This is a genomic window from Pseudomonas sp. TH31, assembly GCF_016650815.1.
Taxonomy (GTDB): domain Bacteria; phylum Pseudomonadota; class Gammaproteobacteria; order Pseudomonadales; family Pseudomonadaceae; genus Aquipseudomonas.
In genome coordinates this window covers 1-57671 of the sequence record NZ_JAEKEZ010000026.1, presented here as the reverse complement: position 1 = coordinate 57671, position 57671 = coordinate 1, and the positions used below count along the sequence as shown (strand labels likewise).

Here is a 57671-nt window from a genome sequence, read left to right as displayed (position 1 = left end):
CACACGCCGACCCATTTGCCATGGGCATGGGCCGCGCGCACGGTGATGTCGATCAGTTGCAGCACCGCCGGGTGCAAGCCGTCGGCCTGGGCCGACAAGGTCGGGTGACCCCGGTCGATGGCCAGCGTGTATTGGGTCAGGTCGTTGGTGCCGACGCTGAAGAAGTCGACTTCTTTAGCAAGAACCGGCGCCAGCAATGCCGCCGACGGCACTTCAATCATGATCCCCAGTTGCAGGTCTGCCACCGGGATTTCCAGGCGCAGGCGCTCGGTCATATCCCGGGCCTGACGCCACTCATCAACGCTGCCGACCATCGGGAACATGATCCGCAATGGACGGTTGTCCGCCGCACGCAGCAAGGCGCGCAATTGCGCTTCCATGATGTGCGGACGTTGCAGGGTCAGGCGAATACCGCGCACGCCAAGGAACGGGTTCTCTTCCTTGGCGATCGGCCAATACGGCAGTGGTTTGTCGCCGCCGACATCGAGGGTGCGAACCACCAACGGACGACCGGCGAGGCCATCGAGGACACGACGGTATTCGACTTCCTGGGTGGCTTCGTCCGGTGCCTGCGAATGGGCCATGAAAATCAGTTCGGTGCGCAGCAGGCCAATGCCTTCGGCGCCCTGCTCCACCGCACTGGTGACGCCAGCGCTTTCGCCGATGTTGGCGAACACTTCGACCGCGTGGCCGTCGGTGGTCAGCGCCGGTTGATGGCGTTGTTCGGCCGCCGCTTTTAATCGTTGCTCGCGGGTGTCGCGTTCTTCGGTGGCGCGCTGCAAGGTTGCGGCATCAGCGTCGACATGCAGGCGACCGCGTTGGCCATCAATCAGCAACGGCGTGCCCGGTGCCAGCAGCAACACGGCGGCACCGGCGCCGACCAGGGCCGGAATCCCCAAGGCCCGGGCGACGATGGCGCTATGGGCAGTGGCGCCGCCACGGGCGGTCAGAATACCGGCGACCCGTGCCGGATCGAGACGGGCGACGTCGGACGGGCCGACTTCGTCCATTACCAGAATGTACGGCTGCTCGGGCTCGCTCGGGGTTTCGATGCCACACAGTTGCGACAGCACCCGGCGACCGATGTCGCGCAAGTCAGCAGCGCGTTCGGCGAGCAAGGCGTCCTGCAGCGATTCCTGCTGTTTGGCGGCGGCTTCGATCACCGCCATCCACGCAGCTTCAGCGCTTTCGCCTTGCTTGAGACGGGTGTCGACTTCATCGGTCAATTCCGGGTCGTCGAGCATCTCCTGGTGGGTGATGAAAATCTCGCGAATGGCTTTGGATTTGCTGCGTTCGATCAAGCCTTCGATGTCGCGACGGACATCGGACAACGCTTGCTTGAGACGCTCGCGTTCGACCGCGGCGGACTCGCCGCGCAGCGGATAATCGATGGCTTGCAGCACTTGAATGTGCGCCGGGCCGATGGCGATGCCCGGCGCAGCGGCAATGGCCTGGATCAGGCTGCCTGACGTTGGCGCGAGCAACACTTCGGCGACATCGGCAAACACTTCGCGCTGCTGACTGACAGCTGGCAACGGCTCGACTTCTTCACCGAGGCCTTCTTCGATAGCTGCCAGCAACGCCGGCAAGGCATCGGCGGCGATGCTCGGCTCGGCGATAAATTCCAGCACCTGAGCGCGCCGGGCGCCAAGGCTGAGCAGCTTGCTCAAGCTCTTTACCGACACGGCGCTGTCCTGGCCATCGACGATGCGCACGCGAATCTCGCCTTCAAAACTTTTCGCCAGTTGCGCGAGGATCTTCGCCGGGCGCGCATGCAAACCGTGGGCGTTGGCCAGGGCAATGCGCGCGCTCGGCCAGTCGGCCGGCACCTCACCGCCCAGCACTTCGAGGACTTTACGGCTGCTGGTGGCGCGGCCCAATTCGTGACCGCGACCTTCAATCAGTAATGCACACAGGCGTTCGAGCAAGGCCTGATGCGCTTCGCCGAGGCTGGCCAGGCAGAACAGACCGCTCAACGGCTGACCGAGGTAACGCATCGGTTTGTCCGGCGTGACGAAGGCCAGCCCCGGACGTTTCACGGTTTGCTCGCTGTGCAGCCACCACAGGCCATCGCCCAGGGGCAGCGCTTCGACTTGTTGCAGCACGGCGGAGAAACCGTTGCTCACGCAATCGGCCTGGCGCAGCAAACGCGCACCGCGCCAGACCAGTTCTTCGAAGTCATCGGCGGACACACCGAGGCCGATCATCTGGGCGTCCAGCGCCAATTCTTGCGGCGCGCCTTGCAGCAGTTTCAGCAGCGCTTCGGCGGAACTGGCGCGACGCAGGGCCTGGCCCAGATCGGTTTCGCCGAGGGCGCGGGTCAGCAGTTGCAGCAGGCGCAGGTGCTCATCGGATTTGGCGGCGATGCCGATCGCCAGGTAGACAATGTGGCCATCGCCCCAGTCCACGCCTTCAGGAAACTGCATCAGCCGCACGCCAGTGGAAAACACCTGATCGCGGGTTTGCGGAGTACCGTGGGGGATGGCAATACCTTGGCCGAGAAAGGTCGAGCCCTGGGCTTCACGCGCCTGCAAACCGGAGAGATAACCCTCGGCGACCAGGCCATCGGCGACCAGATGCTGGGCCAGCAGGTGCAACGCGGCTGACTTATCCACAGCCGACTGGCCCATGGATATCTGCTCTATGGTGAGCTCGAGCATGCTTTCTCCTTTTTGGCGCCTGATGACGCCAGGTATTGTTTTGAATGATTCAGCTTAGGCTGTTAGTCATCACTTTTGGCGGTTTCGCGGCAGAACCGGCCAAAGGAGCCTATAACGTAGAAAATACGCTTGCTGAAACGTTTAATCTAGAATGTTTGGCACGTTACTCGATAATGGCTCATCCTTGAAGTCCAACTTGTCGGATGCGTTGCGACAATAGTCGTCTGCCTGAATCGGGTAGGATTGGCGAAAATGTCGGGGCAAGCTCGAAAAAACAAGGAAATCCCGAGTTGAAACTCAGTGATATCGCACAGTTGGCCGGTGTGTCCGTTACCACCGCCAGTTATGTCATTAATGGCAAGGCCGCACAGCAACGCATCAGCAGCGCTACCGTCGAGCGCGTGCGTGCCGTGGTCGAGCAACATGGCTTTACACCCAACCCTCAGGCCGCCGGGCTGCGCAGTCGGCATACCCGCACCTTGGGGTTCATCCTGCCGGACCTGGAAAACCCCAGTTACGCGCGGATCGCCAAGCTCCTGGAGCAAGGCGCCCGGGCGCGCGGCTATCAGTTGCTGATCGCCAGCTCCGATGATGCGCCGGACAGCGAACGGCAACTGCTGAAGCTGTTCCGGGCCCGGCGTTGCGACGCCTTGATCGTCGCCAGTTGCCTGCCGACCGATGATGACAGCTATCGCCAGTTGCAGGCCAAAGGCATTCCAATCATCGCCATCGACCGGGTCATGGAACCCGAGCATTTCTGCTCGGTGATCAGCGACGACCGCGAGGCCAGCCTGCAACTGACCCGCAGCCTGCTCGACCCATTGCCCAAGCAGATTGCGCTGATCGGCGCCCGTCCCGAGCTGAGCATCAGCCAGGAGCGGACGGCGGGCTTCAAAGAGGCGCTGGCCGGGTTCAAAGGCGAAATCCTGATTGAGCAGGGCGAGTCGTTCAGCCGAGAGTGCGGTAAGCAACTGATGGAAGAATTGCTCCAGCGCCTGGGGCATTTACCGGATGCGCTGTTGACCACGTCCTATGTGCTGCTTCAAGGCGTGTTCGACGCCTTGCACGACTTCCCGCTCAAAGCCCGACCGCTGCGTCTTGGCACGTTCGGCGACACGCAGTTGCTGGATTTCCTGCCGTTGCCGGTCAACGCCATGGCCCAGCAGCATCAATTGATCGCCGATAAAGCCCTGGAACTGGCCCTGGCCGCCATCGAACAGTCGGACTACCAACCCGGCGTGCTCGCCATTGCGCGGACATTCAAGCAGCGCATTCGCCAGGACTGAACCGTGGAGCTGATCGACAGCCACACTCATCTGGATTTTCCGGACTTCGACGCTGATCGCACGGCGTTGTTGGCCGCAAGCCGCGCCCTTGGGGTGCGGCGGATGGTGGTGCTGGGGGTTTATCAAGACAACTGGCCGCGCGTTTGGGCATTGGTGCAAAGCGATCCCGATCTGCACGCAGCGTTCGGGCTGCATCCGGTGTATCTGGACCAGCATCGCCCCGAAGACCTGAGCGCACTCGGCGACTGGCTGACCCGACTGGCCGGCCATCGGCAGGTGTGTGCAGTGGGTGAGATCGGCCTGGATTACTTCATCGAAACCCTCGATCGCGAGCGCCAGCAGGCGTTGTTCGATGCGCAACTGCAACTGGCGGTGGATTTCAATCTGCCGGCGCTGATCCATGTACGACGCAGTCATGCGGCGGTGATTGCCACGCTCAAACGGTTTCGCTTGAAACGCGCGGGGATCATCCACGCCTTCGCCGGCAGCAAGGAAGAGGCGCGGGAATACATCAAACTCGGATTCAAACTGGGCCTGGGTGGCGCCGCGACCTGGCCTCAGGCCTTGCGCATGCACCGGGTGCTGGCCGAGTTGCCACTGGATTCGGTGGTACTGGAAACCGACTCTCCAGACATGGCGCCCGTCATGTTCCCCGGCCAACGCAACAGCCCGGCGCACTTGCCGGCGATCTGCTCGGCACTCGCCGAAATCATGGCGATCAGTCCCGAACAATTGGCCACCGCCAGCACGGCCAATGCCTGCGAGCTGTTCAACTGGTAACTCGCTGATTCACACAACACCTGTGGGAGCGAGCCTGCTCGCGATGGCGATCGATCATTCAACCTCTCTGTTAAATGATATGCCCTTATCGCGAGCAGGCTCGCTCCCACATTGGGTTTGTGGTGTTGATTACACCCGGAACGCGCGGATCAACTGTTTCAACTCCACCACCTGCGTCGACAATGCGCGGCTGACATTTTCGGTCTGGTACGCGCCTTCGGCGGTCCGCTCGCCGGCACGGTTAATCTCGACGATGTTCTGGTCTATGTCGTGGGCCACGGCGGTTTGCTGCTCCACGGCGGCGGCAATCTGCTGGTTCTGGTCGACGATCATGCCCACGGCGCCGAGGATGTTTTCCAGGGCTTGCTGGACCTTTTCCGATTGCCCCACGGTGCCGTTAGCCATTTGATGGCTGACGCCCATGGCTTTCACCGCCGCGCCGACACCGCCGTGGAGCCTGGTGATCATTTGCTCGATTTCTTCGGTCGATTGCTGGGTGCGCTTGGCCAACGTGCGAACCTCATCCGCCACCACCGCAAAACCACGGCCCTGCTCCCCCGCCCGCGCCGCTTCGATGGCGGCGTTCAGCGCCAGCAGGTTGGTCTGCTCGGCAATGCTTTTGATCACGTCCAGCACCCGGCTGATGGACTGGCTGTCGCTGGCCAGTTGATTGATTACCAACATTGACTGATCGATCTCGCCGGCCAGTGCCGCAATGCTGCCCTGCTGGGACTCCACCAGAGCGCGGCCGTTGAGGGTCTCGTCATTGACGCTGTGGGCGCTGCTGACTGCCGCCGCCGCGCTGCGTGCCACCTCCAGGGAGGTGGCTGACATCTGGTTCATGGCGGTGGCGACCTGTTCGATTTGCGTCCGCTGCCCGGCCACGGCCTGATTGCTCTGGGCGCAAACGCTTTGCACTTGCCCGGCCTGGCGCTCGACTTCGTTGACGGTCTGGCCGACCCGCTCGATCAAGTCGTGGATTTTCTTCACCGTCCCGTTGAACACCTCGCCCAACTCGCCCAACTCATCGCGACTGTTGGCGCTGAACGTCACGGTCATGTCGCCGGCTGCGACTTTATCCATCACCGCGCCCAGGCGCTTGAGGGTGGTGCGGGTCGAGGCGTAGAAGCCGCCGTAGAGGTAAAAGATCAACACAAACACCACCGACAGCGCTACGGCCTGCAAGACCATGTGAGTGCGATTCTGCTCCAGCCGCTGCTGCAACTGGGTGCCGAGAAACTTCAGGGTGGCCTCATTGAGCTGGTACGTCTGGTCCATCAGGCCGGTGACCTGATCGTAAAACCCCTGCCACGGTGCATCGAGCGTGTCGGCCACAACCACCTGGGTTTCGAACAGCTCGCCGGCCTTTTTCAGGGAGGCCTTGCTGCTCTCGCCCTGAACGGCCAGGGTGTCGTGCGCCGCCTGGCTTGCACCCAACGCGTCGTGCAACTTCAACCCGTATTCGGCTTGAAGCTTTTCGATCTGCGCCAGCAACTCGTCGAAACGGGTGCTCGACGCCGAATTGAGAAAGCCCTGCCCCAGCGAAAATGAGCCCATGGCCCGGCCTTCACCCAGAATCTGGGTCACCGGCGGGGTGACGCTGGTAATGAGTTCACTGAGCTGGCGCATGTCGCTCTGGGTGTCACGACTCAAGCCGGCCTGGCTGGCGATGATCTGGCTGAAAACCTGCGCATTGCCGAGCAACTTGCCAATCAGCGCACTTTTACTTTGCAGGGAATTTTCCGCTTGCTGGGCCTTGAACGCGGCGATCATTTCATCGCGCTTGCCATCGACGACTTTGATCTGTTCCGGGTCAGTGGACATGGCCGCCAGACCCTGCAAGCGAGTCAGAATGCTTTGTTCCAGCGCCGTGATCTTCGACTCCACATCTCCGGCCTTGCCGGACTGGCCGAGGGTGACGTTGATCTGCACCAGGTTGTTCAAGGTTTCCAGATCCCGCCGAAGGGTCAGGCTGCTGCCCAGTAGGTCGAGGCTGTGCAATTCGACCTGGGTGCCCTGGAACTCGCGATAGGAATCGCGCACCAGATAGAAGTTGGTCAGCAGCATCGGCACCAGGAACAGCACGCTGATCAGGCTGAACTTCATGCCAAAGCTCAGGCGGTTCATCAGCGCGACAGCGGGATAGAGCAAGCTCTTCACTGTGAAGTCTCCCTTTTGATTTCTTATTTTTATTGGCAGGCGCGCAGCGACAGCAGATAGCCACTATGGGGCGCTGTCTCTGTATAGCTCAAATCGGCGGGAGGTTTTGTAACTTAAGGTTAACGAAAAAGATCGCAGCCTTCGGCAACTCCTACAGGAAAACGCTGATCCCATGTAGGAGCTGCCGAAGGCTGCGATCTTTTGATCTTCTTATGCCCAAATCAGGAAAGCACCGTCCACAACGCAAACCCGGCATACCAGAGCACCGCCGCCCGCAACAGCAGTTCCCAGATGCGATCCAGGCTGTTGATGCCATCGGGCCCGACCACCGGCTCCGGAATCTCACCGGCCACCAGCCCGACCTTTTCGATCAACTGGGCGGCGCTGATGTTCCAGTTCAACAGTTCGTGGAGCATCACCCGCCCGACCGCAACAAAGTTACCGACCAGGGCAAAACTGGCCGCCAGCAACCGCACCGGCACCCAATCGAAGGCATGCCGCAGTTGCGCCGCACGCTCGGCCAGCGCCGGGTTCTGGCTGTGCTCTTCGGCCAGCGCGAGCAAGCGATAGCTCAGCGCAGCGACCGGGCCCAGCAGGAAGTACCAGAAAATAACCGCGAAAAAGCTTTGGTAGGCCTCCCAAATCAGATGGGCCTGAACCCGCTCCAGCAGCTGCTCGCCATTGTCGGCGCAGATGTCCAGGTCACGCTTGGCCACGTGCGCAGCGGCTTGCAGGTCTTCACGGCGCCAGGCATCGCGAAACGGTCCGAGCCCCGCCAGCAGATCACCGCGCCCCAGGCTGTAAATCACCACCAACAGGTGCACCGGCAGCGCCAGCAAGCCATAGGCCAAAGGCTCCAGGACCAGCAACAACAAACCGAGCAGCGCCACCGGCAGCAACACCAACAGCACCAATATCAGCCAAGGACGGTCTTTCAGACGCGGGCTGGCCTCAAGCTTGTGCAGCTCGCGGACCCAACCACCATCACGCTGAACCCGATGACGCAGGGCCGAGAACTTCTCGATCCAGACCGCCAACAGCAACACCAGAAAACTCATTGTTGTTCCTCTTTTGCCAGAGCGGCGCGATAGCGTGTCCAGTCGAACGCCGGTCCCGGATCGGTTTTACGCCTGGGCGCGATGTCGCTATGCCCGCAAATGCGCTGCGCGGTAATGCCGGTGAACGTGTTTTGCAGCTGTCGGGTCAGTGTCGTCAATGCTTGATACTGCGCGTCGGTAAAGGGCAGATCATCCGTACCTTCGAGCTCGATGCCCACGGAAAAATCGTTACAGACTTCCCGCCCCTCAAAATTCGAGATGCCGGCATGCCAGGCACGCTCAAGACAGGAGACAAACTGAGTGACAGTGCCGTCACGCTCGATCAGAAAATGCGCAGACACCCGCAGGTCAGCAATCCCCTCAAAGTAGGGATGCTCCGTGACATCCAGACGATTCTGGAAAAATTCCTGCACCTTGCCGGTGGCGAACTGCGCCGGCGGCAGGCTGATGTTGTGGATCACCAACAGGGAAATTTCATCCGTGGGGCGCGCATTGAAGTTGGGCGAGGGGCATATGTTTACGCCCTGGCACCAACCGCTCGCGGGGTCCAACTGCATACAGGTTCCTTCAACGACGACCGTGTTGGCGCCCAGTATGCCGCGATAGACCCTCTGCGCGCGATCACTTGCCGTGATTGAGACGCCGCAAGTTGCCGATCACCGATTCCAGGGCCCGATCGAACAGCAATGTATCGTCCAGCGCACGCACCGCACCCCGGCGCAACTCCAGGGCCAGGCCGGTGCGACTGCGTTCCAGCACTTTCATCCCGGTGCGGTTGACGAAAATATACTTGCCGGTGGCTTCAATGATCGCTGCCAGCTTGCAACGCAGGGTATTTTCTTCGTCTTCCTGAAACTCGACCCAGCAGCCCAGGCGCAACTGATCGACCTGAAGCAGACCGACATCGTCGGCCGGCAAACGTACCGATGTCGTGTCTACCGGCCCCTCATCGGCAGTACGCAAGAAGATTTCCTCCAGCACTTCGACCATCACTGGCGCATCGCGGGGTGTTGTCTGTTCCGGTGCCCGGGGGGCTGGCCGCTCGAACAGTTGAACGTGCAAGACCTCCAGCTCACTGAAGAATTCACTGGTGGCAAACGGGTCGAATGCCGAGCTGCTCAGGCCGTCACGCAGGGATTTGAGCAGTCCCGGCACCAGCGATAGCAGGCGCAGGCTCGCGTCGGCTTCTTCGTGACGCTGCACGCTCCAGATCAATTGCGCCATGGTTTGCACATCGGCGTGCCATTCGGCGGACTGATCGCCGTGCTTGAGGCACGTCAGCAACAGCACCTTGCTCCAGGCATCCTGGACGAACACCACCACGCCTTGCGGGAGCAGCTTGCCCAACAAGGTCTCATTCAGCGCCTGTTCGACCCGCTGACGCGCCAATTCAGCCTTGGCCCGACCTTCTTCGGCGTCCCGGGTACGCTGTTCCAGCAGCTCGCTGCGACGGCGCTCATCGCTGGTAAACGCCAGAAAGTCCGCCAGCAACTCGGAGAAAATCGCCGGGTCGTCGACAAAGTCATTCAACAGCCGCTGCACCACTTGCTCGATGCGCAGGTACAACGAATCGCGCTCATGATCGTCGCACTGGCCCCAACCCATGGCCGCAGTGGCGATTTCGTTGAGCAGACGTCGCGCCGGGTGGCTGCTGCGGCTGAAAAAGCTCTTGTCGAGCACCGCGACCTTCAGCATCGGGATCTGCAAGCGCCCGATAAGCGCCTTGAGCGAATCCGGCAGGTTGCGGTCATCGAGAATGCATTCGAAGAGCATGGCGATCAGGTTGATCACGTCTTCGTCGGCCACCCCAACCACCCGCGACTTGCCGCTTTTTACGCTGACGCGGGTCAGCAGTTGTTCGAGTTGGTTGCGCAGGTCGAAGTCGTCCTGAGCCGCCAGGGCCGGCACGTATTGCTGCAAGTGCGACAGCAGGCGCAGCAAGTCGCGGGTGGAAATCGGCTGGGCCGGGGCGCTGAGCTCAAGCGTCGGCGCGACACTGCCACGCACGTGGAAAAGCAGTTCCTGCAAGGCGGCGAAGACTTCCTGCACGCTGTCATCAATCTGCGTATTGCCACATCGGACAACCGTCTCGGCGGGTTCGGCATGGGCACTGGCCGCCGCGCGGTCAGCCGCACGCCGCGCCGGCGCTGGCTTGAGCTCGGGTAACACGCCGGTGGCGATCAACAATTGGTTGGCTTCGGCATAGAGCTGATCGGCGCTGCTGAGCACATAGCGCTCGAACAGTTTGAGGATGATCAGCTTGACCTTGATCTCCACGCCCAGATTGCGCCCGGCCTGCAGAAAATACTCGCACAGCATCGCCGGGCCCATCGGGTTGTGCTGTTCGAGCAGCTCCTTGCCCAACAACACGCTGAGTCGGGTGGTCAATTGATCGAGGGCGAAACCCTCGCGGTTCAGTACTTTGCTGACCATCGCCTCCACCGCGACATTGCGTTCCAGATCATCATTGGGCAGCGATGCGTTGGCATCGAACGCCAATAACTGGGGCAAGGTTGACCGAGTGATGTCGTACTGAGTGAGGCTGACGAACGCCTCGAAAAATTGTTCGAGAAACCCGCGCTCAATGCTTTTGCGCTTGAGGCGCAAGTCGCGCATGGCTTCGAAAAAGAGGTTCTGCTCGACGTCGTTGCGGGCCCGGTCGGCCATTTCGAACAGCGTGTCGTCGGCGTTATCGAACAGCGCCTGCAAACCGTGCCTGAGCAACTGAGCAGCCTTGTCGCGAACCTGAAGCAGAATCACAGGCAGGCGGGCGAGCGGCGAGCGGGTCGCCTGATCGGTAGCCGCCTTGTGCAAAGGCACTACATTCCCGTCGTTGTGCATCCAAGCCTCCTGAAACGGTGATTCTTCGGTTCGGTAAGAAAGATCGACTGCGCCAACATCACCGCCGGCGCTCAGCGGGGAACACTGCCCTCACGCTGTCATTCAATAATCGGGGACCCAAAGAGACGTCAAAGCTATGACGTCAAATGCAAGGCGGATTATCGGCAAAACACGCCGCTTGTGCCAGCAGACTCTGCGCCTCACCTGGAAATAGACGTACAGGACAGACCCTTGCTTAGCGCCAAATGCTCGGACGAATCGACCAAATGCAGGTTTCAGAGCGATGTGAACACCGTGGACGCCTTGGGTTGGCTCGCACCATGGCCCTATAATCGAGCCACTTAGTTTGTGGAGCCCGTTATGCCGAATCTACGTCTCGCCGATTTGACCGCCGAAATCGAAGCCAACGTGCGCCGCGCGTTGCTCGAAGACATCGGCAGCGGCGACATCACCGCGCAATTGATTCCCGCCGAACGCCTGGCCAAAGCCACCATCATCACCCGCGACGCTGCCGTCATTGCCGGTACCGCGTGGGTCGACGCCGTTTTTCGGCAACTGGACCCACGGGTTGCGGTGCACTGGCAGGTGCGCGATGGCGAACGGGTGAAACCCAATCAGGCGCTGTTCCACCTCGAAGGCCCGGCGCGCTCGCTGCTGACGGGTGAACGCTGTGCGCTGAATTTCCTGCAACTGCTGTCTGGCGTGGCAACGCGCGCGCAGTTTCTGGCGGATTTCGTCGCCGAGACGCAGGTAAAACTGCTCGACACCCGCAAAACCCTGCCGGGGCTGCGTCTGGCGCAGAAGTACGCCGTGACTTGCGGCAGCTGCCACAACCATCGCATCGGCCTGTATGACGCCTTCCTGATCAAGGAAAACCATATCGCCGCCTGCGGCGGCATCCCTGAGGCCATTAAAGCCGCGCACAAGATTGCCCGGGCAAGCCGGTGGAAATCGAAGTGGAAAGCCTGGATGAGCTGAAGGAGGCCCTGGCGGCCGGTGCCGACATCATCATGCTCGACGAACTGAGCCTGGATGACATGCGCGAAGCCGTGCGCCTGAACGGCGGCAAGGCAAAACTGGAGGCCAGCGGCGGTATCAACGAAAGCACGTTGCTGCCGATTGCCGAAACCGGTGTTGATTACATTTCGATCGGGGCAATGACCAAGGATGTGAAGGCGGTTGACCTGTCGATGCGGCTCAGTCTCTGATTAAAATATGTCTGCCGTAGCACATGCCATGTGGGAGCGGACTTGCTCGCGAAAGCGGTGGGTCAGACGACAATAATGTCGACTGACACTCCCTCTTCGCGAGCAAGCCCGCTCCCACAGGTTTGTCGCCGTGTTTAGACCACCAGATTATTCATCTCGCAGTACTCTTCCCATTCGACGCCCAGGACTTCGGCCGCCTCCTTGTGCAGAACCAGGCGTGCTGCCTCGAACTCTTCAGGCGTCGAGGTGTACTTGAGCGTCAGCTCCCAGGGCTGCAAGCCTTGCGACTCCGCTTCATCCTCGAACGCCCACTGGATCTGGTCTTTCTGATCGTCGGCGGGCAGGTCCTTGATCTCTTCGGCTAGCTGGGGCGACTCCAGTACGTACTTCTTGAGCGCTTCTTCGTGTCTGGCTTCTTGGGTCAATTCTTTAACGGTCATGTCGTTCTCGCTGATCTGGGGAATGGAAGATGGATCTGGATCATCAAGGATCTCTCTGACGCAAAAAACCGCGTGAAGCCCGGTTTGTCTGGCCTTCAGAACCATTCGGGATCATCTGAAAACAGCTCGGTGGTGCTCATGCAAGCTCCGAATATAGGACCTTTAGCTGACGATTTATATGCATGTTTACATCAATTCTACAAAAAAACGGATGACGTCACCGACCACGCTTATTTTGTGAGGCCCACAGGAACGTGTTTCAAAAATCGAAGTCATAGCGATGTGCCATATAGGCACTTCACAAGGAACTCAGGTGATGCGCAATTTTCCAAAGTTTCCGTCTACCCTGTTTGCAACTGGCATGGCCGCCTTGCTGCTCGGCAATACGGCACTGGCCAGTACGGCCCAGGCTATCGAGCTTAGCTCAGACAATCCTTCCTACAACGACACACTGACCGCCACCCATAACTCATACGGCAAAACCGTACTGGTCAGAACCAACCTGGCGGTCGATGAAATCGAAAAATTGCAGGGCACCGTCAAGACCAGCACGGCTGAAATCAGCACCCTGAAGAACACCGTCAGCGAGCAAGCGCGCCTCATCGAAGAGCTCAGGCGCAACACCGGCACCAGCTCCGGCTCAAGTACCAATGAAATATCCAGCCTCAAGCGTACCGTCGAGGAACAGAACAAAGACCTGAAAGAGCTCGGTAAACAACTCGAGGACCTCAAGCGCAATAGCGGCTCGAGTTCCAGTTCCAGCTCAAGCGAGTTGTCCAGCCTGAAACGCACCGTCAGCGATCAGGACAACGATCTGAAAAAACTGGCCAGCCAGGTCGAAGACCTCAAGCGCAGTGCCGGATCGAGCTCAAGTTCAAGCTCCAGCGATCTGTCCAGTCTTAAGCGGGAAGTCAGTGATCAGGACAATCAACTCGACCAGCTCAAACGCACCGTCGAAGACCTGAGCCGAAAAGTGAAATAACAGCAGCAATGGTGCCCGAGACAGGAATCGAACCTGCGACCTTCGCGTTACGAGTGCGCTGCTCTACCGGCTGAGCTACACGGGCGGTGGGCTAAACCTAGCACCGGTATCGAGGTCCGGCAACTTGCCGGACCGCTCTTTTTCAGACTTAAAATCAAAAGATCGCAGCCTTCGGCAGCTCCTACATGGGGCCGGTGTAGGAGTTGCCGAAGGCTGCGATCTTTTGATTGTATGACACACAGCAAAACGCCCCGAACCAGTCGGGGCGTTTTGTTGTTCAGCGCTTAAGTGCGGGGGTGATTAAACGCCCGATGCCTTGGCTGCTGCTACGTCTTTGATGGACAGCTTGATACGGCCGCGGTTGTCCACGTCCAGTACCAGTACTTCCACTTCCTGGCCTTCTTTCAGGATGTCGGTCACTTTCTCTACGCGAGCATCGCTCAACATGGAGATGTGAACCAGACCGTCCTTGCCAGGCAGGATGTTGACGAATGCGCCGAAGTCGACGATGCGCTCAACCTTACCGACGTAGATCTTGCCGATTTCAGCTTCTGCGGTGATGCCCAGAACGCGCTGACGTGCAGCTTCAGCAGCTTCCTTGGTTTCGCCGAAGATCTTGATCGAGCCGTCGTCTTCGATGTCGATCGAAGCCTTGGTTTCTTCACAGATCGCACGAATGGTCGCGCCGCCTTTACCGATGACATCACGGATTTTGTCGGTGTCGATTTTCATCGCGATCATGGTCGGAGCATTTTCCGACAGCTCGGTACGGGACTGAGCAATGATCTGGTTCATCTGACCGAGGATGTTCAGGCGCGCTTCCAGGGCTTGGCCCAGAGCGATTTCCATGATTTCTTCGGTGATGCCTTTGATCTTGATGTCCATCTGCAGCGCGGTAACACCTTTGGCGGTACCGGCTACTTTGAAGTCCATGTCGCCGAGGTGGTCTTCGTCACCCAGGATGTCGGTCAGGATGGCGAACTTCTCGCCTTCTTTAACCAGACCCATGGCGATACCGGCAACCGGTGCCTTCATTGGAACGCCGGCATCCATCAGGGCCAGGGAAGCGCCGCAGACCGAAGCCATCGAGCTCGAACCGTTGGATTCGGTGATTTCCGACACCACACGAATGGTGTACGGGAACACGTCGGCGGCAGGCAGCATGGCTGCAATCGAACGACGGGCCAGACGGCCGTGACCGATTTCGCGACGACCAGCGCCACCCATGCGACCACACTCACCTACCGAGAACGGAGGGAAGTTGTAGTGCAGCATGAACGGGTCTTTTTTCTCGCCTTCCAGGGTGTCCAGCAGTTGTGCGTCACGGGCGGTGCCCAGTGTTGCAACAACCAGAGCCTGGGTTTCGCCACGGGTGAACAGAGCCGAACCGTGGGTCTTTGGCAGAACACCGACTTCGATGTTCAGAGGACGTACAGTCTTGGTGTCGCGACCGTCGATACGTGGCTTGCCGTTTACGATGTTTTCGCGAACGGTGCGGTATTCGATTTCGCCGAATGCTGCTTTGACTTCGCTGGAAGAAGGCTGGCCTTCTTCACCGGACAGCTTGGCAACAACCTGGTCTTTCAGCTCACCCAGGCGAGCGTAACGATCGGCCTTGATGGTGATGGTGTAAGCCTGGGAGATCGCGTCGCCGAACTCGGCACGGATAGCGCCCAGCAGAGCGGTTGCTTCTGGCTGTGGTGCCCAGGCCCAAGTTGGCTTGGCCGCTTCGGCAGCCAGTTCTTTAACGGCGTTGATCACAACCTGGAACTCGTCGTGAGCAAACAGTACCGCGCCCAGCATCTGGTCTTCGGTCAGCTCTTTGGCTTCCGATTCAACCATCAACACGGCTTCCGAAGTACCGGCAACGACCATGTCCAGGCTCGAAGCTTTCTGTTGTTCGTAAGTCGGGTTCAGCAGGTAGCCGGTGCTTTCGTGGAACGCAACGCGTGCACAGCCGATAGGGCCATCGAAAGGAATGCCGGAGATCGCCAGGGCAGCCGAGGTACCGATCATCGCAGCGATGTCCGGATCGGTCTTCTTGCTGGTGGAAACGACGGTGCAGACAACCTGCACTTCGTTCATGAAGCCTTCTGGGAACAGCGGACGGATCGGACGGTCGATCAGTCGGGAAGTCAGGGTTTCTTTCTCGGAAGGACGGCCTTCACGCTTGAAGAAACCGCCAGGGATCTTACCGGCAGCGTAAGTCTTTTCCTGGTAGTGAACGGACAGAGGGAAGAAGCCCTTGCCTGGATCGGCTTGCTTGGCACCAACGACGGTCACCAATACGCTGACGTCGTCGTCAACGGTGACCAATACTGCGCCGGAGGCCTGACGGGCGATACGGCCGGTCTCGAGGGTAACGGTCGACTGACCGAACTGGAATTTTTTGATTACCGGGTTCACGGTGTCCTACCTTCTTTGTGGCTCTTGGGGAACTTGTCTTCTTGCGAAATTCTTGGGCAATGTCGGGAGTCGGCCCAACGTCTGTCCAGGGTAAAACGTGTATCCAGATAAAACTTGAGGCTGGGAGCCTGCCATGCGCCAGCGGGAAACCCACTGACGTACGGCAGACAACCAACCTCTAGCGCAATCGCTTATTAGCGACGCAGACCCAGGCGACCGATCAGAGCCTGGTAACGGCCCAGATCCTTGCCTTTCAGGTAGTCCAGCAGCTTACGGCGCTGGTTTACCATGCGGATCAGACCACGACGGGAGTGGTGATCTTTACCGTTGGCCTTGAAGTGACCTTGCAGTTTGTTGATGTTGTGGGTCAGCAGTGCAACTTGCACTTCTGGCGAACCAGTGTCACCAACAGCTTGCTGGTAGTCAGCTACGATTTGAGCTTTTTCTTGAACGTCGAGAGCCATGAGGCAATCCTTTTATCAGGAAACTGTTTCAGAGAAACAGCTTCAACAGGCCAGGGACAAATCCCTGTATCTAAAAATGAGTAGTGACCGTGCCTGCTAACAGCCACCCTCGCCAGCCTGCTGTTACGCAGACCGGTTTCGGTCATTCCGACCGAATCAGTCGACGCGGCGCGATGCGCCCGTCTTCGCTCACTTCACCGATACCGATGAAGCGACCGTTGTGATCCTGTACCCGTACCATGCCGAACTTCGGTGCATCCGGGGCTCGTACCGGTTGGCCGTTAAGCCAGTAGAACGAGCTGTGCTCCGAGAACTGCAACAGCGGCCAATCCAGCAAGCCGCTGTCCGATGGCATCAGGAAGCGGTCGACCGCTTCGTTGCCGCCTTCGGCGTGTACGGCTTCCAACTCTTCAAGCGTGACCGTCTGCGCCAGCGTGAAAGGCCCGGCCTGGGTACGTCGCAATTGAGCAACGTAAGCGCCACAACCGAGTTGCTCACCGATATCCTCCACCAGGGTGCGGATATAGGTGCCTTTGCTGCAATCCACCGCAAGCCGCGCAGTATCACCCTCAAAGGCCAGCAATTCCAAGCGCGCAATAGTAACAGAACGCGGTTCGCGCTCCACTACTTCGCCTGCACGGGCCAGCTTGTACAGCGGCTGGCCATCACGCTTGAGCGCCGAGTACATCGGCGGTATCTGACTGATTTGCCCACGAAAACCGGGTAAAGCAGCCTCAACATCGGCGCGACCAACGGTCACCGGGCGCTCCAGTAGAACATCACCTTCGGCATCCGCCGTGGTGGTGGTCTTGCCCAGTTGCGCCAGGGTTTCATAAGCCTTGTCGGAATCGAGCAGGTATTGCGAGAACTTGGTGGCCTCACCGAAGCACAACGGCAGCACGCCGGTGGCCAGCGGATCAAGACTACCGGTGTGCCCGGCCTTCTCGGCGTTCAGCAACCAGCGAACCTTCTGCAACGCCGCGTTGGAGGTAAACCCCAGCGGTTTGTCGAGCAGGATGATGCCGCTGACGTTACGACGGATACGTTTGACCTGAGCCACCGATTACTCCTTGGCGTCTTCGGGTTCAGCCGCTACCGGGTGCTGGTTGTCTTCAGCCACCGCACGCTCGATCAGGGCCGACAGGTGCGCGCCACGCACGACGCTTTCGTCGTAGTGGAAGTGCAACTGCGGAACGCTGCGCAACTTCATTTCGCGAGCCAACTGCATACGCAGGAAGCCGGCGGCGGAGTTGAGCACCTTGATGCTTTGCGCGATGTCTTCGGCATTGTCCTGGCCCATCACGGTAATGAAGATCTTGGCGTGACCGACGTCACGGCTGACTTCAACAGCGGTAATGGTGACCAGGCCGACGCGCGGGTCTTTGACTTCACGACGGATCAGTTGTGCCAGCTCGCGCTGCATCTGATCGCCGATACGTTGGGTACGGCTGTATTCTTTTGCCATGTCTTGTTACCTGTTACTGCCTCACGGTGAAACCCGTGGGGTCTGAAAGCGGCAAACGCCCGGCCTGACAAAAGCCAGACCGGGCGTTGCGTTTAGAGTCCTGACGCCGTGCCGCGCATTTGCATGCGGCGGCTCGCCGTGGCCCTTGAAGTGCGCGAGTTAGAGGCTGCGAGCAACCTGAACCTTCTCGTAGACTTCGATCTTGTCGCCGGCCTTGACGTCGTTGTAGCTCTTGACGCCAATACCGCATTCCATGCCGGCACGTACTTCGGAAGCGTCATCCTTGAAGCGGCGCAGGGATTCCAGCTCGCCTTCGAAGATAACGATGTCTTCACGCAGTACACGGATTGGACGGTTACGGTGAACAACACCTTCGATAACCATGCAACCGGCGATCGCGCCAAACTTCGGCGAACGGAACACGTCACGCACTTCAGCGGTACCCAGGATGTTCTCGCGAACATCGCTGCCCAGCATACCGGTGAGGGCTTTCTTGACGTCTTCGATGATGTCGTAGATCACGTTGTAGTAACGCATATCCAGACCTTCCTGCTCGACAATCCTGCGAGCGCCAGCATCGGCACGCACGTTGAAGCCGAACAGTACAGCGTTGGAGGCCAGTGCCAGGTTAGCGTCGGACTCGGTGATACCACCAACGCCGCCGCCGACAACACGCACTTGCACTTCGTCGTTACCCAGGCCGTTCAAGGCACCGTTCAACGCTTCCAGCGAACCACGGACGTCGGATTTGAGGACGATGTTAAGCGTCTTCTTCTCTTCCTGACCCATGTTCTCGAAGATGTTTTCAAGCTTGCCAGCGTGAGCGCGGGCCAGTTTGACTTCGCGGAACTTGCCTTGACGGAACAGAGCCACTTCACGGGCTTTCTTCTCGTCCGACAGCACGCTCATCTCGTCGCCAGCGTCCGGGGTACCGTCCAGGCCGAGGATCTCGACAGGGATGGAAGGACCGGCTTCCTTGATTGGCTTGCCGTTCTCGTCGAGCATGGCACGTACACGGCCATAGTTCGAACCGACCAGCACCATGTCGCCTTGGCGCAGGGTACCGTCTTGAACCAGAACGGTAGCAACCGGGCCACGACCTTTGTCGAGACGCGATTCAACCACAACACCACGACCCGGGGCCGAAGGCGTTGCCTTGAGCTCCAGAACTTCGGCTTGCAGCAGAACAGCTTCGAGCAACTCGTCCACGCCAGTACCGACTTTCGCCGAAACCGATACGAACGGGGTGTCGCCGCCCCACTCTTCCGAGGTCACGCCGTGAACCGACAGTTCGCTACGGATGCGATCGAGATCGGCGCCCGGCTTGTCGATTTTGTTCACAGCCACGACCAGTGGAACACCGGCAGCCTTGGCGTGCTGGACCGCTTCAATGGTCTGCGGCATTACGCCGTCGTCCGCTGCAACGACCAGGATCACGATGTCGGTCGCCTTGGCACCACGAGCACGCATTGCGGTAAACGCGGCGTGACCCGGGTATCGAGGAAAGTGACCATGCCGCGATCAGTTTCAACGTGGTACGCACCGATGTGCTGGGTGATACCGCCGGCTTCGCCAGCAGCTACCTTGGCACGACGGATGTAGTCGAGCAGCGAGGTCTTACCGTGGTCGACGTGGCCCATTACGGTCACAACCGGAGCACGGGAGAACGTCTCACCTTCAAACTTCAGGGACTCGGCCAGGGAATCTTCCAGGGCGGTGTCGCTGACCAGGGTCACTTTGTGGCCCAGCTCTTCGGCAACCAGTTGAGCAGTTTCCTGATCGAGTACCTGATTGATCGTCGCCGGCGTACCCAGCTTGAACATGAACTTGATGATTTCAGCAGCCTTGACCGACATCTGCTGGGCGAGATCGCCAACAGTGATGGTCTCGCCGATCTTCACTTCGCGCACAACAGGGCCGGTTGGGCTCTGGAAACCGTGAGCGTTGCGTTTCTTCAGCTTGGCCTTGCCGCGACCACCACGACGGAAGCTGTCGCTTTCTTCGTCGGTAGTACGTGGCGCAACACGTGGAGCAGGCGCTTTCTCTTTAACCGAAGCACGATGCGGAGCGTTTTTGCGCTCGCCATCGCCACCACCGCTGCGACGATTATTATCGTCGGCACGTGGTTTGTCCGGACGACGCTGATCGTTTGGCTTGCGGTCGGCAGAAGGAGCCGGTGCAGCCGCCACGACCGGTGCGCTTTCGCGTACTGGCTCGGCAACCGCAGCAGGCGCTGCGACAGCATCGTTAGTCGCGTTTTGCGCACCAGCAGGCTGGCGACGCGCGTCTTCTTCGGCACGACGCTTGGTTTCTTCTTCAGCCTTCTGACGGGCAGCATTTTCTACTGCACGACGTTCTTCCAGTTCGCGTTTGCGCTCGGCTTCGATTTCTTCCGGGCTGCGCTGTACGAAAACTTTCTTTTTACGGACTTCAACGCTGATGCTTTTGCTGCCAGCAACACGCAGGGTGCTGGTGGTTTTACGCTGCAGCGTGATCTTGCGTGGTTCTTCCACTTTCGCCTTGTGGCTGCTTTTCAAGTGAGTCAGCAAAGATTGCTTCTCACTGTCAGTCACATGTTCTTCGGCGGCGGTGTGCGGCAGACCTGCCTCACGCATCTGCTGCAACAGGCGCTCTACCGGTGTTTTGACCTCATCGGCCAGTTGTTTCACCGTGACTTGCGTCATGCACTTCTCTCCTCAGGCCGCGCCTAATTACTCGAACCAGTGGGCTCGGGCGGCCATGATCAACTTGCCGGCACGATCATCGTCAATGCCGTCGATGTCGAGCAGGTCGTCAATAGACTGCTCGGCCAGGTCTTCGCGGGTAATTACGCCGCGCACCGCCAGTTCCATCGCCAAATCCTTGTCCATACCCTCAAGCGAGAGCAGGTCTTCGGCCGGATGGGCGTCTGCCAGCTTTTCCTCAGTAGCGATGGCTTTGGTCAACAAACGATCCTTGGCGCGAGCGCGAAGCTCGTTGACGGTTTCTTCGTCAAAGCCGTCGATGTTGAGCATTTCTTCCAACGGTACGTAGGCAATCTCTTCCAGGCTGGTGAAGCCTTCATCTACCAGCACTTGCGCCAGGTCTTCGTCGACTTCCAGCTCGTCGATGAAGTTGCGCAGGATGTCGCCGGTTTCTGCTTGCTGCTTAGCCTGGATGTCCGATTCGGTCATCACGTTCAGGGTCCAGCCAGTCAACTGGCTAGCCAGACGCACGTTCTGACCACCGCGACCGATGGCCTGAGCCAGATTGTCTGCGCCAACGGCGATGTCCATTGCATGGGCATCTTCGTCAACGATAATTGCCGCCACTTCAGCCGGCGACATTGCATTAATCACGAACTGCGCCGGGTTATCGTCCCACAGGACGATGTCCACACGCTCGCCGCCCAACTCGCCCGACACTGCCTGGACGCGCGAACCGCGCATACCGATGCAAGCGCCTTGCGGGTCAATGCGTTTGTCCTTGGAGCGGACCGCGATCTTGGCACGCGAACCCGGGTCACGGGACGCCGCCATTACTTCGATCAGGCCTTCAGCGATTTCCGGCACTTCGATGCGGAACAACTCGATCAGCATTTCCGGCGCGGTACGCGACAGGATCAGCTGCGGACCGCGGTTCTCGGTGCGGATTTCCTTGAGCAGCGCACGCAGGCGCACGCCAACCCGGAAGGTTTCGCGAGAAATGATGTCTTCACGAGCCAGCAACGCTTCAGCGTTGTTGCCCAGGTCAACGATCACGTTGTCGCGGGTCACTTTCTTCACGGTGCCGGAGATGATTTCACCCAGGCGCTCGCGGTAAGCATCAACAACTTGAGCGCGCTCGGCTTCGCGAACTTTCTGCACGATGACTTGCTTGGCAGTCTGTGCAGCGATACGGCCGAACTCGATGGATTCGATCTTTTCTTCGACTACATCACCAACCTGGGCACCCGGATGCGTTTCTGCAACCTTGCTCGGCCAGGTTTCAATGGCCGGATCGTCCAGGTTTGCTTCTTCGACGACCGTCCAGCGACGGAATGTCTCGTAAGCACCGGTGTGGCGATTGATTTCCACACGCAGATCGACTTCGTCCTCGAAACGTTTTTTGGTGGCAGTGGCCAGAGCCAGCTCCAGCGCTTCAAAAATTACGTTTGCCGGTACGCCCTTTTCATTGGATACCGACTCAACAACCAGCAGTACTTCTTTGCTCATCGTACGCCTCGCCTTTCGCAAGCCATTGGATCCGCGGGATCCGCGTCTCAGTCAAAACTGGGAATAATGTTGGCCTTGTCGACCATATCGATCGGCAACAGGAACTCATGGTCTTCTACCTGCACCACGACGTCCTGCTCTTCTACACCGCGCAGAAGGCCCTGAAAGTTGCGTCGGCCTTCGAAAGGCGAGCGCAGCTTGATCTTCACTTGTTCACCGGCAAATTTTGCAAACTGCTCAAGAGTGAACAGTGGGCGTTCCATGCCTGGCGAGGAAACTTCAAGGGTGTACTCAACGGCGATTGGATCTTCAACATCCAGGACACCGCTGATCTGACGGCTGACGATGGCACAGTCGTCCACCAACACACCGCCTTCTTTATCGATATAAACGCGCAACATTGAGTGGCGACCTTGAGCCGAAAACTCAATACCCCAGCATTCATAGCCTAGGGCCACGACCACCGGGGCCAGCAAGGCCTGCAACTCTTCTAGCTTGCTCGACACCTGAACCCCCTCGTGCATGTATGTGCATGCTATGCAAAATAAAAAAATGGGCGAAACGCCCATCCTTGAAACGCCGTCGAACAGCGGCGTTGAAAGTGTCCAGCTAACAAAAAGCCCCTTAAAAGGGGCTCCTTAAACTGGTTGCGGGGGCCGGATTTGAACCGACGACCTTCGGGTTATGAGCCCGACGAGCTACCAGACTGCTCCACCCCGCGACAAAGCTGGGGCGGAAGTATACGACCGATCCCTGACAGGGTCAATGTAACCTTCCACCTACAAGAAAGCCCGCAACAGCGGGCTCTCCTGATAATTGGTACCGAGAAGGGGACTCGAACCCCTACACCCTATGGGCACAACCACCTCAAGGTTGCGTGTCTACCAATTCCACCACCTCGGCAATACTACGTTTGAAACCCTTCTTACTTTTGCTCTTGAGCTGGAGGCACGTCAGTCGCTGGAGTAGCCGACTTTTGCTCTTGAAGCACCGGGACATCGTCAGAAGCCGGTTTTTGCTTTGGAACTTCCAACACTGCTGGATTTGGCAAACCTACTTGAGTCAGCTGGTGAGCTTTCTCTTTAGCAAAGTAACCTAACCCTAAGCTGGTTATGAAGAAACCTGCGGCAAGTATAGCAGTAAACTTACTAAGAAAGGTAGAGGAACCTTGGCTTCCGAACACAGTATTTGAAGCACCTGCCCCGAAAGACGCGCCAGCGTCCGCACCTTTACCCTGCTGCAGCAATACCAGGGCAACTACGCCCAATGCACCCAGCAGATGAAAAACGACTACGACTGTTTCCAGCATTTTTTCAGTTTCCCGCGGCGCGACAAATCGCACCGAACTCATCTGCATTCAGGGAAGCTCCACCAATGAGCCCCCCATCGATATCCGGCATGCCGAACAGTTCGACCGCATTGGCCGCCTTCACGCTGCCGCCGTATAGAAGCCGCACACCTTGCGCGACCTCAGAATTCTCTGCCGCCAACTGAGCGCGAATGGCTGCATGCACATCCTGCGCCTGTTGCGGCGAAGCAGTCAGCCCGGTGCCAATGGCCCAGACCGGCTCGTAAGCGATTACTGCCTTTGCAAAAACACCGACACCCAGCTCCTCGATGATGCTGCCCAGCTGATGCCCGACAACCTCAAGCGTTTTACCGGCTTCGCGCTGCTCAAGGGTTTCCCTATGCACAACACCGGAATCAAGCCACTTGCCTGTGCCGCTGCGAACTTGCGAATGAGTGTTTCATCATTCTCGCCGATGATCTGGCGACGTTCGGAGTGGCCCACGAGTACCAGTGAGCAACCCTCTTCAGCCAGCTGACTCGGTGCAACTTCACCCGTCAACGCACCTTGTTTGGATTCCACCGCAGCGTTCTGCGCGCCGACCTTGATCGACTTGCCCTCCAGACCATCAATCACTTGATTGATATGCAAGAAAGACGGGAATACCGCTACATCAACACCGCTCGGCAAGGCCAGGTTACCCAGGCCCTTGATCAGCTCAGCGACGCTGGCGCGGGTACCGTGCATCTTCCAGTTACCAGCTACCATAGGGCGACGCATGCTGTACCTCGTCGGTCAAAGTGGGCGCAGATGTTACCCAACACAATCATGGCTGGCAAGCCGAATTCAGGCAGAAACTTCAGTAACCAGTTTTGCCAGCTCTTCGGCATAACCACGAACCTGTGTTTCGTCCTCACCTTCGACCATGACCCGCACCAGCGGCTCCGTGCCGGACTTGCGCAACAGCACACGCCCACGACCCGCCATCGCTCGCGTGACGCGCTCGCTGGCCTCCATGACCGACGCATGCTCGAGGGGGCTCGCACCACCACCGAAACGGACATTGATCAGCACCTGCGGACACTTGCGCAGCGCCTGACGGGCCTGGGCCAGTCCTTCGCAGCGAGTCTTCAGCGCCATCAACACCTGCAACGCCGCGATGATCGCATCACCGGTGGTGGTGTGATTGAAGCAGACGATGTGCCCGGAGTTCTCGCCACCGACCAGCCAGTTGCGCTCCAGCAGGTCAGCGATCACATAACGGTCGCCGACATTGGCGCGCACAAATGGAATCGACAGATCTGCCAGGGCCAGTTCCAGGCCCAGGTTACTCATCAACGTACCGACCACGCCGCCCTGCAACTTGCCACGCTCATGCAAATCGCGAGCGATGATGAACAGCAGCTCATCACCATCGACGACAGTGCCAGTGTGATCGACCATCAGCACCCGATCGCCATCACCATCGAAGGCGATGCCCAGATCGGCATGTTCGGCCAATACGGCAGCTTGCAGCGGACCCATATGAGTCGAGCCGCAATTTTCGTTGATGTTCAGGCCGTTCGGCTGGGCGGATAACACAACAACATCGGCACCCAGCTCACGGAATACGCTAGGCGCGACTTTGTAAGTCGCACCATGGGCGCAGTCGATCACGATTTTCAGGCCCGCGAAGCTGGTGCCGGTGGGGACGCTACTCTTGCAGAATTCAATGTAACGGCCCGAGGCATCATTGATACGCGACACCCTGCCGATCTTGCTCGACTCAACCACGGTCATAGGGGTATCGAGCAACTCCTCGATCATCAACTCGACTTCATCCGGAAGCTTGGTGCCCTTCCCGGAGAAAAACTTGATGCCATTGTCATCGTGTGGATTGTGCGAAGCACTGATCACGATGCCGGCTTCGGCATGGAAAGTACGTGTCAGGTAGGCAATGGCCGGTGTCGGCATGGGCCCCAGGAGCATCACGTCGGCACCGGCCGAAGTCAGCCCGGCTTCAAGTGCCGATTCGAACATGTACCCGGAAATTCGAGTGTCCTTGCCTACCAGCACCTTGCAGGCACCCATCTTGCGGAATGCCATGCCGGCGGCCCAGCCGAGCTTGAGCATGAAGTCCGGAGTGATCGGATATTCGCCGACCCGACCACGAATGCCGTCGGTGCCAAAATATTTCTTAGTCATAAGTGCTCCATCATTCTTATTCGGCTGATTCTACTGCGGCGATCATCCGTACGAGATCGACTGTTTCGGCCACATCATGAACGCGCAATATGCGCGCGCCCTTGACCGAAGCCAGCGCTGCCAGCGCCAGACCGCCATACAGACGTTCGCCAACCGGACGATTCAAGGCCTGACCTATCATGCTCTTTCGCGAAACCCCTACCAACAGGGGCCGCCCCAAGGCATGCAAGGCTTCCATGTGTTTGAACAAGCTTAGGTTGTGCTGCAGGGTTTTCGCGAAACCGAAACCCGGATCAAGAATGATCCGTTCAGCCGCAATCCCCACTGACGCACACTGCGCCATGCGCTCGGCGAGAAACTCACCCACCTCTTTCGTCACATCGCGATACTGCGGATCGTCCTGCATGTCGCCCGGCTCGCCGAGCATATGCATCAGACACACCGGAAGACCAGTCGCCGCCGCAGCATCCAGGGCACCGTCACGTCGCAATGACCGCACATCATTGATCAACCCGGCGCCTAGTCGCGCAGTTTCGCGCATGACTGCCGGCGTGGAAGTATCAACCGAGATGATCACATCCAGCTCGCGATTGATGCGCTCGACAATCGGCGCAACGCGCTCAAGCTCTTCGAGCGGTGAAACCGCCCTGGCGCCAGGCCGGGTCGACTCACCGCCGACATCGATCAGCGTCGCACCAGCCGCTACCATCGCTTCGGCGTGGCGCAGCGCTGCATCGAGCTGGCTGTATCGGCCGCCATCAGAAAAGGAATCGGGAGTGACATTGAGAATGCCCATGACATGCGTATGGGCCAAATCAAGAACCCGGTTGCCGCAAGGCAACCGGGTCAGGGACTGAACAGAAGTCATTTCAAACCTTAAACGTCAGCAGCCGGACCGCCGATCGGTGTTTCCGGACGCGGATCCTGCGCCACCGGAGGTGTTCCGGAGGTACCGGCACCGCCACCCGACCAGTCACGCGGCTCACGAGGCGTACGACCGGCCATGATGTCGTCGATCTGATCGGCGTCGATCGTCTCGTACTTCATCAGGGCATCCGCCATGGCGTCGAGCTTGTCACGGTTATCCGTGAGGATCTGCTTGGCGGTGCCGTAGCACTGATCAATGATACTGCGTACTTCGGAGTCGATCAGCTTGGCCGTCTCACCGGAGAAGCTTGCACTCTGACCACCGCCGCCACGACCGAGGAACACTTCACCCTCTTCTTCAGCGTACATCAATGGACCGAGTTTTTCCGACAGGCCCCACTTGGTCACCATGTTCCGTGCAATCTGGCTTGCACGCATGATGTCGTTCGACGCACCGGTGGTAACGCCGTCAAAGCCCAGGGTCATCTCTTCAGCGATACGGCCGCCGTACAACGAGCAGATCTGACTGATCAGTGCTCGCTTGGACAGGCTGTAGCGATCTTCTTCCGGCAAGAACATGGTCACACCCAGCGCACGACCGCGCGGAATGATCGACACCTTGTAGACCGGGTCATGCTCAGGCACGACGCGACCAACGATAGCGTGGCCAGCCTCGTGGTAAGCAGTGTTCTGCTTCTCTTTCTCGGACATGACCATCGATTTGCGCTCGGCGCCCATCATGATCTTGTCTTTGGCCAGTTCGAACTCTTTCATCTCAACGATGCGCTTGCCGGTACGGGCAGCGAACAACGACGCTTCGTTTACCAGGTTGGCCAGGTCGGCACCGGAGAAACCAGGTGTACCACGAGCGATCACGGCCGGAGCGACATCCTCACCCATCGGCACTTTGCGCATGTGAACCTTGAGGATCTGCTCACGACCACGGATGTCCGGCAAGCCGACCACAACCTGACGGTCGAAACGACCCGGACGCAGCAACGCAGGGTCCAGAACGTCCGGACGGTTGGTTGCAGCAATCACGATGATGCCGTCATTCATTTCAAAGCCGTCCATCTCTACCAGCAACTGGTTGAGAGTCTGCTCGCGCTCATCGTGACCGCCACCCATGCCGGCGCCACGGTGGCGACCGACGGCGTCGATTTCATCGATGAAAATGATGCATGGCGCGTGCTTCTTGGCTTGTTCGAACATGTCACGCACACGGCTGGCACCAACACCGACGAACATTTCGACGAAATCGGAACCGGAGATCGTGAAGAACGGCACCTTGGCTTCACCGGCAATCGCCTTGGCGAGCAAGGTTTTACCGGTACCCGGAGGACCGACCATCAGCACGCCGCGAGGAATGCGACCACCCAGACGCTGGAACTTGCCCGGATCACGCAGGAACTCGACCAGCTCACCGACTTCTTCCTTGGCTTCGTCGCAACCGGCAACGTCACCCAAGGTGGTTTTCACCTGATCTTCGGAGAGCAGGCGCGCCTTGCTCTTGCCAAAGCTCATCGGTCCGCCCTTGCCACCAGCGCCGCCCTGCATCTGCCGCATGAAGAACATGAACACGGCGATGATCACCAGGATCGGGAAGCTGGCAACCAGGAGCTGGGTCCAGATGCTTTGCTGTTCCGGCTGCTTGCCTTCGACCACGACGTGGTTGTTCACCAGGTCGCCGATCAGGCCATTGTCCTGAATTGCCGGACGAATGGTCTTGAAGCTGTCCCCATCGTTGCGCTTGCCGGTAATCACATAGCCGTCCACGGCTACGCGCTCGACCTTGCCATCCTTGACCTGCTGGATGAAGTCGGAATAGTTGAGGGTCTGCGGCTCGTTAGGGCTGGAGAAGTTGTTCATCACCGTCACAAGGACAGCCGCGATGATCAACCACAGGATCAGATTCTTTGCCATATCGTTCAATTAACTACCCTCTGAAGCAAGCTCCGCTACTGGCGCGCGCTTCGCATGATATTCACCGGCCTAACTTACTACATTACCTACGGCTCTGGCAGGCGCCGTCTGTAACCCTTTGTGAAACACTTACTACACAATATTCGCTAATGCTCGCAGGGCGAAATGCGAAAAACCTATCGACCCGCTAAAAAACCTCGATTTACTCACTACGGCCGCGGTAGCCCCAAGCCAGCATGTATTGCTCGCGGGAACTGCCACGGGAAGAGTCCGGCTTGATCATCTGGACCTTGTCGAATTTCTGACGAGCGTCCTTCACGTAAGCATCAAACCCTTCGCCCTGAAACACCTTGATCACGAAATTACCACCCGGCTTGAGTATCCGAGCCGCCAGATCAAGCGCCAGCTCACATAGAAACATGGCTTTCGGCATGTCCACCTCAGGCGTACCACTCATATTGGGGGCCATATCGGAAATCACAAGGTCCACCTGCGAATTACCAACGGCTTCAAGGATCTGAGCGAGCACGTCGTCCCGGGTGAAGTCACCCTGGATGAAAGTCACGTCAGGAATGCTGTCCATTTCCAGGATGTCCGAGGCAATCAGACGTCCCTGACCACCGATCAGCCGACTAGTGACCTGCGACCAGCCGCCGGGCGCCGCTCCCAGGTCGACAACACTCATGCCTGGACGGATCAGTTTGTATTTCTCCTGGACCTCCAGAAGCTTGTAACTCGCACGCGAGCGGTAACCATCCTTCTGCGCCTGCTTCACATAGGGATCATTGACATGTCTTTGCAGCCACTTAAGGCTTGTCTTGGAACGGGCCACGGGCCACCTCTAAAATAAAACGGGTCGTGATTAACTGGGCGGTCCCGGACTCGCTCGGGTAAACTGGCCGCCGCTTTTTACAAGATCAGACGCAGGGGTCAGATTATGCCGCTCACTCAAGAGCAGAAGAAACAGTACAAATCCATTGGCCACCATCTGAAACCAGTTTTGACTGTGGCTGACAACGGTTTGACTGAAGGTGTGTTAGCCGAACTTGAACGCGCGCTGGCGGATCACGAGCTGATTAAAATCAAGCTCAACATCCTCGATCGCGAGTCACGCCTGGCGAACATTGCAGAACTGTGCAAGGTCGGCAAAGCAGACCTGGTTCAGGTCATCGGCAAGATGGCACTGATTTACCGCAAGAACTTCAGCGTCAACAAGCAGCTGTCGAACGTCCATCGCTTCAAGTGATGGCAAGGGTCAAGGGTGTGCTTCGCGCACCCTGCCACTCCATCCCGGTACCGGCTGCAACACCAGCACCAACCCGGAAAAACCCAGGACCAGATAGCTGAACTCTTCCCAGCGCACTGCACCCGGCCAATCGAAGCGCACGACGAAATACATCGCGCACGCATAGAGCGCCATCAGCAGCAGTTGTCCGCGAATATCCCGCCATAGACTGGCAAGGCCCTTGGCCTGAACCAGCACCAAAGCCTGAGAAATCACACACGCTGTGGCGAACCCCACCATCAGCGCATCAAGCATGTCTTCAATTTCATCGATCAGCAGCGGCGCCAGGCCAAATTTGCCCAACGCCGGCAGCAGACCGATATGCAACAGCCACAGGCCGCCAACCCACAACATCTGGGCCAATTGCCAAAGCATGGCGCCCGCACGCAGCGGGCGCCTTCTTTCAGATGTGGCGGACTTCGACAATCTCGTACTCGATAACGCCACCAGGCGTTTTGACCGCGACCACGTCACCTTCCTGCTTGGCGATCAAGGCGCGAGCCAGTGGCGAACCCACCGAAATCTTGCCCTGTTTGAAGTCAGCCTCGTCCTCACCCACGATGTGGTAAGTGACGGTTTCGTCAGTTTCGACGTTGGCGATTTCAACGGTGGTACCGAATATCACTTTGCCGGTGTGAGCAATGGTCGTGACATCAATGATCACCGCATTCTGCATACGGCCTTCGATGTCACGGATCCGCGCCTCGACCATACCCTGCTGCTCGCGAGCAGCGTGGTATTCGGCGTTTTCCTTCAGGTCACCCAACTCGCGGGCCGTACCGATGTCCTGGCTGAGCTTCGGACGGACGACCTTGGTCAGGTGAGCGTGTTCCTCTTCCAGGGCTTTGGCGCCCTGGACGGTCATTGGGTATTTGATCATGCCTTCAATCCTGCGTGTAGGTCCTGCAAGCGGCGCACAGTCTTCTCGGGACCGAACTTCAACGCTTCACAGATAGCTTCGCCAGCAGCAATGGTGGTGGTGCAGTAGATCTTGTGCTGCAAGGCATTACGACGAATGGAGTACGAATCAGCGATCGATTGACGACCTTCGGTGGTGTTGATGATCAGGGTGACTTCGTCATTCTTGATCATGTCGACCACGTGCGGACGACCTTCGGTCACCTTGTTCACTCGACGCACTTTCAGGCCTGCGGCCTCGATCACCTTGGCCGTGCCGGCAGTGGCAACCACTTCGAAGCCCAAGTTGATCAGATCACGGGCTACGCCCGCAACCAGTGGCTTGTCGTCGTCACGCACGCTGATGAACGCGGTACCGCCGGTCGGCAGCACTTCGCTGGCGCCCATCTGGGCCTTGGCGAACGCTTCGCCGAAGGTATCGCCCACACCCATCACTTCACCGGTGGACTTCATCTCCGGGCCCAGGATCGGGTCCACACCAGGGAATTTGGCGAATGGGAACACCGCCTCTTTCACGCTGTAGAAGTTCGGAATGATTTCTTTGGTGAAACCGATTTCCTTCAGGGTTTTACCCGCCATCACGCGAGCCGCGATCATGGCCAGGGAAACACCGATGCACTTGGACACGAACGGCACGGTACGGGAAGCGCGCGGGTTGACTTCGATGACGTAGATGTCTTCGCCTTGCAGCGCCAACTGAACGTTCATCAGGCCGACAACGCCCAGTTCCAGGGCCATTTTCTTGACCTGTTCGCGCATCTCGTCCTGGATGTGCCCAGGCAGGGAGTACGGCGGCAGGGAGCACGCGGAGTCACCGGAGTGAACACCAGCCTGCTCGATGTGCTGCATGATCGCACCGATCACCACGTCGGTGCCGTCGCAAACTGCATCCACGTCCATTTCGATGGCGCAGTTGAGGAAGTGGTCGAGCAGCACAGGGCTGTCGTTGGACACTTTCACGGCGTCACGCAGGTAGCGCTTGAGCTCTTCTTCTTCGTAGACGATTTCCATCGCACGACCGCCCAGTACGTAGGACGGACGAACCACCAGCGGGTAACCGATCTTGGCCGCGGCGCGAATCGCTTCGTCTTCGCTGCGCACGGTAGCGTTAGGCGGCTGACGCAGGTTCAGGCGCTCAACCATTTGCTGGAAGCGCTCACGGTCTTCGGCACGGTCGATAGCGTCCGGGCTGGTGCCGATGATCGGCACGCCGGCTTCTTCCAGGGCACGCGCCAGTTTCAGCGGGGTTTGGCCGCCGTACTGGACGATCACGCCTTTCGGCTTCTCGACGCGGACGATTTCCAGTACGTCTTCCAGGGTGACTGGCTCGAAGTACAGGCGATCGGAGGTGTCGTAGTCGGTGGATACGGTTTCCGGGTTGCAGTTGACCATGATGGTCTCGTAACCGTCGGCGCGCAGGGCCAGTGCCGCGTGTACGCAGCAGTAGTCGAACTCGATGCCCTGGCCGATACGGTTAGGACCGCCGCCCAGGATCATGATCTTGTCGCGGCCCGACGGTGCGGCTTCGCACTCTTCCTCGTAAGTCGAGTAGAGGTAAGCGGTGTCGGTGGCGAACTCGGCCGCGCAGGTGTCAACGCGCTTGTAGACCGGGAAGATTTCCAGCTTGTGGCGGTGGCGACGCAGGCTTTTCTCGGTCACGCCCAGCAGCTTGGCCAGACGCATGTCGGAGAAGCCTTTGCGCTTGAGGCGGAACATCATGTCCCGGTCGATGCTGGCCAGACCCAGGGTCTTGACCTTCTCTTCTTCCTTGATCAGATCTTCGATCTGGACCAGGAACCACGGGTCGATCATGTTCATGCCGAAGATGTCTTCGACCGACAGGCCGGCGCGGAAAGCGTCAGCCACGTACCAGATACGCTCGGCGCCCGGCACGGTCAGTTCGCGCTTGAGCACGCTCATGCTTTCCGGGTTGCTCAGGTCGAGCTTCTCGTCCAGGCCGCAAACGCCCACTTCCAGACCGCGAAGGGCTTTCTGCAGGGATTCCTGGAAGGTCCGGCCGATGGCCATGACTTCACCGACCGACTTCATTTGAGTGGTCAGGCGTGCGTCGGCTTTCGGGAATTTCTCGAAGGCGAAACGTGGCAGCTTGGTCACGACGTAGTCGATCGACGGCTCGAAGGACGCCGGGGTTTTACCGCCAGTGATGTCGTTCGACAGTTCGTCGAGGGTGTAACCGACCGCCAGTTTTGCCGCGACCTTGGCGATCGGGAAACCGGTGGCTTTCGACGCCAGGGCCGAGGAACGGGATACCCGCGGGTTCATCTCGATGACCACCATGCGGCCAGTGTCCGGGCAGATGCCGAACTGGACGTTGGAGCCGCCGGTTTCCACGCCGATCTCACGCAGTACCGCCAAAGAGGCGTTACGCATGATCTGGTATTCCTTGTCCGTCAGGGTCTGCGCTGGCGCAACAGTGATCGAGTCACCGGTGTGCACGCCCATCGGGTCAAAGTTTTCGATGGAGCAGACGATGATGCAGTTGTCCTTCTTATCGCGGACAACCTCCATCTCGTATTCTTTCCAGCCGATCAGGGATTCGTCGATCAGCAGCTCTTTGGTCGGCGACAGGTCCAGGCCACGGGCGCAGATTTCTTCGAACTCTTCGCGGTTATAAGCGATACCGCCACCGGTGCCGCCCATGGTGAAGGACGGACGGATGATGCACGGGAAGCCCAGCTTCTCGAGTACCGCGTTGGCCTCTTCCATGCTGTGGGCGATACCCGAACGCGGGCAGTCCAGGCCGATGGATTTCATCGCCTTGTCGAAGCGCGAACGGTCTTCAGCCTTGTCGATGGTGTCAGCGTTGGCGCCGATCATCTCTACGCCGAACTTCTCCAGAATGCCTTCGCGCTCCAGGTCCAGTGCGCAGTTCAAGGCAGTCTGGCCACCCATGGTCGGCAGCAGCGCGTCCGGACGCTCTTTCTCGATGATCCTGGCAACGGTCTGCCACTTGATCGGCTCGATGTACGTGGCGTCGGCCATGTCCGGGTCGGTCATGATGGTCGCCGGGTTGGAGTTCACCAGGATGACGCGGTAACCCTCCTCGCGCAGGGCTTTGCAGGCCTGGGCGCCGGAGTAGTCGAATTCACAGGCCTGGCCGATCACGATCGGGCCAGCGCCGAGAATCAGGATGCTTTTTATGTCTGTACGTTTTGGCATGGGTTTGTCACTCAAATCCGCAGGTCAGTCGGCAAGCCGTCTTGTTCAATCTGTGAAGCCTTGAGGGGGTCGCCAGTGCGGGACCACCCTCAAGCTTTGCTGCATCAGTGCCCGCGATCAGCGTCGCTTGGCCATTTCGTTGATGAAGCGATCAAACAGCGGCGCTACGTCGTTCGGGCCAGGGCTGGCTTCAGGGTGACCCTGGAAGCTGAAGGCGCTCTTGTCGGTACGCTCGATCCCTTGCAGGGTGCCGTCGAACAGCGATTTGTGGATCGCCCGGACGTTGGCTGGCAGGGTCGCTTCGTCTACCGCAAAACCGTGGTTCTGGCTGGTGATCATCACAACGCCGGTGTCCAGATCCTGGACCGGGTGGTTGGCACCGTGGTGGCCGTGCCCCATTTTCAGGGTCTTGGCGCCGGAGGCCAGGGCCAGCAGTTGGTGACCGAGGCAGATGCCGAACACCGGAATTTCGGTTTCGAGCACATCCTTGATCGCCTGGATCGCGTAGTCGCAAGGCTCGGGGTCACCCGGGCCATTGGACAGGAACACGCCGTCCGGCTTCATCGCCAGAACGTCTGCGGCAGGGGTCTGCGCCGGCACTACGGTCACGCGGCAACCGCGCTCGACCAACATGCGCAGGATGTTCAGCTTGACGCCGTAGTCGTAGGCCACCACGTGGTACGGCAGCTCGGAGGCGTCGATGGTCGCGTGGCTATCGGTTTTCAAGTCCCAGACAGTCGAGCGCCACTCGTACTTCTCTTTGGTGCTGACGACTTTTGCCAGGTCCATGCCTTTGAGGCCAGGGAAACCCTGGGCAGCGGCGATGGCGGCTGCTTCCGAGATGTTGTCGCCGGCCATGATGCAGCCGTTCTGCGCGCCTTTCTCACGCAGGATGCGTGTCAGGCGGCGGGTGTCGATACCCGCGATCGCCACAACGTTGTTGGCTTTCAGGTAGTCGGACAAGGACATCGTGTTACGCCAGTTGCTCGCAACCAGTGGCAGGTCACGGATAACCAGGCCAGCGGACCAGACGCGGTCGGACTCGGCATCTTCCGGCGTGGTGCCGGTGTTGCCGATGTGCGGGTAAGTCAGGGTAACGATCTGTTGGGCGTAGGAAGGATCGGTAAGGATTTCCTGATAGCCGGTCATGGCGGTGTTGAACACCACCTCACCAACGGTTTGACCGTCGGCTCCAATGGCTTCGCCGCGAAAAATGCTGCCATCAGCAAGGGCGAGTATGGCTGGCTTAGTCAAGAAGACCTCCCGTAAATAAAGCCTGAAAGGGCGATCGCAGGTTGTAAAAAAGCGGAGTGACGTATGGACACGTCACCCCGCTTCTTCACTGAATTATTCTGCGCGCTTTTAGTGGACACACTAAAGCTGTAGCTTACAGAAAAAGGCATTTTTGGTCTACCGCCAATGAGCCTTAAAGGCCGGGGAATGCGACAGGACGTCGCTTGGCGGTGTAAAACCGGGCTCAAAACGCTGTTTGAACCCGATTCCGGGGGCATCTTAACGCAGGTCGAGCACGTCTTGCATGTCGTAGAGGCCGGGCACTCGCCCATCCAGCCACAATGCAGCACGTACCGCACCCTTGGCGAAGGTCATGCGACTGGACGCCTTGTGCGTGATCTCAAGTCGCTCGCCCTCGCAGGCAAACAGCACCGTATGATCACCGACCACATCACCACCACGAACGGTGGCAAAACCGATGGTCTCGCGCTCGCGAGCACCGGTATGGCCTTCACGCCCATAGACTGCAACCTTCTGCAGATCACGATCCAGCGCACTGGCAATCACTTCACCCATGCGCAGCGCCGTACCTGAGGGTGCGTCGATCTTGTGCCGATGATGGGCCTCGATGATTTCAATATCCGCTTCATCGCCCAGCACACGAGCGGCCATGTCGAGCAGCTTCAGCGACAGGTTCACGCCGACACTGAAGTTAGCCGCGAACACGATCGGAATATCCTTGCCCGCCTCGGCCAGCAACTGCTTCTGCGCCGCATCCAGCCCGGTCGTACCGATGACCATGGCTTTGCCTGCCTTACGGCAGAACGCCAGGTTTTTCAGCATGACTTGCGGCAACGTGAAGTCGATCAACACATCGAACTCCTCAGCTACCGCCTCCACATGACCGGACAGCGGCACGCCGATCCGCCCGAGCGAGGCCAGCTCGCCAGCATCCACGCCAATCAGCGTGCTGCCAGGGCGCACGATGGCTGCCGTCAGGCCCGTCAGCGGCGCGCGTTGCTGCACCGCTTCGACCAGGATCTTGCCCATGCGCCCGGCAGCGCCCATCACAGCTATACGTCGCATGCCGACTCCTTACAAATCGCCGAAGAAGCGCTTCACGCCTTCGAACCAACCGGTGGTTTTTGGCGAATGGCTGTTGTCATCCGCCAGGGAGCTGCGGAACTCTTCCAGCAATTCGCGCTGACGACGACCCAGGTTGACCGGGGTTTCGACCGCCACACGACACATCAGGTCGCCAGCACCGCCGCCACGCACCGGCGCCACGCCTTTGCCGCGAACACGGAACTGCTTGCCGGTCTGAGTCCCTTCCGGGATTTTCAGTTTGACCCGACCATCAAGAGTCGGAATCTCCAGCTCGCCGCCCAATGCCGCATCGACAAAGCTGATCGGCACTTCGCAGAACAGGTGCTTGCCGTCGCGCTGGAAGATCGCGTGCTCGCGCACGTTGATCACCACGTACAGGTCGCCAGTCGGGCCGCCCTGGGCACCCGCCTCGCCTTCGCCGGACAGGCGAATGCGGTCACCGGTATCCACACCGGCCGGCACTTTGACGGAAAGGGTCTTGTACTCTTCGACACGACCTTCGCCGTGACAGGAGTCGCACGGATCGGAAATGATCTTGCCTTGGCCATGGCAGCGCGGGCAGGTCTGCTGCACCGAGAAAAAGCCTTGCTGCATGCGGACCTGACCGATCCCGCCACACGTCGGGCAAGTGATCGGCGCGGAGCCTTTCTTGGCACCGGAGCCGTCGCACGGCTTGCAGTTGACCAGTGTCGGAACACGGATATTCACGGTCGTGCCACGCACCGCTTCTTCCAGGTTCAGCTCCAGGGTGTAACGCAGGTCGCTGCCGCGCTGGGCGCCGCCACGGGAACCGCCGCGACCGCCACCGAAGAAGTCACTGAAGACATCGCCAAAGATATCGGAGAAGTTCTGACCGCCAAAACCGGCACCGCCGCCGCCCATGCTTGGGTCGACACCGGCATGACCGTATTGGTCGTATGCCGCGCGCTTGCTGGAATCGGACAGCACTTCGTAGGCCTCGTTGGCCTCCTTGAACATCTCTTCCGACGCTTTGTCATCGGGATTACGGTCCGGGTGATGCTTCATCGCCAGGCGACGGTAGGCCTTTTTCAGGTCTGCTTCGCTTGAGCCGCGCTCAACACCCAATACTTCGTAATAGTCACGCTTTGCCATAAGTCTTTGCACTCTTAAGGACGTTCGGCAAACCCCTCCTGAGCTTCGCCAAACTCGTTGAGCCCCAATACAGGCCCGGACCCAACTCACGTCAATTCAACGATCCTGGTCTTTGATTCAATGCGGTACTTGCGGCTCGAAAAGCAGGAGCATCTTCGGCCATACCACCAGCACGCGAACGCTGTCGCATGCTGTAAAAATTCGCTTACTCCAGACACGCCAACGCGGGAGCAAGCCCCCGCGCGGCGACATCCTACCAGTCACTGCCCAAAGGCAGTCAACTGGCCGACCAACAACTTACTTGTGGTCTTTGACTTCTTCGAACTCAGCATCGACAACGTCGTCAGCTTTTTCAGCTTTTTCGTCGTGCGGTGCAGCGCCTTCAGCTGGCTGAGCCTGCTCGGCGTACATTTTCTGAGCCACTGGCGCGGAGACTTTCGACAGCTCTTCAACCTTGGCGTCGATAGCAGCCTTGTCGTCGCCTTTGACGGCGGCTTCCAGGGCAACTACGGCCGCTTCGATTGCAGTCTTCTCTTCAGCGGTCACTTTGTCGCCAGCATCAGCGACCATTTTGCGCGTCGAGTGAACCAGTGCATCGCCCTGGTTACGGGCAGCGGCCAGCTCTTCGAACTTGCGATCTTCGTCGACGTTGGCTTCAGCATCGCGAATCATCTGCTGAATCTCTTCCTCGGACAGACCGGAGTTGGCCTTGATCACGATCGACTGAGTCTTGCCGGTCGCCTTGTCTTTGGCGCCTACGTGCAGGATGCCGTTGGCATCGATGTCGAAGGTCACTTCAATTTGTGGCACGCCACGTGGTGCTGGTGGAATCTCGGCCAGGTCGAACTTGCCCAGGGACTTGTTCTGAGCGGCTTGCTTACGCTCACCTTGCAGCACGTGAATGGTCACGGCGCCCTGGTTGTCGTCGGCAGTCGAGAACACTTGCGATTTCTTGGTAGGAATCGTGGTGTTTTTCTCGATCAGCGCAGTCATCACGCCACCCATGGTTTCGATACCCAGGGTCAGCGGGCTGACGTCCAGCAGCAGAACGTCTTTCACATCACCGGCCAATACCGCGCCCTGGATGGCAGCACCCATGGCAACCGCTTCGTCCGGGTTCACGTCTTTACGAGCTTCTTTACCGAAGAACTCGGTCACCAGCTTCTGAACCAGTGGCATACGGGTCTGACCGCCCACCAGGATCACGTCGTTGATCGCGCCAACGTCGATACCGGAGTCTTTCAGAGCGATGCGGCAAGGTTCGATGGTGCGTTGAACCAGGTCTTCCACCAGCGCTTCGAGCTTGGCGCGGGAGATTTTCACGTTCAAGTGCTTGGGACCGGTGGCATCTGCCGTGATGTACGGCAGGTTCACGTCGGTCGAATTGCTCGAAGACAGTTCGATCTTGGCTTTTTCAGCGGCTTCTTTCAGGCGCTGCATGGCCAGCGGGTCACCCTTGAGGTTCATGCCGCTTTCTTTCTTGAATTCGTCAACGAGGTAGTCGATCAGACGAATGTCAAAGTCTTCACCACCCAGGAACGTGTCGCCGTTAGTGGCCAATACTTCGAACTGGTGCTCGCCATCGACTTCGGCGATTTCGATCACGGAAACGTCGAAAGTACCGCCACCCAAGTCGTAAACGATCACGGTGTGATCGCCTTTCGCCTTGTCCATACCGTAAGCCAGAGCGGCTGCAGTTGGTTCGTTGATGATGCGCTTAACGTCCAGGCCCGCAATGCGGCCGGCGTCTTTGGTCGCCTGGCGCTGGCTGTCGTTGAAGTAGGCCGGAACGGTGATCACCGCTTCGGTCACTGGCTCGCCGAGGTAGTCTTCGGCGGTCTTCTTCATTTTCTTCAGAATTTCCGCCGAGATTTGCGGCGGCGACATTTTCTGGCCGTTTACTTCAACCCAGGCATCACCGTTGTCAGCCTTGGCGATTTTGTACGGGACCATCTTGATGTCTTTCTGTACGACTTCTTCGTCGAACTTGCGACCGATCAGACGCTTCACCGCGTACAGGGTGTTATGCGGATTGGTCACAGCCTGACGCTTGGCCGACTGGCCAACGAGGATCTCGCCATCGTTGGCATACGCAATGATCGACGGCGTGGTGCGCGCGCCTTCAGCGTTTTCGATAACTTTTGCCTTGCCATTTTCCATCACGGAGACGCAGGAGTTGGTAGTCCCCAGGTCGATACCGATAATTTTGCCCATGTTAACTCTCCCGAAACTTTGGATTTGGTTGCCGCAGCAGTGGTGGCTAACTGCGGTAGCACTTAAACGCTTGACTTCTAAATGGGGGCCTTGCGGCTAATTTCAAGCCTGCTCATCAATCGAAGGCGAAACCGGCGAAGGTGCCTTGCTGACCACAACCATGGCCGGGCGCAGCAAGCGACCGTGGAGCTGGTAACCCTTCTGGAACACCTTGAGCACGCTGTTGGGCTCTACATCGGCGCTTTCCTGCATGGCCATCGCCTGGTGATGAACGGCGTTGAACGGTTCGCCGTGCGGATCGATCGCTTCCAGCTGATAACGCTTCAGGGTGTCCTGGAACATTTTCAGGGTCAGCTCGATGCCTTCGCGCATTGGGCGGATGCTTTCGTCGTCCGGGTTGGACAACTCCAGGCCACGCTCCAGGCTGTCGATGATCGGCAGCAGGTCGCCAGCGAACTTTTCCAGCGCGAATTTGTGAGCCTTTTCGACATCCTGCTCGGCGCGACGGCGGACGTTCTGCAGATCAGCCGCTACACGCAAAGCCTGATCATGAGCACCAGCCAACTGCTCTTCGAGCACTTGTACACGAGCCGCCAGCTCATCACCCGCAACCTGGGCTGCCTGATCGGCGTCGAGATTTTGCGTATCCACTGTCTGTTCGTCAGCCATAGATTTTCTCCTTTCAATATCGTCCGCGAGCTCAACTCGCGCTTCTGCCCAGCTATATGGGGCCGCAAAATTCAGCTTCAAGGGGTGGGGGAGGATTAACCCTACAAAAAGAGCAGCATTGTCATTCCTCGATGCGCTAACGATTTCGTCGGATCAAGCAAATCGAGCTAAGAGAGGGCATTGTCAGCCACAAATAAAACACTGTATAAATAACCAGACCTAAAGCCTGGGAGCGGCCTTTATGCTGGTGCACCTGTCCGTACACAACTACGCCATCGTCGAACATCTCGATCTCGAACTTGATCGCGGGATGAGCGTGATCACAGGGGAAACCGGCGCCGGCAAATCGATCATGCTCGATGCCCTGGGCCTGACCCTGGGCGATCGCGCCGACAGCGGCGTGGTTCGCCCCGGCGCCGACAAGGCCGATATCCTCGCAACTTTCGACCTGATCGACATCCCCGAAGCCAGTGCCTGGCTTGCCGAGCGCGACCTGGAAAGCGACGGCCCGTGCATCCTGCGCCGGGTGATTACGGCTGAAGGTCGTTCACGCGGCTATATCAACGGCACGCCCTGCCCTCTCGGCGATCTCAAGGCCCTGGGCGAGTTGCTGATCGATATCCACAGCCAGCACGAACACCAATCCCTGCTCAAGACCGACACCCACCGCCGCTTGCTCGACGAATACGCCGGCGCCACCGACCTGGCTCGCCAGGTTCAGCTGGCCGCCCAGCGCTGGCGCCAGACCCGCCAGGAACTGGACCGCCTGTCCAACTCCGGCGACGAGCAGCGCGCCCGCCATCAATTGCTGAGCTATCAGCTCGAAGAGCTGGAAAACCTCGGCCTCGGCGAAAACGAGCTGGAGCAGCTTGAGCAGGAACACAAGAACCTGACCAATGCCGAAACCTTGCTGGGCATCTGCCGACAAGTAGTCGAGCAATGCAGCGAAAGTGATTCCGGCAATGTGCTGAACGCCCTGACCGCCAGCCTCAACCGCTTGTCGAGCGTGAACAACTCGATCGGCGCCCTGGGCGAAGCCAGCAGCCTGCTGACCAGCGCCCAGATCCAGGTAGAAGAAGCGGTCGGCGAACTCAACCGCTTCCTCGACAACTTCGACGCCGACCCGGCGCGCCTTCAGTACTTGGAAGAACGCCTCGATGCGATCTACACCCTGGCGCGCAAACACCGCATCCAGCCGACCGAAGTCGCCGAGATGCAGCAAAAGCTGCTGGATGAAATCGAAACCCTGAATGCCAACGACGAATCCATCGAACGCCTGAGCGATGAACTGGCGTCCTACGCCCGTCATTATCAAGAGAAGGCGCGCGACTTGAGCGACCTGCGCCACCAAGCCGCTGGCAACCTGGCCAGCGCCGTGGAGCAGGAAATCCAGCGCCTGGGCATGCCTGGCGGGCGCTTCACCATCGAGCTGCGCCCCAACAGCAGCAACGAATTGTTGCCCAACGGGCTCGAGCAGGTCGAGCTGCTGGTCAGTGCCAACCCGGGCAACCGATGAAAGCCCTGGCAAAAGTAGCCTCGGGCGGCGAGCTGTCACGGATCAGCCTGGCCATCCAGGTCATCACCGCACAGACCTCCCGGTTCCGACCCTGGTGTTCGACGAAGTGGACGTGGGCATCGGCGGCCCGACTGCCGAGATCGTCGGCCAGTTGCTACGCCGGCTCGGGGAGCGCGGGCAGGTGCTGACGGTCACGCACTTGCCGCAAGTGGCGGCGCAAGGTCACCAGCATCTATTCGTGCACAAGGTGCGCGGTGAGGATGCCACCCATACGGCGGTGTCCAAGCTGAGCAAGAACCATCGCGTCGAAGAAGTCGCACGCATGCTGGGGGGCATCGATCTCACGAAAGAATCCCTGGCTCACGCGAAAAAAATGGTCATCACTGCAAAGATTTAAGATCGGCAGAAAGCACGAAGGCGACCCTGGGGTCGCCTTCGCTCGTTTCGCGAACATCATGTTCGCGCGACATGCTTACTTTTTCTTGCGTACGTACAGCACGAGATTGTGATCCACCATCTCGAAACCATATTTATCGACGATCGCCTTCTGAAGACGCTCGATTTCTTCGTCGAAGAATTCGATCACTTCACTGGTTTCGACGTTGACCATATGGTCGTGATGCTTGCCGTCGTCCAGTTCGAAGACGGCATGACCGCCGTCGAAGTTGTGTCGCACCACAAGCCCAGCTGCCTCGAACTGAGTCAGTACACGGTAAACCGTGGCCAGACCGACGTCCTCACCAGCCTCCATCAGCGCCTTGTAAACATCCTCGGCGCTCATGTGGCGTTGCTCGGCAGAGTCGAGCATTTGCAGAATTTTGACCCGTGGCAGGGTCACTTTGAGGCCGGCTTTGCGTAGTTCGCTATTTTCAACCATGGTCAGCTTTCTCGCGATGCTGCTTCGCAGCTTCTCTTAATGCGGGTATGATCGGCGTTTACGTTGTCCCAGCCAAGATAGTGGAAGTCGCCCACCGATGCAAAACACCAAGCTCTTGCTAACCAGTTTCACCTTCGTGGGACTGCTCGCACTCGCCGGTTGTTCATTCCCGGGGTTTACAAAATCGACATCCAGCAGGGCAATGTCGTCACGCAGGACATGATAGACCAGTTACGCCCGGGAATGACCCGCCGGCAAGTACGGTTTATCATGGGTAACCCTCTGCTGACTGACACGTTCCATGCCGATCGCTGGGATTACCTGTATAGCCTGCAACCGGGTGGTGGTGATCGCCAACAGGAACGCATAAGCGTTGTCTTTAACCCTAATGACCAACTCGTCAGCCTGTCCGGCGATTTCATGCCTGGCGTGAGCCGCGACGAAGCCATTCTCGGCAAGGACACCGGCACTCCTGTGACCGCTCCTGCAGAAAACACCGAGAAGCCAAAACCGGAAAAACCGGTGAAACCAGGTTCGTTGCTGGACCAGATCCAGAAGGACGTCGACGGTGTACAAACCGTTCCAGTCCCGACGCCAACACCGCTGGAAACCACGCCGCAATAATTTGCGACGCAATAAAAAACCCGGCATGTCCGGGTTTTTTATTGCCTGGCATTTATTGAATCACTGGTTTCGCGCCTTCGCCTCGGCCGCCTTGGCGGCGCGCAAGCGGCGCACCTCTTTAGGGTCGGCGAGCAACGAACGGTAAATCTCGATGCGATCGCCTGCCTTAACCACACGAGTATCGGGATCAGCGATCACCTTGCCGAAGATCCCGACCGGACAATCGGCCAGATCCAGCTCAGGAAACTCGCCACCCACGCCAGATTCGAGCAGAGCAGCCCGAACCGTAGCGCCCGCGGGCACGGCCACCGTCAGCAACACCTGACGATCAACGGCGGCATACACCACCTCAACCTCGATCACCAACTCAACCATGGATCTGCTTGGCGCGCTGGCAAAACGCATCGACCAGCGTGTTCGCTGCCTGATTGAACAAAGGCCCCAGCGTTGCGCGCACGATTGGCCCGGCGTAGTCGAACGACAGGTCCAGGCTGATCTTGCAGGCCTTCTCACCCAGCGGCTTGAACACCCAGACACCATGCAACTGGTTGAACGGACCTTCCTCCAGATTCATCTCGATTGATTGCCCGGGCACCAGCGTATTGCGGGTCACGAAATGCTGACTCAGGCCGCCCTTGGCCACGCCGACACTGGCGCGCATGTGCTCAGGGGAGCTTTCCAGCACTTCGGCAGCCGAGCACCACGGCAGGAATTCCGGATAACGCGCCACGTCGTTAACCAGGTCATAAAGGGCTTGCGCCGGATACGGCAGCAGGGCCGAGCGTTGAATATGGGTCGTCATGTCAGCGTCACTTCCACAGCTGTGCGGCAAACACTACAAGAATGCCGATGGGCGCCACATAGCGCATCAAGAACAGGGACAGGGCAAATAGAACCGGGCGGCGAATCGACAACTCGTCGCGCACCGCTTCACGCCCCATGATCCAGCCTGCAAACACCACGAAACACAAACCGCCGAGAGGCAGCATGATCCGCGAGGTGAAGAAATCGATCACACCAAAGAAGTCCAGACCACCGACCGCCCCCCATTGGTAGAGATGGAACATCCCGCCTTCGCTCACGAAAAACTTGGCTTGCTTCCAGATATTGAAGGAAAACACCGTACCCAGACCGACGAACCAGCAGGTAAAGGCCAGCCAGAACGTCACCCAGGCGCGGCTGATTTTCGTGCGTTCAACCAGGTAAGCCACCATCGGTTCGAGCAATGAAATCGCCGAACTCCAGGCCGCAACCGCCACCAGTACGAAGAACACTACGCCCATCAACTGGCCGAACGCTACGTTACCGAAGGCAAAGGGCAGGCTGACGAACATCAGCCCAGGGCCTTCGCTCGGGTTCAGGCCGGCTGCGAACACAATCGGAAACAATGCCAGTCCGGCGACCAGCGAAACGAAGGTATCGAGCAGCGCCACGCCGACCACGGTGCCGGAAAGCGATGAGCCCTTCGGCATATAGGCGCCGTAGATCATGATCGAACCGACGCCCACGCTCAGAGAAAAGAAGGCGTGCCCCATGGCGGGCAGCAAGCCGTCGAGGACTTTTTCCGGGTGGAAGTCGAACATGAAATGCACGCCCTCCATGAAATGGCCGGTGGTCATGCTGTAACCCAGCAGCACCAGAATCATCACGAACAGCAGCGGCATCATGATGCGAAGGCTGCGTTCAAGCCCGGCGACCACGCCTTTGGCGATCACCACGGCGGACAGCAGCATAAACATCGTGTGCCAAAGTGTCAGGCGCCATGGATCAGCGATCACATTGCCGAAATAAGCACCGACCTGATCCGACGTTACCCCCTGGAAGTCACCACGGCCCATGTCGATGATGTAGTCCAGCGACCAGCCGCCGACCACACTATAGAAAGACAGGATCAGCAACGCCGTGATCATCCCGGCGAATGCGCCCCAGGACCACTTGCCCGAATGCCCCGCCTCTATCGCCAACACCTTCAAGGCGTTGGCCGGGCTTTGACGGGCGCGGCGGCCGATCAGGGTTTCAGCGAGCATGACCGGCACGCCGATCAGCGCGATGCAGACCAAAAACATGAGAACGAAGGCGCCGCCGCCATAGACGCCAACCATGTACGGGAATTTCCAGATGCTACCCAGCCCCACGGCCGAACCGGTCGCGGCGAGTATGAAGACCCAGCGGCTAGCCCAACTGCCGTGGACAGAAACCTTGTCTGTCGACATCGTTACCACGTCCAAGCGTTCAAAAAAGAGGCCGCATTGTCCGGGATTCAATCAACCTGCTCAAGCACGTAGCGATACCGTAGCCGACTCGCGTGCAACTCCCTATAATGCCGCCCCTATGGCTAAACAGAAGAAACACCCAACAGGGACCATCGCGCAGAATAAAAAGGCGCGACACGATTACTTCATCGAACACAAGTTCGAGGCTGGTCTGGTCCTGGCCGGCTGGGAAGTAAAAAGTCTGCGGGCAAGCAAGCTACAACTGGTTGACAGTTATGTACTGCTCAAGGATGGCGAAGCCTGGCTGCTCGGCAGCCACATCACGCCGCTGATGACCGCCAGCACCCACGTTATCGCTGATCCGACCCGCACCCGAAAATTGCTGCTCAACCGCCGCGAGCTGGAAAAGCTGGCCACGGCAGTGCAGCAAAAAGGCTACGCCTGCGTCTGCCTGTCCTGGTACTGGAGCAAGCACATGGTCAAGTGCGAGATCGCTCTGGGCAAGGGCAAGAAGGAATACGACAAGCGTGATACCGAACGCGAACGCGACGCCGGTCGCGAGTTGCAGCGTGCGGTGCGGAACAAGGGCAAGGAAGATTAATCTTTTGGTCTGAATTTTGTGGTGCTCGCGAAAAGATCGCAGCCTGCGGCAGCTCCTACGGATTTGTGTTCGCCTGATAAATCGGGTTGGAACGCGATCACTGTAGGAGCTGCCGCAGGCTGCGATCTTTTGCGTTTGAACGCGATCACATCCCCTTGCGCCTCTCCGCCCGAGCCATTCGCTGCACTTCCTGCACCTGCAAAATGTACGGAACAAGGGCAAGGAAGATTAATCTTTCGGTCTGAATTTTGTGGTGCTCGCGAAAAGATCGCAGCCTGCGGCAGCTCCTACGGATTTGTGTTCGCCTGATAAATCGGGTTGAAACGCGATCACTGTAGGAGCTGCCGCAGGCTGCGATCTTTTGCGTTTGAACGTGATCACATCCCCTTGCGCCTCTCCGCCCGAGCCATGCGCTGCACTTCCTGCACCTGCAAAATGTACGGAACAAGGGCAAGGAAGATTAATCTTTTGGTCTGAATTTTGTGGTGCTCGCGAAAAGATCGCAGCCTTCGGCAGCTCCTACGGATTTGTGTTCGCCTGATAAATCGGGTTGGAACGCGATCACTGTAGGAGCTGCCGCAGGCTGCGATCTTTTGCGTTTGAACGCGATCACGTCCCCTTGCGCCGCGCCGCCCGAGCCATGCACTGCACTTCCTCCAGCACTTCCTGCACCTGCAAAATGTACGGAACAAGGGCAAGGAAGATTAATCTTTTGGTCTGAATTTTGTGGTGCTCGCGAAAAGATCGCAGCCTTCGGCAGCTCCTACGGTTTTGTGTTCGCCTGATAAATCGGGCTGGAACGCGATCACTGTAGGAGCTGCCGCAGGCTGCGATCTTTTGCGTTTGAACGCGATCACGTCCCCTTGCGCCGCTCCGCCCGAGCCATTCGCTGCACTTCCTGCACCTGCACCTGCAAAATGTACGGAACAAGGGCAAGGAAGATTAATCTTTTGGTCTGAATTTTGTGGTGCTCGCGAAAAGATCGCAGCCTGCGGCAGCTCCTACGGATTGGTGTTCGCCTGATAAATCGGGTTGAAACGCGATCCCTGTAGGAGCTGCCGCAGGCTGCGATCTTTTGCGTTTGAACGTGATCATATCCCCTTGCGCCTCTCCGCCCGAGCCATTCGCTGCACTTCCTGACGCACTTCCTCCAACACTTCCTGCACATACAAAATATGCCGGCTGGAGACTTCCCGCGCCTGCTCTGCACGCCCCTCAAGAATCGCCAGGTACAGCTCCCGGTGCTGACTGATCAGCATGTCGCGCGTCTCGGTGCGTTGCTTGTACATGCCGCCAATGTTGGTCACCACGTTGAGCTTGAGCAAATCGAACAGCCCGCGAATGGTGTGCAGCAACACCGCGTTGTGACTGGCTTCGGCGATCGCCAGGTGGAACTTTGCATCCGCCGCGCCCTCCTGCTCCCGACTCACTTCATCGTGGCGCGTGTAGCAATCCTGTAATTCGTCGAATGCCGCGGTCAGCCGTTCGCGATCCACATCGGTGGCGCGCAATGCCGCGTAATAAGCACAGGACGCTTCAAGGGTATGGCGAAACTCCAGCAGATCGCGCTGCGCCTCAGGGTTGCTTTCCAGCAGATGCAGCAACGGATCGCTGAAGGTCGAGCCCAGGGAATCCACCACATAATTGCCGCCGCCCTGGCGACTGACCAGCAAGCCCTTGGCTGCCAGTTTCTGAATCGCTTCGCGCAACGAAGGGCGGGACACACCGAACTGCTCGGCCAACGCACGTTCCGCCGGCAAGCGCTCACCGGACTTCAGCGTGCCCTCGAGAATCATCCCCTCGAGCCGCTCGACAATATCGTCAGACAAACGGCGCTGACGAATTTGATCAAACCCCATAACTGATTTCTCCACGATCCCGGCAGCTCGCCGGGCTCTCTATTCTGGCCTATCGGCGCTGTCACGACACCTGCCAGACGACGCTTGAGCGAACAGATCAGATGCGTTCTGCCGCGCTTATTCGACAAAAGTTTCAGGGCGGCAAATTGACACACCCCCTACAAGGCTTTTACCCTAGCCAACAGCGATTGTAAATTGGTATTACCAATTAACCAAGAACGCTGACAGTGCCTGACCAACAACAATTAGGGGCCACCCCATATGCAAACCTGGCAACAGCTCTACAGCCCGCTCGGCAGTCTCGGCGTGTCCGCGCTCGCGGCCGTTATCCCCATCGTATTTTTCTTCCTGGCCCTGGCCGTGTTTCGCCTTAAAGGACACGTGGCCGGCAGCATCACCCTGGCCTTATCCATTGCCGTCGCGATCTTCGCCTTCCAGATGCCGGTCGATATGGCCTTCGCCGCTGCCGGGTATGGCTTTGCCTACGGCCTGTGGCCGATTGCCTGGATCATCGTCGCGGCAGTGTTCCTCTACAAACTGACGGTCAAGAGCGGCCAGTTCGAAGTCATCCGCAGCTCGGTGCTGTCGATCACCGACGACCAACGCCTGCAAGTGCTGCTGATCGGCTTCTGCTTCGGTGCGTTCCTGGAAGGTGCCGCCGGTTTCGGCGCGCCGGTTGCGATTACCGCCGCGCTGCTGGTAGGACTGGGCTTCAACCCGCTGTACGCCGCGGGCCTGTGCCTGATCGCCAACACCGCGCCAGTGGCATTCGGCGCCCTGGGGATTCCAATCATCGTCGCCGGGCAAGTGACCGGCATCGACTCGTTCAAGATCGGCGCCATGGCTGGCCGCCAACTGCCGCTGCTGTCACTGTTCGTGCCGTTCTGGCTGGTATTCATGATGGACGGCCTGCGCGGCGTCCGGGAAACCTGGCCGGCCGCGCTGGTAGCAGGCTTGAGCTTTGCCATCACCCAGTTCTTCACCTCGAACTTCATCGGCCCGGAACTGCCGGACATCACCTCGGCCCTGGTCAGCCTGGTTTCCCTGACCCTGTTCCTGAAAGTCTGGCAGCCAAAACGCGCCGCCGGCCAACACATCGCCGGCGCCGTCTCGGCTTCCGTGGTCACCGCCAGCGTCGGCGGTTTCGGCCAGAAGCGCACCACCGTGGCTTCGCCCTACAGCCTGCTGGAAATTTTCAAGGCCTGGTCGCCGTTCCTGATCCTCACCGTGCTGGTCACCATCTGGACCCTGAAACCGTTCAAGGCGATGTTTGCCGCGGGCGGCTCGATGTACAGCTGGGTCTTCAACTTCGCCATCCCGCACCTGGATCAATTGGTGATCAAGGTCGCGCCGATCGTGACCGCCCCGACCGCTATCCCGGCGGTGTTCAAACTTGATCCGGTTTCCGCCACCGGCACGGCGATTTTCTTCTCGGCACTGATCTCGATGCTGGTGCTGAAGATCAACTTTAAAATTGGTCTTACCACTTTAAAAGAAACCTTCTACGAACTGCGCTGGCCGATTCTGTCCATCGGCATGGTGCTGGCATTCGCCTTCGTCACCAACTACTCGGGCATGTCATCGACCATGGCCCTGGTGCTGGCGGCGACCGGCGCGGCGTTCCCGTTCTTCTCGCCATTCCTCGGCTGGCTGGGCGTGTTCCTGACCGGCTCCGATACCTCGTCCAACGCACTGTTCAGCTCCTTGCAAGCAACCACCGCACACCAGATCGGCGTCAGCGATGTGTTGCTGGTCGCGGCGAACACCAGCGGCGGCGTGACCGGCAAGATGATCTCGCCGCAATCGATCGCCGTGGCCTGCGCCGCGACCGGGCTGGTGGGCAAGGAATCGGACCTGTTCCGCTTCACCCTCAAGCACAGCCTGTTCTTTGCAACGATCGTCGGGCTGATCACCTACGTCCAGGCCTACTGGCTCACCGGCATGCTGGTGCACTAAGGACCACAGGCAGCGACCTAAGCAAATCCGAAAAAACCGACGCTGGATCACGATTCCGGCGTCAGCTATTCACCACCCGCTCTGTAAGGCTGCTGAAAGCTTCCGGCTCTATATTCAGCAGCCTCAACGGACGGATAACCGGCCGAGAGACACGCCTGATGAGCGAGCTTTTTTACAACGCCGTGCCGAACGCGACCCGCGTCGCCCCGCCACTGCCCACGCCTCGGCAATACCCCAGCGAGAAGCCTTCACGGGTGTACCTGTTCGGGACCTGCGTGGTGGACTTGTTCTACCCCGAAGCCGGGATGGACGCGATCCACCTGCTGGAACGCGAAGGCATTCGTGTCGAGTACCCGCAAGAGCAAAGCTGCTGCGGACAACCGGCCTACACCTCGGGTTACACCGAGCAGGCCCGGACCGTGGCGCGCTCGCAACTGGCGCTGTTTGCCGGGGATTATCCGGTGGTGGTGCCGTCGGGTTCTTGCGCGGGCATGTTGCGCGAACACTACGCCGACTTGTTCAAGGACGAGCCGGACACGTTGCAACAGGTCCAGGCCCTGGCGGCCCGGACCTACGAGTTGGCCGAGTTCCTGCTGTTTGTCTGCAAGGTGCAGTTCAAGGACAGCGGCGCACCGGTGAAAGTGGCGCTGCACACCTCGTGCTCGGCACGCCGGGAGATGAACACCCACCTGCACGGCCGTGAGTTGTTGGCGCAGCTGGGCAATGTGGAACGGGTCGATCACAGCCACGAAAGTGAATGCTGTGGCTTTGGCGGGACTTTCAGCGTCCGTATGCCAGACATTTGCGGCGCGATGGTGGCTGACAAGACCCGCTCGTTGAAGGAGTCCGGCGCGCACCAGGTACTGAGTGCCGATTGCGGCTGTTTGATGAACATCAACGGCTCGCTGGAGAAACAGCAGCAAGCGTTGCGCGGCCAACACCTGGCCAGCTTCCTTTGGCAGCGAACCGGAGGTGTTCAATGAACGCTTCGGTGATTATTCCCACGGTTACCGTGGAAGAAGACTTTCGGACCCGGGCTCACGAGGCGTTGGCTGACACACAACTGCGAAACAACTTTCGCAGTGCGATGGATTCACTGATGGCAAAACGGGCAGCGTCCTTCAGCGATGCCCATGAAAGAGAACATTTGCGAGCGCTGGGCAATGCGGTCCGCGCCCGTGCGTTATCCAAGCTGCCCGACCTGCTCGAGCAGCTTGAACAGAACCTGACCCGCAACGGTGTGACAGTGCACTGGGCGGAAACGGTGGACGAGGCCAATGGCATCGTCCTCTCGATCATCCGCGCTCACGAGGGGCGGCAAGTGATCAAGGGCAAATCGATGGTCAGCGAAGAAATGGAGATGAATCATTTCCTCGCTGAACAGGGCATTGAATGCCTGGAATCGGACATGGGCGAGTACATCGTCCAGCTCGACCACGAGAAGCCTTCACACATTATTATGCCGGCGATCCACAAGAATGCCGGTCAGGTCGCGTCCTTGTTCCACGACAAACTTGGCGTGGAATACACCAAGGACGTTGACCAACTCATTCAGATCGGTCGCAAGGTCTTGCGGCAGAAATTCTTCGAGGCGGACATAGGCGTTTCCGGCGTCAACTTCGCCGTGGCCGAAACCGGCACCCTGCTGCTGGTGGAAAACGAAGGCAACGGCCGCATGACCACCACAGTGCCGCCGGTGCACATTGCCGTGACCGGGATCGAAAAAGTCGTTGAAAACCTGCGGGACGTGGTACCGCTGCTGTCGCTGCTGACCCGTTCGGCCCTTGGCCAACCCATCACCACCTACGTCAACATGATCTCCGGCCCGCGCCAGGAACATGAGCTCGACGGCCCGCAGCAAGTGCACCTGGTATTGCTCGACAACGGTCGCAGCCAGGCCTTTGCCGACAGCGAATTGCGCCAGACCCTGAACTGCATCCGCTGCGGCGCCTGCATGAATCATTGCCCGGTCTACACCCGAATCGGCGGCCACGCCTATGGCGAGGTTTACCCTGGGCCTATCGGCAAAATCATCACCCCGCACCTGGTCGGCCTGGCGAAAGTCCCGGACCACCCAAGTGCGTCGTCGCTGTGCGGTGCCTGCGGTGAAGTCTGCCCGGTAAAAATCCCGATCCCCGCCCTGCTGCGGCGCCTGCGCGAAGAGAACGTCAAGGCCCCGGACAGCCCGCATCAGGTGATGCGCGGCCAGGGCAGCAAGTACTCGCGCAAGGAACGCTTTATCTGGAACGCCTGGGCCCGGCTCAACAGCTCGCCGACGCTGTATCGCCTGTTCGGCTTCTTTGCCACGCGCCTGCGCGCCCTCGCACCGCGTCATCTAGGTCCGTGGACGCAAAACCACAGCGCGCCAAAACCCGCTGCCCGCTCGCTGCATGACATGGCCCGCGAGCATCTGGCCAAACTGGGAGATCGTTGATGAGCGCCAAGCAAAACATCCTCGCCAAATTGCGGAACAGCCTGACCGGCACTACGCCGGTGCCTGACGAATTCGACGTCGAACTGGTGACTGCGCCCTACACCTACACGCCTGAACAACGGATCCCGCAACTGCGCAAACTGATGGAAGCGGTACACACCGAAATCCATCTGACTACGGGCGAAGATTGGCCCGAGCTATTGGCACAACTGCTGCAGGATCGTCAGTTGCCGAGCCTGCTGATCGCACCGACCACTCCTCACGGTCAACGGGTCACTCGGCACTGGTCGAACAATCCCGACCTGCCAACGCTCAAATCCTACGACCGCCCGGTAGAGGAATGGAAAGCCGAACTGTTTAACGACACCCCGGCCAGCCTCACGACCACCCTCGGCGCAATCGCCGCGACCGGTAGCCTGATTCTCTGGCCGACGCGGGAAGAACCGCGTTTGATGAGCCTGGTGCCGCCAGTGCATTTCGCCCTGCTCAAGGCCAGCGAAATCCGCGACAACTTCTATCAAGTGCAGCAGGAGTTCGAGTGGGCCCAAGGCATGCCGACCAACGCCTTGCTGGTGTCCGGCCCGTCGAAAACCGCCGACATCGAGCAAGTGCTAGCCTACGGCGCCCACGGTCCGAAAGACCTGGTGGTATTGATCCTGGAGGACCAATGACACTACCGACTGCTTTCCTGCGTGATGCGCAGCAACTGATCCCTCAAGACCGACGTTTCGACGACCCGCTGTCGACCTTGGCCTTCGGTACCGACGCCAGTTTCTACCGGTTGACGCCCAAACTGGTGATCCGCGTCGAGTCCGAAGACGAAGTGGTTGCCTTGCTGAAACTGGCGCAACGGGATCAGGTCCCGGTGACCTTTCGGGCGGCCGGCACCAGCCTGTCCGGGCAAGCTATCAGCGATTCCGTGCTGATCGTGCTGGGGGAGAACTGGAACGGTCGTGAGATTCGTGGCCAAGGCACGCAAATCCGCCTGCAACCCGGCGTAATCGGCGCGCAGGCTAACGCGTGGCTGGCGCCATTCGGACGCAAGATCGGTCCGGACCCGGCCTCGATCAATGCCTGCAAGATCGGCGGCATCGTCGCCAACAATGCCAGCGGCATGTGCTGCGGCACGGCGCAAAATACCTATCACACCCTGGCGGGCATTCGCCTGGTGCTGGCCGATGGCAGCCGTCTCGACACCGAAGATGCAGCCAGTGTGGCGGCGTTTCGTCAGAGCCACGGCGAACTGCTGGAGCGTCTGGCGACACTGGGCCGCGAGACCCGGGCCAATGCCGAACTGGCGGCAAAAATCCGCCACAAATACCGTCTGAAAAACACCACCGGCCTGTCGCTCAACGCCCTGGTGGATTTCGACGAGCCTGTGGATATCTTGAGCCACTTGCTGGTGGGCTCCGAAGGTACGCTCGGCTTCATCAGCGCGGTGACCTACGACACGGTCATCGACCACCCGAACAAGGCCTCGGCGCTGATCGTGTTCCCGGACGTGGAAACCTGCTGCAACGCCGTTACCGTACTGAAAAGCCAAGCGGTGTCCGCCGTGGAACTGCTGGACCGTCGCAGCCTGCGCTCGGTGCAGGACAAACCCGGCATGCCGGATTTCGTACAGCAGCTGTCGAACAATGCCTGCGCCCTGTTGATCGAATCCCGCGCCGCCTCGTCGACGTTACTGCGCGAACAACTGGCGCAAATCATGGCGTCCCTGACCGCGTTCCCGGTGGAGAAACAAGTCGACTTCACCGAAGACCCGGTGGAAAACGCCCGGCTCTGGGCGATCCGCAAAGACACCTTTCCCGCCGTCGGTGCGGTGCGCAAAACCGGCACCACGGTGATCATCGAAGACGTGACCTTCCCGGTGGAGCAACTGGCCATCGGCGTGAACCGCTTGATCGAGCTGTTCGACAAACATCACTACGACGAAGCGATCCTGTTCGGACACGCGCTGGAAGGCAATCTGCACTTTGTCTTCACCCAGGGCTTCAACAACCCGCAAGAAATCGCACGCTATCAGGCGTTCATGGACGACGTGGCGCAATTGGTCGCCGTGGAGTTCGGTGGCTCGCTGAAGGCTGAGCACGGCACAGGTCGCAACATGGCGCCCTTCGTTGAGCTGGAATGGGGCAGCGATGCCTACCAGTTGATGTGGCAGCTCAAACGCCTGCTCGACCCGAACGGCATTTTGAATCCGGACGTGGTGCTCAGCAACGACCCACAGATCCACCTCAAGCACCTGAAACCGTTGCCCGCCGCCGACGAGATTGTGGATAAGTGCATCGAGTGCGGCTTCTGCGAGCCGGTCTGCCCGTCGAAAGGCCTGACCCTGAGCCCGCGCCAGCGCATCGTGATCTGGCGCGATATTCAGGCGAAGCAACGCGCCGGCGTCGACACCACCGAACTCGAAGCCGCTTACGAATACCAGGGCATCGACACCTGCGCTGCCACGGGGCTGTGTGCACAACGTTGTCCTGTAGGCATCAACACCGGCGAGCTGGTGAAAAAGCTCCGCAGTCGTAAGGCGACACACACGAAAACCGCCAACTGGCTGGAAGGTAACTTCGCCACGGCGCTGCAAGGTGCGCGCTTCACCCTGCACGTGGCCAACGGTGCGCGCATGCTGCTGGGAGCACCACGCCTGGCGAAGCTGTCGGCAACGCTGACGCGGCTGTCCAAGGGCCAGGTCCCGCAATGGACCAACGCCATGCCCCAGCCGGAAAAAGCCATTCGCTTCAGCCCGAGCGTGTCGGACGAACGCCCCCGGGTGGTGTATCTCGCGGCATGTGTTTCGCGGGTCATGGGCCCGGCGGCGGGTGATAAAGAGCAAATGTCGCTGTACGACAAAACCCGTGGGCTGCTGGAAAAGGCCGGCTACCAGGTCGTGTTCCCGGACAACCAGGACCGCCTCTGCTGCGGCCAGCCCTTCGCGTCCAAAGGCTACGCCGAACAAGCCGAACACAAGCGCCAGGAATTGATTGGCGCGCTGCTGCACGCCAGCCGCGGCGGGCTCGATCCGATCTACTGCGACACCAGCCCCTGCACCTTGCGCCTGGTTCAGGACCTGGGCGATGTTCGACTCGACCTGTACGACCCGGTGCGTTTCATTCGTACGCACTTGATCGATCGACTGGATTTCACACCCCAGGAAGCGCCGATTGCGCTGCACGTCACCTGCAGTACGCAACACCTTGGCGAGAGCCAGGCATTGATTGATCTGGCGCGTCAATGCAGCAACAACGTGGTCATCCCTGAAGGCATCCATTGTTGTGGGTTTGCGGGGGACAAGGGGTTTACCACACCGGAACTGAACGCCCATTCACTGCGCACGCTCAAGGACGCGGTGCAACACTGCAGCGAGGGGATTTCCACCAGCCGCACCTGTGAGATCGGCCTGACGCAACACGGTGGCATTGACTACCACGGGCTGGTCTACCTGGTGGATCGGGTGACGCGGGCGCGGGCGAACTAAAGAAAAAATAGAACCCTGACGCGGCGCCGCAGTCCACTGATCAAGTCCCGCACATTCGGGACCGTCCCCACACTCGGCAGCCCGTCCTGATGGCCAGCGATGCCTGGACCCTCAGTTCAAGGAGATACACATGAAACGTTCTGTACTGTTAGGTCTGTTCGTTACTGCCTCGCTGATGGCATCCACCTCGTTTGCCGCCGAAGACCTCTGTGCGGTCAACTTGAAAACCATCGAAAATGCCAAAGCACAGATCTCTCCGGAGATGACTGACCAGGTCATGGACAGCGTCAAGCAAGCCAAGGCCGATCAGGCAAAAGGCACCAAGAAAGGCACTGATGATTGCATCGCCGAGACCACCCAGACGATCCAGGACCTCAAGAACGCGAACAAGGGCGGGAAGTAACCGGAGTACCGGCGAACTGAAGTTCAAATCCCCCGACTCGACCCAATACGCAGCAAACCAAAACCCGCCAGATGCGGGTTTTGTTGCATCCAGGGTTTGGTGCTGCCAACTGCCCGTGTCGCGGTGAAAAAAATCGACACCCTGCCAAATCCGCCGAAGAAGAGAAGCGTTCCCGAAAAAAGCTCACCAGCGGCAAGGGCCAATTGCCCAATACCAATCAGTCAAGAAAATCTCAGGTGACACACACCCCCTGTAGCAGCTGGCGAAGCCTGCGTTCGGCTGCGCAGCAGTCGTCAAATCAGCCCCCGGATCTTTCAGGCAAACCGCGTGTGCAGGATTTACGACTGCTTCGCAGCCGAACGCAGGCTTCGCCAGCTGCTACAGATCGCGTTTAGCTCAACTGATCGGCATTGAGGGCAATTGCCCCGCTTTTTAGTACCTTCGCTCCTATCAAACAGTTTTTTCATACCCTTTGTGAGAAAACCGAATTCCTGCGAAGCTTCGTAGTCTTTTAAGTAGGCCATTTCAATCGTGGCTTGTTTTTCGACCTCGGCCGAGCCGCCCGATCATACGGCAGCACCGAGACCATCAGCACAAGGAGATACCCATGAAACGCACCGCACTCGCTGGTCTGTTCATGTCTGCTGCAATGTTGGCCTCTCCCGTATTTGCTGCGGACAACAACCTGTGTACGAGCAAGCTGCAAGAGCTCGAAGCCAAAGTGAATACGCTGCCAGCGACCACGAACAACTTAAATGAGATCAAAAGACTGCTGGCCAGCGCCCAAGCGTCAGAAGCCGCCAAGGACTACAAAAAGTGCGCCACCGAGGCCAGCCAGGCATTGTCGATGGCAAACTGAGGAATGATCCCAGCCCAAAATCAATCGCGGCCAACCTTCCGGTTGGCCTTCTGAGGCGCATTGGCGTACACTGCACAGGCTTGTTGCTCACTTTGATACACAGGGCAACGGGCACGGGGCCGTTTAGGATTCGACGCCGGTCGCGAAACTTTAGGTGCATGCCGAGTTGGTAACAGAACTCGTAAATCCACTGTTGCAACTACTTATAGTTGCCAATGACGAAACCTACGGCCAGGAATTCTCTCTCGCTGCGTAAGCAGCTTTAGATCCTGAGCTTCTGGTACCTTCGGGTCCAGCAATCACCAGGGGATGTCTGTAAACCCAAAGTGATTGTCATATAGAACAGAATCGCCGTGCAGTACGTTGTGGACGAAGCGGCTAAAACTTACACAACTCGCCCAAAGCACCCTGCCCTTCGGGTCGCTGAGGGTTAACTTAATAGAAACGGCTACGCATGTAGTACCGACAGCGGAGTACTGGCGGACGGGGGTTCAAATCCCCCCGGCTCCACCAAACAAGCTATACAAATCAGGCACTTAGCGTTTATCGCAAGTGCCTTTTTTGTGCCTGAATGGGTGGTTTTGGCTCGGTTATGCCAGCTTAATGACAGCTTTGTAGCTACGGAGGAATGGACTCAATGTTCAATTTGTTGGTCAGAGCCGGCAGATGGAGTGACCGTAGAGACGAGGTCTCAATAGGTCGTATCTACATTACTGCCGAGCAAGAACCCGAATTCAAGTCGGCCGGGGCGCTCAATCTAGAGCGCCTGAAATCGCTCCCTGCGATTTTTGCCGAAGAAACAAATGGCAATGTAGTGGTCAACAAATCCCGGACACGACGTTAAGTTTTTCCTCGGCCAGAAATGACGGTACTCGTAAGGTGTATTGGCCGGACGGAGACGGTGGGCCGAGATGGCTTCGAGAACGA

42 protein-coding genes, 3 tRNA genes, 1 other RNA gene and 5 pseudogenes (1 of these 51 running past the window's edge) are annotated in these 57671 nt (G+C 58.9%); 16 read left to right on the top strand and 35 right to left on the bottom strand.

Annotation, left to right across the window (positions count from 1 at the left end; all coding sequences use genetic code 11):
- Window positions 1–2660 carry the 5' portion of a phosphoenolpyruvate--protein phosphotransferase gene (gene ptsP, locus JFV26_RS17925; RefSeq protein WP_201194360.1) on the bottom strand. It extends 202 nt beyond the left edge of the window, so the window shows 2660 of its 2862 coding nt (coding positions 1–2660); it begins with the start codon at window positions 2658–2660; its stop codon lies off the left edge, out of view.
- 290 nt (window positions 2661–2950) lie between these two features.
- On the opposite strand from ptsP, the gene cra reads away from it, so the two are divergent.
- On the top strand, window positions 2951–3946 hold the full coding sequence (gene cra, locus JFV26_RS17920; protein WP_201194359.1) for a catabolite repressor/activator: 996 nt from the start codon (window positions 2951–2953) through the stop codon (window positions 3944–3946).
- Window positions 3947–3949: 3 nt separating this feature from the next.
- Window positions 3950–4726: a TatD family hydrolase gene (locus JFV26_RS17915; protein ID WP_201194358.1), complete on the top strand. Its 777-nt coding sequence runs from the start codon at window positions 3950–3952 to the stop codon at window positions 4724–4726.
- Between the two features lie 129 nt (window positions 4727–4855).
- Here the strand turns inward: JFV26_RS17915 and JFV26_RS17910 are convergent, their stop codons facing one another.
- From JFV26_RS17910 to JFV26_RS17895, 4 genes are all read right to left on the bottom strand, one after another.
- Window positions 4856–6886 (bottom strand): methyl-accepting chemotaxis protein, encoded by a 2031-nt coding sequence (locus tag JFV26_RS17910; protein WP_201194356.1) that lies wholly within the window; start codon window positions 6884–6886, stop codon window positions 4856–4858.
- Between the two features lie 221 nt (window positions 6887–7107).
- Complete coding sequence (ampE, locus tag JFV26_RS17905; RefSeq protein ID WP_201194355.1) at window positions 7108–7944, bottom strand: regulatory signaling modulator protein AmpE; 837 nt, start codon at window positions 7942–7944, stop codon at window positions 7108–7110.
- Entirely contained in the window at window positions 7941–8501 is a 561-nt protein-coding gene (ampD, locus tag JFV26_RS17900; protein ID WP_201194354.1) for a 1,6-anhydro-N-acetylmuramyl-L-alanine amidase AmpD, read from the bottom strand. The genes ampE and ampD overlap by 4 nt, the downstream gene beginning before the upstream one ends.
- 64 nt (window positions 8502–8565) lie before the next feature.
- On the bottom strand, window positions 8566–10785 hold the full coding sequence (locus tag JFV26_RS17895) for a DUF1631 domain-containing protein (RefSeq protein WP_201194353.1): 2220 nt from the start codon (window positions 10783–10785) through the stop codon (window positions 8566–8568).
- 360 nt (window positions 10786–11145) lie between these two features.
- Here JFV26_RS17895 and nadC point away from each other — a divergent pair.
- Window positions 11146–11993: pseudogene (gene nadC / locus JFV26_RS17890) on the top strand (carboxylating nicotinate-nucleotide diphosphorylase).
- 134 nt (window positions 11994–12127) lie between these two features.
- On the opposite strand, the gene JFV26_RS17885 reads toward nadC, so the two are convergent.
- A complete protein-coding gene (locus tag JFV26_RS17885) occupies window positions 12128–12433 on the bottom strand; it encodes a DUF6388 family protein (RefSeq protein WP_201194352.1) in 306 nt (101 codons plus the stop codon).
- A 316-nt stretch (window positions 12434–12749) separates the two neighbouring features.
- Between JFV26_RS17885 and JFV26_RS17880 the strand changes: the two genes are divergently transcribed.
- Window positions 12750–13415, top strand: coding sequence for a hypothetical protein (locus JFV26_RS17880; RefSeq protein ID WP_201194351.1), 666 nt, complete (start codon window positions 12750–12752; stop codon window positions 13413–13415).
- A gap of 9 nt (window positions 13416–13424) precedes the next feature.
- On the opposite strand, the gene JFV26_RS17875 is transcribed toward JFV26_RS17880, so the two are convergent.
- The 16 genes and pseudogenes from JFV26_RS17875 to rlmE all read right to left on the bottom strand — a co-directional run bounded on the left by JFV26_RS17875 (window position 13425) and on the right by rlmE (window position 29037).
- Window positions 13425–13500 (bottom strand) — tRNA-Thr (locus tag JFV26_RS17875).
- Between the two features lie 215 nt (window positions 13501–13715).
- Complete coding sequence (pnp, locus tag JFV26_RS17870; protein ID WP_201194350.1) at window positions 13716–15821, bottom strand: polyribonucleotide nucleotidyltransferase; 2106 nt, start codon at window positions 15819–15821, stop codon at window positions 13716–13718.
- A gap of 194 nt (window positions 15822–16015) precedes the next feature.
- Window positions 16016–16285 (bottom strand): 30S ribosomal protein S15, encoded by a 270-nt coding sequence (gene rpsO / locus JFV26_RS17865; RefSeq protein WP_003176135.1) that lies wholly within the window; start codon window positions 16283–16285, stop codon window positions 16016–16018.
- A 142-nt stretch (window positions 16286–16427) separates the two neighbouring features.
- Window positions 16428–17345 carry a tRNA pseudouridine(55) synthase TruB gene (gene truB / locus JFV26_RS17860; protein ID WP_201194348.1) on the bottom strand — a complete coding sequence of 306 codons (918 nt, stop codon included), beginning with the start codon at window positions 17343–17345 and terminating at the stop codon, window positions 16428–16430.
- Between the two features lie 3 nt (window positions 17346–17348).
- On the bottom strand, window positions 17349–17750 hold the full coding sequence (rbfA, locus tag JFV26_RS17855) for a 30S ribosome-binding factor RbfA (protein ID WP_007942872.1): 402 nt from the start codon (window positions 17748–17750) through the stop codon (window positions 17349–17351).
- A 159-nt stretch (window positions 17751–17909) separates the two neighbouring features.
- A pseudogene (infB, locus tag JFV26_RS17850) lies at window positions 17910–20434 on the bottom strand (translation initiation factor IF-2).
- 27 nt (window positions 20435–20461) lie between these two features.
- Window positions 20462–21943 (bottom strand): transcription termination factor NusA, encoded by a 1482-nt coding sequence (gene nusA / locus JFV26_RS17845; RefSeq protein ID WP_201194346.1) that lies wholly within the window; start codon window positions 21941–21943, stop codon window positions 20462–20464.
- A gap of 47 nt (window positions 21944–21990) precedes the next feature.
- Window positions 21991–22449, bottom strand: a complete 459-nt coding sequence (gene rimP, locus JFV26_RS17840) for a ribosome maturation factor RimP (RefSeq protein ID WP_149657639.1) — start codon at window positions 22447–22449, stop codon at window positions 21991–21993.
- A gap of 138 nt (window positions 22450–22587) precedes the next feature.
- Window positions 22588–22664: transfer RNA gene (locus JFV26_RS17835), tRNA-Met, on the bottom strand.
- A 96-nt stretch (window positions 22665–22760) separates the two neighbouring features.
- Window positions 22761–22846 (bottom strand) — tRNA-Leu (locus JFV26_RS17830).
- Between the two features lie 22 nt (window positions 22847–22868).
- On the bottom strand, window positions 22869–23252 hold the full coding sequence (gene secG / locus JFV26_RS17825; RefSeq protein ID WP_201194393.1) for a preprotein translocase subunit SecG: 384 nt from the start codon (window positions 23250–23252) through the stop codon (window positions 22869–22871).
- Window positions 23253–23256: 4 nt separating this feature from the next.
- Window positions 23257–24011 (bottom strand): annotated as a pseudogene (tpiA, locus tag JFV26_RS17820) (triose-phosphate isomerase).
- A gap of 66 nt (window positions 24012–24077) precedes the next feature.
- Window positions 24078–25415, bottom strand: coding sequence for a phosphoglucosamine mutase (glmM, locus tag JFV26_RS17815; protein WP_201194344.1), 1338 nt, complete (start codon window positions 25413–25415; stop codon window positions 24078–24080).
- 16 nt (window positions 25416–25431) lie between these two features.
- Window positions 25432–26283, bottom strand: coding sequence for a dihydropteroate synthase (gene folP, locus JFV26_RS17810; RefSeq protein WP_201194342.1), 852 nt, complete (start codon window positions 26281–26283; stop codon window positions 25432–25434).
- Window positions 26284–26291: 8 nt separating this feature from the next.
- A complete protein-coding gene (gene ftsH / locus JFV26_RS17805; protein WP_201194341.1) occupies window positions 26292–28205 on the bottom strand; it encodes an ATP-dependent zinc metalloprotease FtsH in 1914 nt (637 codons plus the stop codon).
- A gap of 202 nt (window positions 28206–28407) precedes the next feature.
- Window positions 28408–29037 (bottom strand): 23S rRNA (uridine(2552)-2'-O)-methyltransferase RlmE, encoded by a 630-nt coding sequence (gene rlmE / locus JFV26_RS17800; protein WP_020299918.1) that lies wholly within the window; start codon window positions 29035–29037, stop codon window positions 28408–28410.
- 105 nt (window positions 29038–29142) lie between these two features.
- Here rlmE and JFV26_RS17795 point away from each other — a divergent pair, with 105 nt between their 5' ends.
- Window positions 29143–29451, top strand: a complete 309-nt coding sequence (locus JFV26_RS17795; protein ID WP_008005472.1) for a YhbY family RNA-binding protein — start codon at window positions 29143–29145, stop codon at window positions 29449–29451.
- Between the two features lie 9 nt (window positions 29452–29460).
- On the opposite strand, the gene JFV26_RS17790 is transcribed toward JFV26_RS17795, so the two are convergent.
- From JFV26_RS17790 to grpE, 8 genes are all read right to left on the bottom strand, one after another.
- Window positions 29461–29865: an MFS transporter gene (locus JFV26_RS17790; RefSeq protein WP_201194339.1), complete on the bottom strand. Its 405-nt coding sequence runs from the start codon at window positions 29863–29865 to the stop codon at window positions 29461–29463.
- Between the two features lie 28 nt (window positions 29866–29893).
- Window positions 29894–30370: a transcription elongation factor GreA gene (gene greA / locus JFV26_RS17785; protein ID WP_201194337.1), complete on the bottom strand. Its 477-nt coding sequence runs from the start codon at window positions 30368–30370 to the stop codon at window positions 29894–29896.
- Window positions 30367–33588, bottom strand: coding sequence for a carbamoyl-phosphate synthase large subunit (carB, locus tag JFV26_RS17780; protein WP_201194335.1), 3222 nt, complete (start codon window positions 33586–33588; stop codon window positions 30367–30369). The genes greA and carB overlap by 4 nt, the downstream gene beginning before the upstream one ends.
- A gap of 117 nt (window positions 33589–33705) precedes the next feature.
- Window positions 33706–34842 carry a glutamine-hydrolyzing carbamoyl-phosphate synthase small subunit gene (gene carA / locus JFV26_RS17775; protein ID WP_201194333.1) on the bottom strand — a complete coding sequence of 379 codons (1137 nt, stop codon included), beginning with the start codon at window positions 34840–34842 and terminating at the stop codon, window positions 33706–33708.
- A 258-nt stretch (window positions 34843–35100) separates the two neighbouring features.
- Window positions 35101–35907 carry a 4-hydroxy-tetrahydrodipicolinate reductase gene (gene dapB / locus JFV26_RS17770; RefSeq protein ID WP_201194331.1) on the bottom strand — a complete coding sequence of 269 codons (807 nt, stop codon included), beginning with the start codon at window positions 35905–35907 and terminating at the stop codon, window positions 35101–35103.
- Window positions 35908–35916: 9 nt separating this feature from the next.
- A complete protein-coding gene (gene dnaJ / locus JFV26_RS17765; protein WP_201194330.1) occupies window positions 35917–37041 on the bottom strand; it encodes a molecular chaperone DnaJ in 1125 nt (374 codons plus the stop codon).
- A gap of 297 nt (window positions 37042–37338) precedes the next feature.
- Window positions 37339–39255, bottom strand: coding sequence for a molecular chaperone DnaK (gene dnaK, locus JFV26_RS17760; RefSeq protein WP_201194329.1), 1917 nt, complete (start codon window positions 39253–39255; stop codon window positions 37339–37341).
- Window positions 39256–39357: 102 nt separating this feature from the next.
- The gene (gene grpE, locus JFV26_RS17755) at window positions 39358–39924 is read right to left on the bottom strand and encodes a nucleotide exchange factor GrpE (RefSeq protein WP_201194328.1); all 567 of its coding nucleotides are present in this window, start codon (window positions 39922–39924) and stop codon (window positions 39358–39360) included.
- A 241-nt stretch (window positions 39925–40165) separates the two neighbouring features.
- Here grpE and recN point away from each other — a divergent pair.
- A pseudogene (gene recN, locus JFV26_RS17750) lies at window positions 40166–41837 on the top strand (DNA repair protein RecN).
- Window positions 41838–41912: 75 nt separating this feature from the next.
- Here the strand turns inward: recN and fur are convergent.
- Window positions 41913–42317, bottom strand: a complete 405-nt coding sequence (fur, locus tag JFV26_RS17745) for a ferric iron uptake transcriptional regulator (RefSeq protein WP_003197684.1) — start codon at window positions 42315–42317, stop codon at window positions 41913–41915.
- 97 nt (window positions 42318–42414) lie between these two features.
- Here fur and JFV26_RS17740 point away from each other — a divergent pair.
- Window positions 42415–42941: pseudogene (locus tag JFV26_RS17740) on the top strand (outer membrane protein assembly factor BamE).
- A gap of 60 nt (window positions 42942–43001) precedes the next feature.
- On the opposite strand, the gene JFV26_RS17735 reads toward JFV26_RS17740, so the two are convergent.
- Genes JFV26_RS17735 through JFV26_RS17725 form a run of 3 tightly spaced genes read right to left on the bottom strand, consistent with a single transcriptional unit; the run spans window position 43002 to window position 45154 of the window.
- Window positions 43002–43316, bottom strand: a complete 315-nt coding sequence (locus tag JFV26_RS17735) for an RnfH family protein (protein ID WP_201194327.1) — start codon at window positions 43314–43316, stop codon at window positions 43002–43004.
- Window positions 43309–43743: a type II toxin-antitoxin system RatA family toxin gene (locus JFV26_RS17730; protein ID WP_201194326.1), complete on the bottom strand. Its 435-nt coding sequence runs from the start codon at window positions 43741–43743 to the stop codon at window positions 43309–43311. Before JFV26_RS17730 ends, JFV26_RS17735 begins: the two co-directional genes overlap by 8 nt.
- A gap of 7 nt (window positions 43744–43750) precedes the next feature.
- Entirely contained in the window at window positions 43751–45154 is a 1404-nt protein-coding gene (locus JFV26_RS17725; protein ID WP_201194325.1) for a sodium-dependent transporter, read from the bottom strand.
- A 118-nt stretch (window positions 45155–45272) separates the two neighbouring features.
- Here JFV26_RS17725 and smpB point away from each other — a divergent pair, with 118 nt between their 5' ends.
- A complete protein-coding gene (gene smpB / locus JFV26_RS17720; RefSeq protein WP_008149046.1) occupies window positions 45273–45755 on the top strand; it encodes an SsrA-binding protein SmpB in 483 nt (160 codons plus the stop codon).
- 1091 nt (window positions 45756–46846) lie between these two features.
- On the opposite strand, the gene JFV26_RS17715 is transcribed toward smpB, so the two are convergent.
- Window positions 46847–47614: a GntR family transcriptional regulator gene (locus tag JFV26_RS17715; RefSeq protein WP_201194323.1), complete on the bottom strand. Its 768-nt coding sequence runs from the start codon at window positions 47612–47614 to the stop codon at window positions 46847–46849.
- Window positions 47615–47875: 261 nt separating this feature from the next.
- Here JFV26_RS17715 and JFV26_RS17710 point away from each other — a divergent pair, with 261 nt between their 5' ends.
- The 8 genes from JFV26_RS17710 to ssrA all read left to right on the top strand — a co-directional run bounded on the left by JFV26_RS17710 (window position 47876) and on the right by ssrA (window position 57257).
- Window positions 47876–49570, top strand: a complete 1695-nt coding sequence (locus JFV26_RS17710; protein WP_201194322.1) for a lactate permease LctP family transporter — start codon at window positions 47876–47878, stop codon at window positions 49568–49570.
- Between the two features lie 158 nt (window positions 49571–49728).
- Window positions 49729–50553, top strand: a complete 825-nt coding sequence (locus JFV26_RS17705; protein ID WP_201194321.1) for a (Fe-S)-binding protein — start codon at window positions 49729–49731, stop codon at window positions 50551–50553.
- Window positions 50550–52004, top strand: coding sequence for a LutB/LldF family L-lactate oxidation iron-sulfur protein (locus JFV26_RS17700; protein ID WP_201194320.1), 1455 nt, complete (start codon window positions 50550–50552; stop codon window positions 52002–52004). The genes JFV26_RS17705 and JFV26_RS17700 overlap by 4 nt, the downstream gene beginning before the upstream one ends.
- Window positions 52004–52675, top strand: coding sequence for a LutC/YkgG family protein (locus JFV26_RS17695; RefSeq protein ID WP_201194319.1), 672 nt, complete (start codon window positions 52004–52006; stop codon window positions 52673–52675). Before JFV26_RS17700 ends, JFV26_RS17695 begins: the two co-directional genes overlap by 1 nt.
- Window positions 52672–55482: an FAD-binding and (Fe-S)-binding domain-containing protein gene (locus tag JFV26_RS17690; protein ID WP_201194318.1), complete on the top strand. Its 2811-nt coding sequence runs from the start codon at window positions 52672–52674 to the stop codon at window positions 55480–55482. The genes JFV26_RS17695 and JFV26_RS17690 overlap by 4 nt, the downstream gene beginning before the upstream one ends.
- 130 nt (window positions 55483–55612) lie before the next feature.
- Complete coding sequence (locus JFV26_RS17685) at window positions 55613–55885, top strand: hypothetical protein (protein WP_201194316.1); 273 nt, start codon at window positions 55613–55615, stop codon at window positions 55883–55885.
- Between the two features lie 607 nt (window positions 55886–56492).
- Window positions 56493–56744, top strand: coding sequence for a hypothetical protein (locus JFV26_RS17680; protein WP_201194315.1), 252 nt, complete (start codon window positions 56493–56495; stop codon window positions 56742–56744).
- 115 nt (window positions 56745–56859) lie between these two features.
- Window positions 56860–57257: a transfer-messenger RNA gene (gene ssrA / locus JFV26_RS17675) on the top strand.
- Window positions 57258–57671: the final 414 nt, after the last annotated feature.

Coding starts and splice junctions, on each gene's coding strand:
- ampE (WP_201194355.1), bottom strand. CDS start 7,944: ATGAGTTTTCTGGTGTTGCTGTTGGCGGTCTGGATCGAGAAGTTCTCG.
- ampD (WP_201194354.1), bottom strand. CDS start 8,501: ATGCAGTTGGACCCCGCGAGCGGTTGGTGCCAGGGCGTAAACATATGC.
- JFV26_RS17895 (WP_201194353.1), bottom strand. CDS start 10,785: ATGCACAACGACGGGAATGTAGTGCCTTTGCACAAGGCGGCTACCGAT.
- JFV26_RS17885 (WP_201194352.1), bottom strand. CDS start 12,433: ATGACCGTTAAAGAATTGACCCAAGAAGCCAGACACGAAGAAGCGCTC.
- JFV26_RS17880 (WP_201194351.1), top strand. CDS start 12,750: ATGCGCAATTTTCCAAAGTTTCCGTCTACCCTGTTTGCAACTGGCATG.
- rpsO (WP_003176135.1), bottom strand. CDS start 16,285: ATGGCTCTCGACGTTCAAGAAAAAGCTCAAATCGTAGCTGACTACCAG.
- rbfA (WP_007942872.1), bottom strand. CDS start 17,750: ATGGCAAAAGAATACAGCCGTACCCAACGTATCGGCGATCAGATGCAG.
- nusA (WP_201194346.1), bottom strand. CDS start 21,943: ATGAGCAAAGAAGTACTGCTGGTTGTTGAGTCGGTATCCAATGAAAAG.
- secG (WP_201194393.1), bottom strand. CDS start 23,252: ATGCTGGAAACAGTCGTAGTCGTTTTTCATCTGCTGGGTGCATTGGGC.
- glmM (WP_201194344.1), bottom strand. CDS start 25,415: ATGACTAAGAAATATTTTGGCACCGACGGCATTCGTGGTCGGGTCGGC.
- folP (WP_201194342.1), bottom strand. CDS start 26,283: ATGACTTCTGTTCAGTCCCTGACCCGGTTGCCTTGCGGCAACCGGGTT.
- ftsH (WP_201194341.1), bottom strand. CDS start 28,205: ATGGCAAAGAATCTGATCCTGTGGTTGATCATCGCGGCTGTCCTTGTG.
- JFV26_RS17795 (WP_008005472.1), top strand. CDS start 29,143: ATGCCGCTCACTCAAGAGCAGAAGAAACAGTACAAATCCATTGGCCAC.
- JFV26_RS17790 (WP_201194339.1), bottom strand. CDS start 29,865: ATGCTTTGGCAATTGGCCCAGATGTTGTGGGTTGGCGGCCTGTGGCTG.
- greA (WP_201194337.1), bottom strand. CDS start 30,370: ATGATCAAATACCCAATGACCGTCCAGGGCGCCAAAGCCCTGGAAGAG.
- carB (WP_201194335.1), bottom strand. CDS start 33,588: ATGCCAAAACGTACAGACATAAAAAGCATCCTGATTCTCGGCGCTGGC.
- dapB (WP_201194331.1), bottom strand. CDS start 35,907: ATGCGACGTATAGCTGTGATGGGCGCTGCCGGGCGCATGGGCAAGATC.
- dnaJ (WP_201194330.1), bottom strand. CDS start 37,041: ATGGCAAAGCGTGACTATTACGAAGTATTGGGTGTTGAGCGCGGCTCA.
- dnaK (WP_201194329.1), bottom strand. CDS start 39,255: ATGGGCAAAATTATCGGTATCGACCTGGGGACTACCAACTCCTGCGTC.
- grpE (WP_201194328.1), bottom strand. CDS start 39,924: ATGGCTGACGAACAGACAGTGGATACGCAAAATCTCGACGCCGATCAG.
- fur (WP_003197684.1), bottom strand. CDS start 42,317: ATGGTTGAAAATAGCGAACTACGCAAAGCCGGCCTCAAAGTGACCCTG.
- JFV26_RS17735 (WP_201194327.1), bottom strand. CDS start 43,316: ATGGTTGAGTTGGTGATCGAGGTTGAGGTGGTGTATGCCGCCGTTGAT.
- JFV26_RS17730 (WP_201194326.1), bottom strand. CDS start 43,743: ATGACGACCCATATTCAACGCTCGGCCCTGCTGCCGTATCCGGCGCAA.
- JFV26_RS17725 (WP_201194325.1), bottom strand. CDS start 45,154: ATGTCGACAGACAAGGTTTCTGTCCACGGCAGTTGGGCTAGCCGCTGG.
- smpB (WP_008149046.1), top strand. CDS start 45,273: ATGGCTAAACAGAAGAAACACCCAACAGGGACCATCGCGCAGAATAAA.
- JFV26_RS17715 (WP_201194323.1), bottom strand. CDS start 47,614: ATGGGGTTTGATCAAATTCGTCAGCGCCGTTTGTCTGACGATATTGTC.
- JFV26_RS17710 (WP_201194322.1), top strand. CDS start 47,876: ATGCAAACCTGGCAACAGCTCTACAGCCCGCTCGGCAGTCTCGGCGTG.
- JFV26_RS17705 (WP_201194321.1), top strand. CDS start 49,729: ATGAGCGAGCTTTTTTACAACGCCGTGCCGAACGCGACCCGCGTCGCC.
- JFV26_RS17700 (WP_201194320.1), top strand. CDS start 50,550: ATGAACGCTTCGGTGATTATTCCCACGGTTACCGTGGAAGAAGACTTT.
- JFV26_RS17695 (WP_201194319.1), top strand. CDS start 52,004: ATGAGCGCCAAGCAAAACATCCTCGCCAAATTGCGGAACAGCCTGACC.
- JFV26_RS17690 (WP_201194318.1), top strand. CDS start 52,672: ATGACACTACCGACTGCTTTCCTGCGTGATGCGCAGCAACTGATCCCT.
- JFV26_RS17685 (WP_201194316.1), top strand. CDS start 55,613: ATGAAACGTTCTGTACTGTTAGGTCTGTTCGTTACTGCCTCGCTGATG.
- JFV26_RS17680 (WP_201194315.1), top strand. CDS start 56,493: ATGAAACGCACCGCACTCGCTGGTCTGTTCATGTCTGCTGCAATGTTG.